The sequence below is a fragment of the Nocardia sp. JCM 38205 genome, from assembly GCF_058222935.1.
In genome coordinates this window covers 110812-168482 of the sequence record NZ_JBYHFL010000004.1, presented here as the reverse complement: position 1 = coordinate 168482, position 57671 = coordinate 110812, and the positions used below count along the sequence as shown (strand labels likewise).

The window sequence follows — 57671 nt, the reverse complement described above, 5'->3', positions numbered from 1 at the left end:
GCGAGCCGTGGCCGACCCGGCCGAGCAGTTGCGCGGCCACGCGTGGCCATTCCGGGTCGTAGTCGGCGCGCAGTAGATCGGCGCACCGCAGGCAGCCGGTCTCGCCGGGCAGCACCAGCGGCCCCACCACGCCGACACCGTCGCGCAGGTGCACCGGCAGGTGCGGAATCCGCTCGCGCAGCAACTGGTCGGTCAGGCGCGGGTCCGGCTTCAGCGTGTCGGTCAACAGGACCAGGTCCGGCCGCGGCCGCGGATCGAGCCTGGCGCCGCGGGAACGTTGCGGGCGCAGGCCCAACCGGCGCAGACCAGCGGTCAGCGCATCGGAGAGTGGCCCGAGGCCGTGCACCCGGACCCGGCGCACCTGCCCGGCCGGAGTGTCGGGATAGAGCAGCAGCCCGGCATCGTCCAGGGTGGCCAGCAGCTCACTCGCGCGTGCGGCGGTGAGACCGAGTTCGGTGGCTCGCCAGATGATCTGCGGGCGGGTGCGTAGACCGTCGAGCAGATCAAGGAATTGCCGCAGCGTGCCGTTGTCGACGCCGGGAATCGCCAGCTGCCGCGCGGACTCGGGATCCCAGCCGAGCTGGATCACACCGGACGGCCGAGTCAGGATCAGCAGGCGCGGGTGCAGCATCGGCCCGCGCAGGCACAGGGATGTCATGGCCTGCAGTATGCGGACTCGGCCGGTGCCGATCGGGCGCTGAACCGGGAGTTATCCACAGGCAGGCACGGGCTCGATCCGGGTGGGTCGCAGCCGTGACCGTGGATCGGGTCGTTGTGCCGCGGCGGTGCCAGGACACCGGTCGACGCCCGTGCCGCTGTGATCAGGAAGCGGTATCGCCGCCGGTCTCGCCCGGCTCGCCACCCGCTTCGCCCGACTTCTTGCGCTCGTCGCGCTCGCGGGCCTCGGTCTCGGCCAGTTGCGCCAGCGGATCGTCGAAGGCATTCGCGCCGCCGCCGATCACCGCATCGATGAATCCGGCGGGGGAGTCGAGGTCACTGGCGTCGGGCAACAGATCAGGATGTGCCCAGACACCGTCGCGCGCCTCCATGCCCGCGTCGGTGGTCAACCGCTGCCACAGCGCCGCCGCCTCGCGCAGCTTGCGCGGGCGCAGCTCCAGCCCGACCAGCGTGGCGAAGGTCTGCTCGGCCGGCCCGCCGGTGGCCCGGCGCCTGCGCAGCGTCTCGGCCAGCGCGCCCGCACCGGGCAGGCGTTCACCGACCGCCTCGGCCACCACCACCTGCACCCAGCCCTCGATCAGGGCGAGCAGCGTCTCCAGCCGTTCCAGCGCCTGCTTCTGTTCCGGCGTGGTCTGCGGTTCGAACGTGCCCTGCGACAGGATCTCTTCGAGCTTGCTCGGATCGGTCAGCGACATCGGGTCGATGTTCTGGGCCGCCTCCTCCAACGCGGAGAAATCCATCTTGATGCCGCGCGCATAGTCCTCGACCGCGCCGAGCACCTGCTGACGCAGCCACGGCACATGGCCGAACAGCCGCTGATGCGCCGCCTCACGGGCGGCGAGGAACACCATGATCTCGCTTTCGGGCTGCTCCAGCCCGGCGCTGAACTCGGAGATGGCGGCGGGCAGCAGCGCGGCGGTGCCCGCGGGCCCCAGCGGCAGACCGATATCGGTGGAGGTCAGCACCTCCTTGGCCAGCTGGCCGAGCGCCTGACCGAGCTGCGAACCGAAGGCAAGCCCGCCCATCTGGCCGAGCATGCCCATCATCGGGGCCGCGAACTGCTTGGCCTCCTCGGGCAGGTTCGCCGTCCACATGCCGGAGATCTGCTGGGCTACCGGATCGCACAACCGCTGCCAGGTGGGCAGCGTTTCCTCGATCCAATCGTTGGCCGTCCACGCGGCGGTCTTCGTCGCGCCCGCGGGCAGCGTCGTCGCGCCGTCGAGCCACACCTCGGCCAGATGCGCGGCATCGGCCACGGCACTGACGGTGCCCGCGGACACCGGCGCCACGCTCGCGCCGAGCTGCTGACGGGCCAGCCGCTTGGCGACCTCGTAGTTGACCGGACCGCTCTGCGCACCCGGGGTGGCGATGCCCTGACCCATACCGCTGAGCATCTGGCCGAGCGAGGTCAGCATCTGCCCCAGCTGCGCGGGATCGAATCCGCCGGCCCCGGAACCGGCCATGCCGAAGCCGAACGGGTCGCCCGCGCCGGAACCGCTCGGCTCGTCGCCGCGTTTGCGGTCATCGTCGTCGTCGCGGTTCGAGAATCCGAACGGATGGTCACTCATACCCATTACGTTACGCGGCGTGGACCGGCGACGATGTTCGCGCGCCGCGAAATCGCGCCGGTCGTGAACCCGCTCACGGCGGGCCCCATCCCGGTACTCGCGAACCGCCAAACCTCCGCCGGTGCAGCCCAGCGACGGCGGCGCTCGCTACTGTTGGCCGCGTGAATCGTCGGATCATCACTCTGCTCGTCGCGCTGATCCCGGTGCTCGTGCTGGGCGTCGCGGGGAGCTGGTTCAACGTGCCCTTCGTCGCTCTCGGCCCGGGGCCCACGTTCAACACGCTGGGGCAGGTGGACGGCAAACAGGTCGTCGACGTCACCGGTGTCGAGGTGGATCCGACCACCGGAAACCTCAATATGACCACCGTCTCGGTGCGGGACGGACTCAACATCTTCGAGGCGATCGGCTTCTGGGTCAGCGGTGAACACGGGCTGGTGCCGCGCTCGGAGGTCTATCCGCCCGGGGTGTCGCGGGAGGAGATCGACAAGTCCAATCAGCAGGACTTCAAGGATTCCGAGAGCAATGCCGAAGTGGCGGCGATGAACTTCCTCGGCCTGCCCACCGTGGTGCTCGCGCGCACCGTCGCCGACAACGGCCCGGCCAAGGCGGTGCTGGAGGAAGGCGATCAGATCGTCAGCATCAACGGCGCGCCGATGAACGAGCCGAAGGACGTCGTGGACGCGATCGGGAAACTGCCGCCGGGCAGCACGATCACCATGGTGATCCGGCGCGACGATGCCGAACAGACCGTCGAGGTGACCCTCGGCGCCCGCGAGGACGATCCGAACAAGGGCTACCTCGGCGTCACCCCCGGCGAAGGCGCTCGCCCGCCCATGGAGGTCACCTTCAACCTCGCCGACATCGGCGGACCCTCGGCGGGCCTGATGTTCAGCCTGGCCCTGATCGACAAGCTCACCCCCGGCGAACTCGACGGCGGCACCTTCGTCGCGGGCACCGGATCGATCGACCAGGAAGGCAAGGTCGGCCCGATCGGCGGCATCCAGTACAAGATGATCGCCGCGCGCGAGGCCGGCGCCGAGACATTTCTGGTTCCCGCCGCCAACTGCAACGAGGCCAGGCAGCGCACCCCGGACGGGCTGCGTCTGGTCAAGGTCGACACCCTCGCCGGTGCGGTGCAGTCGCTCGAGGATCTCAGCGCCGGTCGCGAAACGATCACCTGCGGGTAGGGACAGCACCGCGGCTGCCCCCAGTATCGGAGCGACCCACCGCGACCGGCGAGCGCGATGACGTCGCCGGGCCGCGCTGACGAGGATCAGTCCAGGGTGTGCTGCAACGCCTCGACCACGTTCGAGGCCAGATTCGGGTACGTGCGCAGCTCGAGATCGGCGAACTCGTCGGCATCGTCATCGGGCCGCACCTGGAGCAGGCACAGCGTGCTGCCTTCGCGCAGCGCCGCGGCGAACAACCGGGCCTCACGGCGTTCCGGGTGGGAGTGCGCCGCCGCGCGCCCGGCGGCATCGGCCGCGTCGTCGTCGGCGAGCAGCGGCGTCAACGCATCGTCGAGGGTGCTCTCCGCGGTAGGCGGCAACACCACGATCTCCTGCACCAGCACACAACCGGCGACCGCGGGCGGCCAACTCGTGGTGGCCAGGACCTCTTCCAGCGCGATCGAACCACCGGTCACATCCTCGGGAAACGGTTCCTGCGCAATCGGAGTCAACTCATCGCCGGCGTCGACCTGATCGGCCAGGCCCGGCTCGGCCGCCACCAGATCGGCCGTCGGCACCAGCGCGAACATCTGCGGCGGCCGCCCCCACCCTTCGGCATCGACGAACTCGGCCACCTCCCGGACCGATCGGGCCAAGACCATTTCAGCATGCAGATCAGCGCTCACTGTGCTTATTGTGCGCCGCCTCCGGCGTCGCGTGTTCGCGGGGCTGTGTTTGATTCGCGTCGCCTGCGGCGCCGCGGGTTCGCGGCCCTCTGGTGTCTCGGCCCGCGAACTCGGCGGCTCGGTCTCGCCTCGCTCGAAAAATGAGGGTGGACCGCCGTTGTGTCGGGTTGGCGTGTGTGGGTGACCGGTCCTTGTGTCCGACCGGGGGATGAGGCCGGCGGTTGGAGCGAGCCAGGAGCTCGGGTTGACCTGGCTTTCCCGGGAACTCGGGGTGTGCTGGGTCGAGTCCTCCGGTTGTGTCGGTGCGCCGGCTCGACGATCGCGTTTGTGCCCTGCCGACTGTCCGGTGTCCGATTTCCGTAGAGTGGGCGCCAACGGTCCGAAATGGACCAATCGAACATCGGACTGCGGCGTGCAGGCGTTGGCGCCGCCGGACCCTGGAGAGTGGCATCGTGGGCATGCGGCCCCCCTCGGGCTTACCTTCGTTGTCCCGCCGCAGCCGTGTGCTGCTGGTGGCGGCCGTCGTGCTGGCGGCGCTACTGCTGGTGGGACCGCGCCTGGTCGACACCTATACGAACTGGTTGTGGTTCGGCGAGGTCGGATTCCGTGGCGTCTACGTCACGGTGCTGTGGACCAGGATCGCGATCTTCGCCGTGGTGGGGCTGCTGGTCGGGCTGGTGGTGTGGGCGGCGCTGATGCTGGCCTACCGCTCCCGGCCGGTGTTCGTCCCCACGGCCGGGCCCAACGATCCGATCGCGCGCTACCGCACCACCGTGATGAGCAGGCTTCGGCTGTTCGGCATCGGTATCCCGGTGCTGCTCGGTGTGCTGTCGGGCCTGGTGGCGCAATCGAATTGGGTCACCGTGCAACTGTTCCTGCACGGCGGCTCCTTCGGTGAGACCGACCCGGAGTTCAACCTCGACGTCGGCTTCTACGCCTTCGATCTGCCGTTCTACCGGATGATCTTGAACTGGCTGTTCGTCGCGATCGTCATCGCGTTCTTCGCGAACCTGGTCACCCACTACGTCTTCGGCGGGCTGCGCCTGTCCGGGCGCGAAGGCACCCTCACCAATGCCGCGCGGATCCAGCTCGCGGTGATAGCCGGAACCTTCGTGCTGCTCAAGGCCATCGCCTACTGGTTCGACCGGTACGAACTGCTGATGAGCAGCCGTAAGGAACCCACCTTCAACGGTGCCTCGTTCACCGATATCAACTCGGTGTTGCCGGCCAAACTGATCCTGATGTCGATCGCGATCATCTGCGCCATCGCCTTCTTCGCCGGCATCGTGCTGCGCGATCTGCGGGTACCCGCGATGGCGGCGGCGCTGCTGGTGCTGTCCTCGGTGCTGGTCGGGGCGGTCTGGCCGCTCATGGTCGAGCAGTTCTCGGTGCGCCCGAACGCCGCGGAGAAGGAAAGCGAGTACATCGAGCGCAATATCGCCGCTACCCGCAAGGCGTACGGAATCACCGACGACAAGATCGATTACGTCGCCTACTCCGGCGAGAGCAGCAAGAACCCCGCCAGTGTCCCGGTCGATCACGCCACCATCGCCAACGCCCGGCTGCTCGACCCGAACATCCTGTCGCCGACGTTCACCCAGCTGCGTCAGCTGAAGAACTTCTACGGCTTCCCCGAGTCGCTGGACATCGACCGCTACCGCATCAACGGCGAGGTCCAGGACTTCATCGTCGGTGCCCGTGAGCTGTCGCCGTCGTCGTTGAGCGGAAACCAGACCGACTGGATCAACAAGCACACCGTCTACACCCACGGCAACGGGTTCGTCGCCGCCCCGGCCAACCGCGTCAACCGGCCGCAGTCGGAAGACCCGAACGCGGCGGGCGGCAGCAGCGACTCCGGCTACCCGATCTTCATGGTCAGCGACCTGTTCACCAAGCCCGAAGATCAGCGCATCAAGGTCGAGCAGCCGCGCATCTACTACGGCGAACTGATCTCGCAGTCCAACCCGGACTACGCGATCGTCGGTGCCGCCGAGGGTGAAGCGCCCCGCGAATACGACAAGGACGACGCCCGCTTCACCTACGACGGTTCCGGCGGCGTGCCGATCGGCAACTGGTTCAACCGGCTGGCCTTCGCCGCCAAGTACGCCGAGCGCAACATCCTGTTCTCCTCGGCCATCGGCGACGAGTCCAAGATCCTCTACAACCGCGATCCGCGCGAGCGGGTACAGAAGGTGGCGCCATGGCTGACCACCGACGGCAACACCTACCCCTCGGTCGTGGACGGGCGCATCGTCTGGATCGTGGACGCCTACACCACGCTGGACAACTACCCCTACGCGCAGATCTCCTCGCTGGAAGGCGCGGTGGAGGACAGCATCGACCGCAAGACCGGCCGCCTGCTGCCGCGTAAGGAGGTCAGCTACATCCGCAACTCGGTCAAGGCGACCGTCGACGCCTACGACGGCACGGTGACCCTGTACGAGGTGGACTCCTCCGATCCGGTGCTGAAGGCCTGGCGTGGCGTGTTCCCGGACGCGGTGAAGCCGGCCAGTGAAATCAGCCCCGAACTGCGTGAACACTTCCGTTACCCGGAGGATCTGTTCAAGGTGCAGCGCGAGATGCTGACCAAGTACCACGTCGACGATCCGCGCGAGTTCTTCACCAACAACGCGTTCTGGTCGGTTCCCGCCGACCCGACTGTCGAAGGGGTGACGGCCAGTCAGCCGCCGTACTACGTGCTGCTCGGCGACCCGGAGACCGGCAAACCGGTGTTCAACCTGACCAGCGCGATGGTCGGCTACAACCGGCAGTTCCTGTCGGCCTACATCTCGGTGCGCTCCGACCCGGAGGGTTACGGCAAGTTCCGCATCCTGCAATTGCCGACCGACACCCAGACCCAGGGTCCGCAGCAGACGCAGAACACGATGACGACGGCGCCGCAGGTCTCCCAGGAGAAGACGCTGCTGTCGAACTCCAACAAGATCAGATACGGCAATCTGCTGACCCTGCCGGTCGCCGATGGCGGCATCCTCTATGTCGAGCCGTTCTACAACGAGCGCAACACCGGCCCCAACACCGCGACCTTCCCGCAGCTACTGCGCGTGCTGGTCAGCTACCGCGATCAGGCGGGCAGTGTGAAGGTCGGCTACGCCTCGACGCTGGCCGAGGCGCTGAACCAGGTGCTACCAGGTGCGGGCGCGCTGGCCACGCCGCCGGGCGGCGATCCGGCGATCCGGCCGCAGCCGGGCACGGCACCCCCGGTGGAGGGCTCCACACCGCCGCCGGCGGAGAACGGCGCGCCGCCACCGGCCGAGGGCTCGACGCCGCCACCTCCTGCCGGTTCCTCGGGAGCCAAGGACGCAGCGGCCGCCGAGCTGGACCGCAAGATCGAGGCCGTGCGCACCGCGATGCGGACGGGCAACTTCGCGGACTTCGGTAAGGCGCTCGACGAACTGGAGGCCGCGGTCAAGGCCTACCAGGACGCGGGACGCTGATCCGAAACGCGGAAACGGCGCTGTCATCCACTGGATGACAGCGCCGTTTCGTTTGCGTTGCTGAGTCGGCGTTCAGCGGCCAGGCCGCTCGCCTAGGAGCCTCAGAGGTAGGCGCCGCACACCGGCCAGGCGCCGGGGCCCTGGGTGGCCAGCACGTTCTCGGCCACGCGGATCTGCTCTTCGCGGCTCGCGTTGTGCGCGTAGCCGGTGCCACCGTTGGCCTCCCAGGTGCTCTGCGAGAACTGCAGGCCGCCGTAGTAGCCGTTACCGGTGTTGATGGACCAGTCGCCGCCGCTCTCGCAGGCCGCGACAGCGTCCCAGTTGCCCGAGTAGGCCGAAGCGGTGGCGGTGGAAAGACCGAACGGGACGGCAACGAGAGCCCCAGCAATGGCAGTCAGGCCGAGGGCGCGGGTGCTGAACTTCCGGTTCTTAGTCATGTGGTTTCCCTCCCTGTGCCCACCAGCGCGGCGGATGTTCTCCGTCGGCCCCTGTCCCCAGGTGTGATGTCGGGGTACTCCGAACCGCGGGACAGGGTCTCCGGTGTTCTTCGGTTCGGGTTCGAGCCCATCTCGGTTTGATCCGGGCCGTGGCAACGACGGTAACGAACAAATCTCGTTCGATCACGTCTTGATAACTTCCAATTTATTGCCGGTGAATCCACGTGAATCGGTAGCATTAGAACGTATTCGCTGGTGAGAAACCGGATTCGCCCTTACCCAAAGGCGATTGTGATAACACCGTTATGTGTTCGGGATCACTCCGAAATCGTAGCGCCGGTCACACGCTGGAGCCGGTCGCGCGGCTCGCTACCGCCCGGCAACCGGCCGTGGGGATCCGCGTCCGCGGCGGCCGGCCGACGGGATCGCTGGCTGCCTCCGGCCGTCGACGGGTTTCTCGATCCCGTCGCCATTCGGTCGCCAGTCGTCGGCTCTCCCGTCTTCGGGGAGCGGGTCGTTGCCGTCCGTCACCCACGGAAACGGCGCTGACCTGCCGGTTTGCGATCGCCGGGAACCCGTGTGTAATGTTGTGTTCACCGACGCGGGGTGGAGCAGCTCGGTAGCTCGCTGGGCTCATAACCCAGAGGTCGCAGGTTCAAATCCTGTCCCCGCTACTACAGGCCCGGCCCGGAGGCACCAACCTCCGGGCCGGGCCTTTTACTATGTCGTGCCCCATCGGCCCGTGCGCCGGACCACTCTCCGCGCTCGCACCCGCTCGCCAGCGCCCCGCACGGTCACCGGCAAGCATCCAGCAGCTCGGACATTTGGCCAAATGCCGCTCACCGTGAGGTAATGCAGAACTATTCGCAGCGCCCCCGCCCATCACCGAAAATGATTCCGCGGCACACCGCCCGGCCCCCTGTCGCCCCCCGCGCAATTCACGCGAGCTTCTGTTGCGATCCGGCATCGACCGCGGCCCGGCGTGCCGCGGAACCCGGTCGGCCGCTGACGAGAGGTCGCAGCGATCGTCAGCCCGTCCGGCGGAGAAGGACACCCCCGACCCCGGGCGCTGAAGATGCCGCCCCACTCCTCCGTCGAGAAGAGAACTGCTCGGCGAGCCGGCCAGGTGCCGGCATCCCGGCTCTGTTCGACACCCGGAAGCATCCCTCCCAGCCTGCTGACCACGCGAAATGTCCCGGCACCACAGTCGATTACGTTCTCGAGCCGCAGGTGTGTAAGCTGGTAATTACCGACGCGGGGTGGAGCAGCTCGGTAGCTCGCTGGGCTCATAACCCAGAGGTCGCAGGTTCAAATCCTGTCCCCGCTACAACAGTGGCCCGGAATCAAGGTTCCGGGCCACACCCCTTTTCGACCCAGTCGGCAGGCTTCGCCAGCGCTCACCGCCGGGCCTCTGGCCGCGAACAGTGGGAACGAGCGGGCACTGCGGCGAAAAGTATCCTGTCAATTCCGACGGTGGCGCAGCCGCCGCGGGCATTCAATGCTGACGCGAAGCGCGACGCGAGTGCAAACCCCTGTATCCGGCACGGTCAGTAAAAACCCTGTGCCCGAAAAGGATTCGCCGATGCGAAATCGCCTCACCGGTAGAGGCGAAAAGCATAGTCTGTATCTCAACGGCCACTGCCGCTTATGAACCCCTGATCCCGATCAGTGGGACGCCGACCGAACAAAAGACGGCGGCGAGAGTGAAATCGCTTTTCTCTCAGCGGATATCGCAAACCTCCTCCGCGCATTCGACGAGACAACGACGCCCGCCGCCCGCACCGCCGACTCGCCGCGGTCCGTACTTCCTAGCCGCCGCACCAGGGCGGTTCGGGGAGAACCCACGTGTTCGTTACGGCATCGTGACGAGCAGCGACCTGAGCACGGACCCTCCGCCACAGATGTGAAACACCAATTTTCCAGAACTCCTGGACAACGGTCCAGTGGCGTGCTTCCCTGTCTCCCAGGCGGATATCCGCCCGAGGGCGAATCGCATTCGCCTGATGAGGATCATGTAATCCCGGAGATCTTCCGGGAATTCTGGAGGAACAATGCTCCCTGGTATTCGGACGGGTGCCGTGATCGCTACCGCGTCGCTGGCCTGCGCGGGATTCGGAGTTGCGGTCGGCACGGGAACCGCGGCGGCCGACACCTGTGCGGTGCGCAGCCACGCCACCAAACGAGACGCGAGCACGGTCGGGGTGACGCATGTCTACGACAAGATCGCCAGTAGCGAAACGGTCGGCATCGGCACCACGGTGACCTACACGGTGATCGTCGGCACCACGGGCGTCGGCAACCCTTACGTCAACACCATCACCGACTTCCCGCCGACGGGGTTCGGTGCGCCGGTCGAGGCCACCATCACCGCCTATCACGCGGTCGGCGGCCAGCGAACCGAAGCGGTGACGCCCGAGCCGAACGCCGGCGGATGGAAGGTCACCAGCACCGGCTGGTTCGTCAACTCGGGCAACCCGGTCGCCTTGAACATCACCTATCCGGTACCGGACGACCTGCGGGCCGGTCAGCAGGTCACCAGCGGCGGCGTCGGGGTAGCCGGCACGGTCGGGGTCGGCGCCGAGTTCCCGAACCTGACCGCTTGTTTCACCGCGCGTAAGCCGAATCTGGGCGAGGGTGCGCTCGGGAGCATGGACGACAACGGTCTCGGATCCTCCGACGGACAGCTGAGCTCCACCGGGTCGATCGCCGACATGCTCGGCGCGGTACTGCGCAGCATGCTCGGTAGCTAGCCGCGCAATGGTGTCCGGGCGGTCGTTGCGCGGCGGCCGCCCGGGCCTCGGGCGCATCGCCACGGGGGCGGTACCGGACTCGGTACACTGCCTGGCATGTCGGTGGTGTCGCCACAACCGCGGATGCCGGGGGCGGTCAGTGGCTATGAGGCTCGCTGGGAGCGGCACAACAGCGAGCGCCAGCTGACGATCCTGCGAGCCGCGGTCGAGCTGCTCGAGGAGAGTCCGCCCGGGGCGGATATCCCGGTGCACCGCATCGCCAAACGCGCCGGTGTCGCCAAATCGGTGGTGTACCGGCAGTTCAGCGGGCGCGAGGAACTGGACCGGCGCCTCCGCTCCTATTTGATCGACGATTTCGCCGCCCAGCTCGACGAACAACTCGACATGTCCACCGGTTCGGTGCGCGAGATCCTCACCCGCACCATCCGCGCGGTCGCGGACTGGATGTCGGACCATCCGCGGCTGACCGAGTTCGCGCGGACCGGCCCGCCCTTCGGTGGCGAGGACACCGTCGACGCGGTCGCCAGCCTGAAACTGCGGATCGCGGCGCGCGGCAGCGAGCTGATCTCCTCTGTCGCCCAGCTGATGGGCACCGACGCCGGCGCCTTCGAATCGGTGCCGTTCGCGGTGGTGACGATGGTCGAGGGCGTGCTGTCGGCCTGGGTGGCCGACCCGGCGCCGGATCGCACCAGGGCCCAGGTCGTCGACGAACTGGCCACCATCACCTGGTTCGTGCTCGACGGCGCGGCCAGGACCAGCGGCATCCACGTCGACCCCGACCGCGAACTGGCCTCGATTCTGCGTGATTTCACCGAGTCGGGTGCGACCGCGGGCTGAACCCGCCGCGGTGGTCGTGACCCGCGGCTAGCGGGCCACGACCTCGGCTCAGGCCGCGTGCCGGATTCGGCGATCGGGCTCGCTGCGATAGCGCGCGTAATCGCCGTCGATGCCGAGCGCTTTCCACAACCGCCGGGTGACCGGGTTCATCAGCCCGATCTCGTCGGCCAGCGCCCGCATATCGCCGAAGTAGCCGGACAGGATCTTGCGTGACTGCGGGCTGCGCCAGAACGCTTCCTTGATCACCTCACGGGGAATGTCGAATTTCTCCGCGAACGAGCGCGGCGGCGCGATGATCTCGCCGGCCAGCCAGCGCATGGCCAGCGGGAAGGCGATCGCGCAGACCTGGGTGGTCACCGGGTTCATCTTCGCGATATGCGCCTTGAGGAACTCACCGGCGAACGAGATGTGCCGCGCCTCCTCGGCGATGTGGATCTCCATGGTGCGCAAGACCATCGGCGGCAGATTCCCGCCATCGCGGATCAGCGCCTTCTGGAAGTGGTCGATCGGTTCCTCGCCGCCGAGGATGCCGATGAACAGGATGACGTGCGCGTACCCGCCTGCCACGCCGATGAACGGCGACAGCGCACGGAAGATCGGCCGCATCCCGGGCACATCCACGCCGATCCGGTTGACCAGCTCCTGGAACATCTGGATGTGGTTGCACTCTTCGGTCATCTCGTGCAGGCAGTAGCGGAACTCCGGCGACCCATTGGGCAGCTTCATGATGTACTGCATCATTCCGCGGATCAGGATCGTCTCGAATGCGGCGCCGACCTTGATGGAATTGGCGATGCGCCAGCGGCCGATCTCGATCTGCCGCTCGAGCGGCTGGCTCCGGTACCACTCAGTGGCGCCGAGCGGATCGATCTCGGGCGAGAGAACCCAGCGCGGGTCTTTCGGGTCCAGGGCCAGTTCCGGCGAATCCCAGTCGATGTCCAGGTACGGGTCGAAGCGCCGGTTGACCGACCCTTCCGACAGCGTGTGCAGGGCATCCCGGTAGTCCTTACCGACATCCTGGGTGAGCGGCACAGTCGACGACGTCATCGGAGTCTCCTCGTGCGTGTGGTGTGGGTCTCGCTATCAACCAATTTACTGAGACTTGGCGTCCCAGTAAACCCCACATGCAGCTCGGTATGAAATTGATGCGTCGATCAGCGGTGGGAAGCCTTCTGATCAGGGTGAATGTGCCAGCAGGGCGGTTCGTGGTTCGCCTTCGCTCACGACACGTCCGTCGCGCAGGTGCACACAGTGGTCGGCGCGCAAGGCGTCGTCCAGGTCGTGCGTCGCGTGCACGACGGTCACGCCCGCGGCGCTGACCTCGGCGATCGCGCGGGTGATCTGTTCGCGGGCCGCGAGGTCGAGTCCGGTCGTCGGCTCGTCGAGTAGTAGCAGTGGTGATTGCTGGGCCAAGGCCTGGGCCAGCAGCGCGCGTTGACGCTGCCCGCCGGAGAGTGTGTCGAGGCGCCGGCCGGCCAGGTCGGCGATGGCGAGGCGATCCAGGCACTCGCCGATGATCGCGTGGTCGCCCGCGGTCAGTCTGCGCCACGGCCCGCGATGGGCCCAGCGTCCCATCGCCACCGTCTCCCGGACGGTGATCGGCAGCGTCGGGGGGACCGCGCTCTGCTGCACGACCAAGGCTGGTCGCGCGCCGTCGCGTCCGGTGATGGTCCCGGCCAAAAGGGGCACCACGCCCGCGAGCGCGGCCAGCAGTGTCGATTTGCCCGAACCATTGGGGCCGAGCAGGGCGGTGATCTTGCCGCTCGGGAGGGTCGCGGTGACCTCGTGCAGCACCCGGTGGCCCTGGTAGCCCGCGCTGAGACCGGCCAGCCGGATATCCGGTGATTGCACGATGCGACTCCCGTCACTTAACTTGTAATGAAAATCGTTTCCATTCTAGGGTGTCGCATCATGGATTGGCTATTGGCCCCGTTCGAGGTGTCTTTCGTGCAACGGGCGCTGTGGGGCGGATTGCTGGTCTCCTGCCTGTGCGCGATCGCGGGCACCTGGGTTGTGGTGCGCGGCATGGCCTTTCTCAGCGATGCAATGGCGCACGGCATGCTGCCAGGTATCGCGATCGCCTCGCTGCTCGGTGGAAATCTGCTGCTGGGTGCGGCGGCCAGCGCGACCGCGATGGCGGCGGGAGTGACTGTGCTGAGCCGCAATCGGCGCAGGTCGGCCGACACCGGCATCGGCCTGCTCTTCGTCGGCATGCTGGCCATCGGTGTGATCATCGTGTCGCGGTCGCAGTCGTTCGCGGTGGACCTCACCGGTTTTCTCTTCGGCGACGTCTTGGCGACGCGGCAGCTCGATCTGCTGTTCCTGCTGGCGGCCTTGCTGATCGCGCTCGTGGTGGCCGTGCTCGGGCATCGCGCCTTCCTCGCGCTCACCTTCGACCCGCGCACCGCGCAGACCCTCGGGTTGGCGCCGCGGCGGGCTCAGTTCGCGCTCGTCGGTCTGCTCACGCTGGCCATCGTGGCGTCGTTTCATATCGTCGGAACGCTGCTGGTGTTCGGCTTGCTGATCGCGCCGCCGGCCGCGGCGATGCTGTTCGCCCATCGGATTCCGATGGTGATGGCGCTGGCGGCGGCCTTCGGTTCGGCCGCCACGGTCATCGGTCTGCTCATCTCTTGGCATGCGGGCACGGCGGCGGGCGCGACCATCGCCGGGTCCGCGGTCGCACTGTTCTTCCTGTCCGCCCTGGTATCACGGCTGCGGGAGCGACTGAGCCTGCGTGCTGCCACCGCGCCGGTAACGGTGGCCGCGGCGCTCACACTGGTTTTCCCGCTCGTCGGTTGCGGCGCCGATACCGAACCGGTGCCCGCCGAGCCGACGCCGCACGGCTATGTCGCGGGCGCGGCGGAGACCGCCGAGGCGCAGCCGAGACTGGTTGTCGCGGAACGTGGTTCCGGGGCGGTGCGGGTGGTCGATCTGATCACCGAGGAGGTGATCGAGCTCGGATCTGTTCCTGATGTCACCGCGATCGCTGGTGACGGTCGCTACGCGTATCTGTCGAATGCCGCATCGACACAGGTGGTCGACAGCGGTAGCTGGATGGTCGACCACGGCGATCACGTGCACTATTACCGCGCATCCGCGCGGGAGGTCGGGCGATTCGACGCCGGTCCGGTCACGGCCGCGTACAGCGACAAGACGATCGCGACCGCCCGCGCGGCGGCCGGGGCCGTCGTGTTGGATCGCGCTGCCCTGGATGGGGGATCGGTGCGGGAACAGGGCTCGATCCCCGACGCGACCGCTGTGCCCTACGCGGGCCGGCTGGTGGTCGCGTTGCGCTCGGGCCGTATCGAGGTGCGCTCCCGCGACGGCGCCGAGGTGACCGCGCTGGACGCACCGTGCCCTGAGCCCCGAGGGCAGGCCGTGACCCGGCGCGGCGTGGTGATCGGCTGCGCCGACGGGGCAGTGCTGGTGACCGAGCAGGATGCGCGCGTGGCCGCCACCAGGATCCCGTTCGCCGACGGCATGGGCGCGCCCGCGGAAACGTTCTTCCATCGCCCGTCGAGCACCACCCTGGTGACGCGCTCGGGTCCCGACGCCCTCGGCGTGCTCGATGTGAGCGCCCGTCGATGGACGCGCATCCCCACCGGGCCGGTGGTCGCGACCAACACCGCAGGCGCGGGTACGCCGATCATGGCGCTCACCGCCGATGGCATCCTGCGCGGATACGACCCGGTCAGCGGCGCCGAGATAGCCCAGACGAAGGTGCTCGCCGCGCCGCTCGCGCCCGGTGCGGCGAGCCCGGTCATCGCGGTCGACGCCAACCGCGCCTACGTCAACGATCCGGCGGCGCGGGTCGTGCACGAGATCGACTACAACGACAACCTGCGTATCGCACGGACTTTCCGTCTCGATATCGCACCGGAACTGATGGTGGAGACCGGCCGATGAGCGTGCTCGCCCGAATGATCGTCGCCTTGCTCGCCGCGATGATGGCGCTCACCGGATGCGCGGATTCCGGACCGGACCGCGGCGCCATCGTGGTGACCACCGACATCCTCGGCGACATCACCCAGGCGATCGTCGGTGCGGCCGCACCGGTGTCGGTGCTCATGCCGCGTGCGGCCGACCCACATTCGTTCGCCGTCTCGGCGCAGCAGGCCGCGGGACTGGAGCGGGCGGGACTGATCGTGGCCAATGGCCTCGGCCTGGAAGAGGGCGTGCTCCGCAATGTCGAGGCAGCCGCCGACGCCGGGGTGGCCACGGTATACGTCGGGTCCGAGGTCGATCGGATCGCCTTCGGTTCCGGAGCGACGGCCGGGCAGCCCGATCCGCATTTCTGGACCGATCCGCAGCGGGTGCGGCGTGCGGTCGAGGTCATCCGGGATCGCGTCATCGCGGATGTGCCCGGCGTCGATGCGGACGCCGTCCGTGCGAACGCCGACCGCTACCTGGCCGAACTGGACGCGCTCGCCACCTGGATGGCCCAGCGCTTCGCGAGCGTGCCCGCCGAGCGGCGCAAGCTCGTCACCAATCACCACGTCTTCGGCTACCTGGCACAGCGTTTCGGATTCGAGGTGGTGGGTGCGGTGATACCGAGCGGCACCACCCTGGCCTCACCGAGCCCGTCGGATCTCGCGGAACTGGCCGCCACCATCCGCGATGCCGGTGTGCCCGCGGTCTTCGCGGATTCGGCGCAACCGGATCGGCTCGCGCGAGTGCTCGCCGAGCAGGCGGGCGTGCACGTCCGGGTGGTCGGGCTGCATTCGGAATCGCTCACCCCGCCGGGCGAGGGCGCGGGCAGCTATCTGGAGATGATGCGCGCCAATACCGACGCCATCGTCACCGGGCTGGCCCCGTGAGCACCGGTGGTGCGCTCGCGCCGAGAACTTCAGCAGTACAACGGAAACGGAGCAACATGCGTACTCGGACCCGCACCACAACGGTGGCGCTCTCGGGCCTGCTCACCGCGGCGGTCGCGCTGAGCGGCTGCGGCAGCGACGAGGCAGACCAGGCGGCCGCGCCCGTCACCGCCCCGCTCGCGGTCACCTACGACGGCGGTATCTACCTGCTCGACCCGGATACCCTCGCGACCACCGGTGAGATCGCGCTGGAGGGATTCAACCGGCTCAACCCGGCCGGCGACGACCGGCACATGCTGGTCTCCACCTCGGATGCCTTCCGGGTGCTCGACGCCGTGGAGGGCCGGTTCACCGGGGTCGATTTCCCCGCCGCGAAACCGGGCCACGTCGTCGGTCACGCCGGGCGAACCGTACTGTTCGCCGACGGCAGCGGTGAAGTGACCTCGTTCGACCCCGAGCAGCTCGGCGCGGAGAAGCCCGAGACGCAGGTGTACCAGGCGCCCGCGCCGCATCACGGTGTCGCCCTCGAAATGGCGAACGGCGAACTGGTGCTGACGGTCGGCACCGAGGAAGCGCGCACCGGGATCGTCGTCCTCGACCCCGACCGCAAGGAAATCGCCCGCAACGAGGACTGCCCCGGCGTACACGGTGAGGCGACCGCGCAGGGCGAGGCCGTCGTCGTCGGCTGCCAGACCGGCGCGCTGATCTACCGCGACGGCGCCATCACCAAGGTCACCAGCCCGACCCCGTACGGGCGCATCGGCAACCAGGCGGGCAGCGAGGTCTCGCCGATCGTGCTCGGCGACTACAAGCAGGACAAGGACGCCGAACTAGAACGCCCGCAGCAGATTTCGTTGATCGACACCACCAACGCCACGCTGCGGCTGGTCGATCTCGGCACCAGCTACACCTTCCGGTCGCTGGCTCGCGGCCCGCAGGGTGAAGCGCTCGTGCTCGGCACCGACGGCAAGATCCACGTCATCGACCCGGTCGCGGGCACGGTCACCACGACCATCGCGGTGATCGACCCGTGGCAGGAGCCGCTGGAATGGCAGCAGCCGCGGCCGGCGCTGTTCGTGCGCGACGGCATCGCCTACGTCACCGATACCGCGAAGAAGGCGGTGCATCGGGTCGATCTCGCCAGCGGCGCGGTGACCGCCTCGGCGGAGTTGCCGGAGAGCCCGAACGAGCTCAGCGGCGTGAGCTCCTGACGCCCGTGCGTCGGCACCCTCGGCCGTCGGTGGCTCCGGCCACCGGCGGCCCGGCCGCTCGTCGAGGAACCCCGCTCGGCCCGATTCGTCGTTAGGCTTCCCATACCTGCGATATCCCTCCTGGTAACGGCCGTTGCGGCGGCAGGAAGAGGTGAATCCGATGAGCGGTGATGTCGGGCTCAGCGGTATCCCGCTGACGATGCTGTGGACATTGCACAACCGGGCCAGTGAATCGTTGCGCGCCGACGCGGTATTGCGCGACCCGGAGTGTGTACGCATCTACGAGTCGATCGACTTCGACTACGAGGCGGCCTTCGGCACACCCGACGGCACCCACGCCGTCCGGTCGATGCGCTTCGACGAGGCACTGCGACCCTGGCTCGCCGCACATCCGGGCGGCACCGTGGTGGAACTGGCGGCCGGGCTGGAAACCCAGTTCCAGCGCTGCGACGACGGCGCGGTGCGATGGCTGTGTGTCGACGTGCCCGAGGCCATCGCGATCCGCGAGCGTTACCTGCCCGCGCGCGATCGCTGCCGTCATCTGCCGGTCAGCGCGCTCGATCTGTCCTGGCTCGACCACATCGAGCAGCTGCAACGCGGCGTATTCGTCTCGGCGCAGGGCCTTTTCATGTATTTCGAGCCCGACGAGGTGCGCCACCTGTGCGTGGCGATCGTCGAGCGATTTCCCGGCGTCGAGCTGATGTTCGACACGATTCCACCCTGGTTCTCGGCGAAGACGATGAAGGGCTACCGCAAAACGCCCGCCTATACGGCGCCGCCGATGCCGTGGGGCGTTGAGCGCAGCCAGATCGACAAGCTACTGCGGCAGTGGAGCCCGAAGTTCGCCGACATCCGGGTGTCGTCCTACGGGCCGTCCCATGGTGTGCTCGCCGTGCTCGCGCCGATCTTCGACCGGCTGCCCGTGCTGCGCGATATTCCGCCGAGCATCGTCTGGACGCGGGCACAGGGGTAGGCGTCGCCGGCGCGAGCCGCGATCGGGCTCGCTCGCGGGCATACATCGGATGGCCCGCGCGGGCGGCGGTTCCTCAGGGCTGTTCCGGCACCCGCTCGCCGAACACGACGACCTGATGGATCCTCGGCGCGTCCGGGGCGAACTCCAGCGCGACCACAGCGGGTGCGCCGCCACGTTCCACACTCGTCGTCACCGACCGCCCGGCCGCGATCGTCTTCCCGGTCCGCAGGCCCGCACCGGCCCATGCGGTGAACTCGTCGGCGGAAACGACCGTGCCCGCCGGGCATTCGATCACCGTGCCCGCGCCGAGCAGCCTGCGCACATGCGCGGTGTCACCCGAGCTCGCCGCACCGAACAACTCGGTGGCCACGCGCTTGCCCGCCCGGCCGACGCCGGTGAACCCGCGAGCCATCCCCGCCGCACCGGCCAGGCCTTGATTGCGTACCAGTGCCGCGCCCAGCTTCATCCCCGCACCGAAACCCGGTGCGCCCGTGCGCAGTAGCTGCGCCACCATCGCGGGCAGTTCCCAGTGCGCGGCGAGATGGGCGATGCGCAGATCGCCGTCGACCTCGGCGAGGTCGTAGCGCAGGTGCATCGGCACCAGCACCTGCGCTCCGGTGGCCATGGTGGTCAGGATGCTGAGATCGCGGACCACAACGGCCGGGCCGGCGAAGTCGTGATCGACCCGGAACTCGATGGAGTTGGGCGCGATGAAGGTGTCGTAGAAGCGTTCGATGGCCGCGCGGCCGGTATGCGGGCGCGCGCCGACCGGGTCGCGGACCGTCGCGTCGGCGGTGAACAGGCCCACCCACGCCTGCCGGTCATGGGCGGCGACGGCGCGGGGGGAAGCCTGCACGGCGGCGAGCAGGCTCGCGCCGGATGCGTCCAATGCCACGGCAACTCCTTCGTCGAACGGACCGCGACGCCGCGGTCGACCCCATAGTAGAACGAGTTCTAGTTTTATGGTGTCGATGGCCGATGCCCCGGCATCGCTGCCCAGGTGAACAGGGGCTTTCCGTGCCACGGCGCGCTGTCACACTGGAGTGATACCGAACCGCTCCCATTCGGGAGCGCGTCGGCCGGACGAATGGAGGCCGGGCATGGGCAGCGCCGAAATCCAGCAGAACCTGAACAGTCTTTTCCAGACCATCCAGACAGCGCTCTTCCTGCTGATCGTCTCGTTGTAGCCCGGGTGGCTACGGCTCGAGGCCCGCGCGGATCACCTTCCCGGTGGCATTGCGCGGGAGCGGAGTGGTGGTGAGCCGCCACCGCGCCGGGACCTTGTAGTAGGCCAGGCGCTCGGCGGCGAACGCGCGCAACTCGGCTTCATCGGTGGCTGTGTGGTTCTCGACGACCACCACCGCGGCCACCGCCTGCCCCAGATCCGGATCCGGCACGCCGAGGACCGCGCTCTCCAGCACTGCCGGATGCTCGTCGAGACACTGCTCGATCTCGGTGGGATAGACGTTCTCACCACCGCGCAGGATCAGATCCGAGCGTCGTCCTGACAACCGCAACCGGCCGTCCTCGAGCACACCGATATCACCGGTGCGCAGCTTGCGGTCCGGGGTGATCGCGGCCGCCGTCGCGGCGGGATCGTTCCAATAGCCGAGCATGACGTACGGTCCATGCACCCAGATCTCGCCCTCCTCGCCGTCGGGGAGCTGGGCACCGGTCTCGTCGTGGATCTCCACCGAGGCTCCGAGCACCGGGCGTCCGACGGTGTCCGGGAACGCCGCGAGCTCGGCCGGTGCGGCAAGCGTCGCCGCCGTGCTGCATTCGGTGAGGCCATAGCTGGTGACCAGCGCGGTGCGGGCCACCGGGAGCTGCTCACGCAGCCGCTGCTGCACGGCCGCCGACGATGGTGCCGAGTTCAGCGAGAACGCGCGCAGCGACGACAGGTCGTAGGCGCCGAGATCGCAGTCGAGCATCCGCGTCGCCATGGTCGGCATGGCACCCCAATTGCTGACCCGCTCGCGCTCGATCAGCCGCAGCACCCGGTCGGCGTCGAACGAGCCCTGATGGATGACCGCGGTATCCCCGCTGACCAGGCGCGGAACGACCAGATTGTGCAGGCTGGCGATATGGAACAGCGGTGAGGTGAGCAGGAATCGCCTGCCGCCGTTGTCGGGGGTGCCGGACAATTCTGCCGCGAGCGCGTCGTTGAAGCGGTGATAGCCGATGACGGCGATGAGGTTGCGATGCGAATGCGTCACGCCCTTGGGGCGGCCGCTGGTGCCGCTGGTGTACAGAATGACGGCGGGATCGTCCTCGGCCACCGGTGTCGTCGGCAGCTCGCCGCCGGCGAACTCCGCGATCAGCGCCGCGACGTCGTCCTCCATGGTGAGGACGGGCACGTCGGCGCGCAGTTCGGCGACGCCGGCGGCCCGCTTGGCATCGGCGATCAGCACCGACGGTGTGGTGTGGGCGAGGCCGTAGGAGATCTCCGGCGGGGCCCACCAGGCGTTGTAGCCGACCGCGATCGCGCCGAGGCATTGCGCGGCCCAGAAAGCGACCACCCATTCCGGGGTGTTCGCGGCCAGTATGCCGATCCGATCGCCCTTGCCGACGCCGTAGCGATCGCGCAGCGCCCGCGCCAGCGCGCCCGCGGCCGCCGCGTGTTCGGTGAACGACAGCCGGGTGTGCTCGGTGACCAGGTAGTCGCGATCGCCCCAGCGGGTCGACGCCGCGAGCACGTCGGCGAGGCTGCGTTCGCGGTTGACGAGCACCGGTGTCGGCGCGCCGAGTACCTGCTGCACCGTCATCTCGAACGGCCCGCCGGGGCCGGTGAGCTTGCCGATGGCGGCCAAGGTGAGCGCCTGCTGATCGACGGTTTCGGTCATCGCGGTTCCTGTCGTTCGTTTCTCCCGGACGCCTCGCCGGCCGTCCGGGCTTGCCTGTTCCGAGTCCACGCGGCCGCGGGACTGTTCCTAGAACGTGTTCTATTCTTATCGCAACCGGCCCGCCGTGGCAGCGGGATCGGCCCGATCGATGCGGATCGACACGAAGGCGTCCCGGCGTGCTCGCGTGGATGGATTCGCCGGGTGCGGGGAGAACTTGTCGGTGGAGTGCGGCATCATCTGTGCACGCAGGCCCCTTCACGAAACGCGAGAATTGCCCGGAGAGCCCCATGTCGTCGCCGCGAACAAAGTCCAAGAACACACCGCAACCCTTGTCGGACACCGAGATTGCGCAGATCGCCACCGAGATCGCCGACGGCCGCCCGCCCATGGTGTGGTTCACCGCCGCGGCTGTGGGCATACCGGAAGGGCGCTCGGGCAAGGTCATCGCCCTCGGTGAGCCGTCCGACGGTGATTTCCTCCAGATCCGGCCCACCGGTTCCAAAGACGTGCTGTCCTTTTCCCCGGCCGAGGTGACGATGACCAAGCCCGCCCGGGACAAGGCCGTCGCTCAGCCGAAATCGTCCACCAGGAAGGAATCACCCACCGTGACCAAGCCGTCGGCCCCGACGAGCACCGCGTCCACTCCGCCCGCGCCGCCGCAGGCCCCGAAGCCCGCAACGAAACCGGTGCCCGCTGCTGAGCCTGTGGCCGCCAACGGTGCCGCCAAGCCCGCGCCCGCGCGTCAACAGCCGGCGCCGCAGGCCCAGCCGAAGCCGGCCGCCAAGGCTCCGGCGCGCAAGTCGAAGGCGGCCGAGGTCACCGTCACCATCAGCGGCACCGCCGACGGCGAGTGGAGCGTCGACGTGGTCAATGGCAAGAAGCGCACCGTGCGAGCGCTTCCGGTGAACAGCGCCGCCGTCGCGCAGGCCGCGAAACTGCTGCACCCCGAGGTCGCCGAGGTGGTCGGCGGGATCATGGAAGCGGTGCGGGTCGCGCAGCTGGCCAAGGTCGAGCAGTTGCAGGCCGAATTGGCGGAGGCCAAGAAGCTGCTCGCCGAGCTGCCCGGCTGACAGGGGCCCGGGCGGCGCTCAGACCGCTGTCTCGCGCTGCCAGGGGCGGCGGACGGTCTCGGGCGTCGCGCGGGTCTCGTCCCGGAACGTGTCGTAGAAGGTGTAGCCGAGGGAGTACTCCTTGGCGTGGTACATCGCCGAATCCGCTTCGCGCAGCAGGTCGTAGATGTCTGCTTCGGTGGCGCGCGGCCCACTGCACGCGAGGCCGATGCTCGCGGTGATCGGTACCTCGCCGGCGCTGAGTTCGAACGGGCGGATGAAGGTGGCGAGCAGCCGCTTGGCCAGGCCGTCGGCCTCCTGCCGGTCGAGTGGCGCGAGGATGACGAATTCGTCGCCGCCGTACCGGGCCACCACATCCTCGCGGCGCACCGCCCGGCGGATCCGCGAGGCCGCGTTGGCGATGAGTTCGTCGCCGACGGCGTGACCGTAGCTGTCGTTGATCATCTTGAATCCGTCCAGGTCGATGAACAGCAGGCACAGCGGTCGTTCCGCCCAGTGGCCGCGATTGCGCGCCAGCGCTCGCAGCAGCGCCGACCGATTGAGCAGCCCGGTGAGCATGTCGTGGTCGGCCTGGTACTGGGCACGTTTCTCGCTGCGGGCGCTGCGCACGATGGCGCGCTCGCTGCGCACCAGCACCCCGATCAACAGCAGTGCGCACAGCGTCGACACCACCACCCGGTCCACCGTGCCGAGCCGCGAACCCACCACCGGGATCAGCGATGCCACGATCAGCGCGACAGCGAGGAAGCTCGCGCGCTGGCGCGAATGATGCGGATGAATCGGATGCGGTGCGCCGAGCGAGGTCATCGTCGGGTGCAGGGCGGCGACGCCGACCAGGGTGTAGGCCAGCAGCAGCGGTGCGAGCAGCACGTCACGGCCTGCCACCGGTGTGCCCGCGACCTCGAGGTTGTAGCCGAGATCGCCGAGCAGGGCCAGCAGCAGCCCGCCGTGCAGCAGGCGAAGCGAGGTCTCCGAACGGGTCGTCGTTGCCACCGAGTAGGCCACCAGCGCCAGCAACAGCGCGTCGAGGATCGGGTAGATCGCCGTCGTCACGGCATGACCGAGATGGCCGTCGGCGCGTAGCACCGGTGAGATCAAGAAGGTCCACGAGGCCAGCAGGGCGCCGAGGCCGATCAGGGCCGAGTCGAGCAGTAGGTCGTAATCGGCGTGTAGCTGCCGCTGGCGTAACCAGAACACCGCGGCCACCGCGATGCCGACATAGCCGGCGAGGGTGAAGGCGTCGTCGAGGTGGCGGGTGCCGGTGCCGGTGAAATCGCGCAGTGCGATGCCTGCGGCGAACGCCACCGCCGACGCGGACAGCAAATACCACGGCAGTGGTCGACGCGGGCGGTGGCGGTAGAGGCCCGTGCCGATCATGGCGAGCGCGCCCGCCACCACCGAGGCCATCGTCGTCAGTGACAGCGCGGGGGAATCGAGCAGAGTTTGTAGCACGATCAAGGCGATCGCGACGCCGGGGACGAACCTGAGCCACCGATGTCCGAAGTGCGATCGCCCACCCGCCGACTGCTCTCCGGTGAGTTCCATCAGCCCCCCTTCATCGCTCCCGTTCCGATGAATCGGGCCGCGTAGTAGGTCTGGGAATCCTCAACTGCTACTTCGACGTCTGCCTGCTCCTCGAGCACCGCTCGGATGCCGTCGGCGAAACAGAACCGAGTGTTGTTGTACGAACAGATGTCCCAGCCGACCGCGGCACGTTCAGCCACCAGAACCCGGACAACTGATTCGATCATGACATGGAATGCCGCCCCCTGTCGCGCACTTGGCGCAACAAGGGTGAAACCCGCGTAGTAGATCGCATCGCGGGCCGCGTGTTCAGGGTATCGCGCAACGAAATATTCGGGGCTGATCCACGGCACCGTCTCTAAATGCCTGGTCAAGGTGGTCAGGCCCACGGGTTCGCCGGTGCCGGTACGCGCGATATGTTTCTGGACCCGCGGATCGCGCATCTCGGCGAGGAACTCCTCCCGATGCAGCACCTGCCTGGCCGCGGCCTTGGTCCGCAGCGGACCGAAGGCCTGCTCGTAGAGGCGGTGGAACAGGTCGGCCGGCTCGGGGTCGATCGTGGTTTCGACCGTGACGTGCAGCAGGCTCATAGTCGGCCCAACCGGACGCCCCGAACGCCGCGAGCACCACCGCGCACGCGGGGCGGTCGTCGCAGCGAGTTTCGCTGGTGCGCAACCGAACCGGGCCGAAGCGACCGGTGCGATGCCGTGCCATATCGGCCAGGCTGGTTCGGACAAGGTGTTCGACCTCCTCGGCCGTCTCGGCCTCGTGTTCGACGAACAGGCCGGCACCGTCCTCGCGGGTGGTCCAGCCGATACCGGCGGCGGCGCGCACACCCGCGGTGTCGGCGTGCCCGGCGGCGTAGACGCAATAGAGGCGGTCGCCCCAGGTGATCGGCGTGTCGATCCGTGCGGCGGATTCCAGGCGGGTGTGCGGCGGGATCACGGAGGACAGCCGGATCAGATTGGCCTCGCCGACCCCGAGTTCGCGCAGGGCGGCATCGAATGCGGCCAGGGCGGTGGGCCCGGCGCCGGTGGCCGCCGCGATCTGGATGCTGTGCGGTGCGGCCCGATTGCCGCGACGGGCGGGCAGACGATGCCGCAGCGGCCAGGACGGACCGAAACGACGGCGGGCGGAATCGATCACACGTGCTCCCCATGCGGCCGGGCCCGCGAACAGGCGGGCGGGTCATCCCTTCGAACCGAGCGTGACCGAGGATCGCCCGTCCCGCATCGTGTCGCGGCGAAACCACTGCTCGCACGGCGTGTCTCGTACAGTGGAGCGGTGCCCGACGATCGCAACGACGGCTTCGCGACCTGGGTGGCGCCCGGCCGGGTGAACATCATCGGCGAGCACACCGACTACAACGACGGATACGTGCTGCCGATCGCGCTACCGATGACCGTCGAGTGCGCGGCCCGGCGGCGCGGCGGCGACCGGGTGCTGCTGCGATCGCGGCAGCGGCCGAGGGAGCGGATCGCCGTCGGGCTCGGTGAGCTCGAGACCGAGCGCGCGGCGCTTCCCGAGTGGGCGCGTTATCCGGTGGGCGTGGTGGCCGAATTCGCGCGCCGCGGGCATCCCGTGGGTGGTGTCGAGCTGCGCATCGACGGCGGAGTGCCGATGGGAGCGGGGTTGTCGTCGTCGGCCGCGTTGTGCTGCTCGGTGGCCCTCGCGCTGCGAGATCTGTTCGAACTACCTGTTTCCGAGCGCGGTCTCATCGAGCTGACGCAAGCGGCGGAGAACCGCTACGTGGGTGTGCCGACCGGGATACTCGACCAGTCCGCGGCGATCCTGTGTACCCGCGGGCACGCGCTGTTCCTGGATGTCCAGCGTTTCACCCGAGGCGGCCCCGAGGCCCATGCGCAGATTCCGTTCGACCTGCGCGCTTCCGGGCTCGAACTACTCGTGGTCGACACCGGGCATCCGCATCGGCTGGCCGAGAGCGGCTATTCCGAGCGCCGGGCCGAATGTGCGGCCGCCGCAGCGGAACTGGGTGCGCCATCGCTGCGCGAGATCGATTCGCTCGACGTCCTCACGCGGCTGGACGACCCGGTACTGCTCCGCCGAGCGAGACACGTCGTCGCCGAGAACGCCCGGGTTCTCGACGTCGTCGCGTTGTTACGCGCGGGCGCCGATCCCCGCCAGATCGGGCCGATCCTGACCGCCTCGCACATTTCTCTGCGGAACGATTTCGCGGTGTCGGCGCCTGGCCTGGATGCCGCGGTGACGGCTGCGCTGGCCGCGGGTGCGTATGGGGCGCGCATGGTCGGGGGTGGGTTCGGCGGGAGCGTCATCGCGCTGGTCGACCAGCAGGCCGTGGATAGGGTGACCATCGCTGTGCGAGATGGACTGGTCGGCAACGGTTTGCCCGAGCCCCGCGTGTTCACTGCGGCACCGGCCGCGGGTGCGCGCCGACTGCGGTGATCGCGCGATCTGCGTCGAGCCGGATTCGGATATCGCGCGTGGATCTGGTCACAGGGTGTTCGTCGTCGTCAGGGTTCTCGGGTGGTTCCCGAGGCACCGAAAACTTCTCGATGCAGGGCTTTCGGCAACCACGTCCAGAACTGGTCGTGCGGCCATGAATGCAAGTTACCGAAAAGTATTGTGTCGCATGTCTCTTTGTGCCGCAAACCTCATTTGACCTGCGTATCCCATGCTCTAATCTGATGAACGTCGATGGCGACAAGGGCTCACCGAAGATGTGACACACCCCCTCGCATATCGCGCAGGGGTGAAATAAGCAATTCCGAAGGTTGAATTCGAATTTCATGGAAAACGCACCCCACGGGCAAGTTGGCGTAGTTATGCGACCCGATTCCGAATTTCGATCCGGTTGGCAGTGCTGGTCGATCACAGCGCTGAGCTTGTTCACCCTGCTACTCCTGTGCCAGCCGTGGTTGAAGGCCACCGGCCCCCACGGTGACGTGCGCACCGACGCCTTCGGCCGGCTGGAGGGGTCCGTTCCCGCGCTGCGCATCTTCGACGAGCCCGTGGCGTCCATCAGTGGGTGGTGGGGCGCGTTGATCGCGGCGGCCGCGGCGGCCACCCTGATCGGGGCCCAGCTGCATCGACTGATCGGCGTCGGGCGGTCGGTGGCGATCGTCGCCGCTATGGCCAATGTGGTCCTGGTGCCGGTGACACTGCTGTACCTCAACAGCAAGTCACCGGAATTGAAGAAGATGACCGAAGACCACGACGATCTGAAAGAGACGCTCGGCAGCATCGTGAAGTCGCTCTTCGGTGACGGCAGCGGCCAGGAGCCGGCCGCCGGCGCGGCGCAACAGGCCACGACGGCCGCACTGACCGATCAGGCCCTCATGTGCTGCATCATCGCGGCGCTCACGGCCGTGATCGCGGTCTGCATACGGCGGCGGGCCTACTCGGTCGACGGTGCGGCCGCCGCGGACGACGAGCTTCTGTTCGCCCTGCCCGCATCCGACGGACAAGCAGGCCACGCCGAGGACGCCGACGACATCATGGACCAGGTGTTCGACCGCATGGTGCAGCAGAACTACGAACTGCTGGAACGGCGTACCGCCGCGAACGACGAGGAACTCAGCCGGCAGCGCCTCCTGCAACGAGGCGAGCGTCTCCGGCGCAGCGACAGCATCCGGCAGACCCGCCGCCGCCCGCGGCCTCGTCCCGCGACGTCGGCGGCGGAAAAGCCGACCACACCCTGGGTCGCCGCTTCTCGAAGCGGTCGCCTCGCCGGACTTACGCAGGCCTCGGCCGAACCGCGGTTCCGAGCCGGGTGCTCGGACGGCTGAACCCGCGCTGCGGATCCGGTCCGGATGCGCGGCGCGTCATCCGGTACGGATCGCGGCGTTCCCCAGCAGGAGTGCGCGACTGAGCCTTCGGCTGCCCTACCGCTCGGGCTCCTGCGCCCCGGGATGGTGTGCGCCGGGACGCAGGAGCCGCCAGATCAGATCATTTGGCCGGGAACGGGGCGTTGATCGTGGTGAAGTACTGGATCGCCGCGCCGATCGCGACGGGCGCGGTGATCAGGATCTGACCGACGACAGCACCTAGGCTGCCGACGGCCAGGACACCGCCGATGCAGCCGACCGCGGCCGCGGGAATGAACGGCCCGAACAGGCCGACGATGGTCGCCGAGGCGACGGTGGCGCCGGCGATGCCGCCGAGCACGCAACCCACCGCGGCGCCACCGATTCCGCCGACCAGGGCGGCGATACTGGCTCCGAGACCGATGGTGCTGGTCATGCGGCTCCAGGCGTCCTTCTCCCGCTCGTACTCGGACTTGTAGGTGGCCTTGTCCTCGAAGGGCAGGGCGACCGGGCGGTACGCGGCGTGCGCGAGATCGAACTGCGGGGTGAGCGTGGCGGTGCGGCCGGAGATCTCGGCGGCGATCGGGAATTCGAACTCGTCGACCCGGAAGGTCAGCGGCGTACCCGCCAGCACGGTGCCATTGGGAGCCTTGATTTTCAGCACCCGGTCCTCGACCACGAGCGAACCCGCGTCGGTGCTGATGACGCTCGACGTCTCGGTCGCCGTCGCGGTGAAACCGACCGCCTCCGGCTCGGGAGCAGCCTGTGCGGTGGCAGCGGTCACGCCGAGAGCGGTGGTCGCGGCGACGGTGATCAGGGCGAGCTTGGTGAACTTCATGGGAGTTGTTTCCTTCTCATGTGTGGAGAGATGACCTCGGGCCGGGTCGGTAGAGTCGATGCCGACGGGACGACCCGAATTGCTTGTGCGGCTGTGGTTCTCACCCGTGCCCTGGCATGGGCACGGCTGTGCGGGCATGAGCCCGGCGCAGGCGGACAGCCGTGGTTCGCGGATGTCGGTCGGACCGTCCCGAAACCGACGTGCCGGTGTGCGCGCTCCACCGTGGCGGACTCGACCGAGCGCGTGTGCGCGCGGCCGACGGGCCCGCAGGTGCGGGCTGCAGTGGTCGCACGGCCCCCGGAACCACTCCTCGGCTCGGCGCCGAGGCGAAAATTCGCACGATGAACCAGGCCCACCGCCGGGGCGGGCCTGTATCGCGGAGCCGGAGCTACCCGGTGGCGCGTCTCCTGAACTGTCCGACGAGGACGTCGACCACCAGGAAGGCCAGCAGGCTGATTCCGATCAACGGCGCGAACCAGCCGATCAGAACCGTCACCGCGGCCAGCGGCACGATCAGCACCAGTGGACTGCGCCGCAACCCGCCGCGCTGTGGCGGTTTACCGATGGCGAACCGCCCGGCCGCGCGGGTGGGGCGCCGCTTCCACCACAGCAGGTAGCCACGCACGATCACGGTGATCAGGCCGATCATCACCGCGAGCAGCAGCAGCTGGTTGAGCAGGCCGAACATCAGGCCCATATGGAACTGGATGCCCCAGTTGGACAGCTTCGCCATCAGCGGCCAGTCGGCATAGGGCAGGCGCGCGGTGATCGCCCCGGTGGCTCCGTCGACCGCGACGGCGTCGACGGTGTAGGTGCCGGGCATGCGCCGTTCCTTGATCGCGAAGGCCGTCGAATCGTCGGCGGGAATCGCGATCTCGGCCGGCCGATCGATGCCTGCGGCGCGCCCGGCGTCCACCACCCGATCCAGCTGCGCCACCCGATCACCCGGATCGCCGGTCGGCATCGGTGTCGAACCACCGTGATGGTGGTCGCCGCCCGCATGGCTCGCCGGCGCATCGGAGCCGGGCAGCGACGTGCTGACGGCAGGCGTGGTCCAGCTGAGGTTCTCGCGCAGCTCGGTGATGTTCTCGCCGGCGTAGGTCGACCAGGTCATCCCGGTCGCCGCCAGCAGCAAGAGCACGGGCAGGATCCAGAAACCCACGGCGCCATGCCAATTCAGGGTGCGTCCGCGGCCACTACCCGAGCGGTCCGGGATCAGCAGCCAGCCCGCGGAGTTGCGGTCGCGCCGCGCCCGCACCCGCCGGACCCACAGCAGCAGACCGGCCAGCGCGATGACCCACAACCAGGACGCGGCCAGCTCGCTGTAGAGCCGCCCGGGGTCGCCCAGGTGCAGGTCGCGGTGCAGCCGGTCGATCCAGGTGCGTATGGGCAGCGCACCCGAACTGCCGTAAACCACCGATTCACCGACCGGTGTCGCGGTCGCCGGATCGACGAACACCGCGCGGCGTTCGGATTCACCGAGCGTGGGATCGCTGAAGATGACCCGGGTGGTGTCGCCGGATTCCGGTGCCGGTGCGACCGCGACCAGCGGCAGATCGGGGCGGGTGGCGACGGCGGCCTCGACCTGCGCGGAGATCGGTTGCGCGGGCCCGGAGGAGTCGACGTGCAGTAGATCGCGGTTGACGATCGACTCCAGCGCCGGGGAGATCGCGTACAGCGCGCCGGTGATCGCCGCGATCAAGATGAACGGGCCGACGAAGACGCCGGCGTAGAAATGCAGCCGCAGCGCGAGCGCGCGCGCCGCGGCCCATGGCCCGGTCCGGGAACCGGATGGGGGTGCGGACTCCGTCGGTGGAGTCTCGATATCGGTGATACTCATCGTTGTTCGACTACGTCCTGTCGAGAGATACCCGGGTTGCGGCCATCGGTCGCGGGACTCACGCCCGTCTGCGATCCGGCAGACCCTTCGGGTGGGGCGAAACGGAACCTGGACGACATCGGTGCGCACGCGTCGTGGCAATTCACGGCGAGCCGATATTCCGGCGGCCTACGTCGTTTCGGCGCACGGGGGCATGGCCTTCGGGGAGGAGGGCCTGCCGCAGGTGCGCCTGACCGGACGGGTGCAGGCCTCGCCGGATATCGCCGCGCAGCACGGTTCGACGACAGCTGCGTGCGACGTGCGGTGGCGTCACCGTGTTGCACACGCGGTGGCCCGACCGCCGATTGCGTCCAGGTGAAGTTGATTCAGAGACGAACAGTCGACGGTGGTCCGCGAGTGCGGGACGCATCGGCGGCGAGCACCCACAGGATGACGCGATCACGATGCGTGGTTCGCAGCGGCGCAGGCCCGGCGATGGCGGGCGGGTGATACCGCAACGGCACAACCCTGGCCAAGGCCGACCTACCCATGCGATAGGCGAATTCGGCGCCCCGGATCAGCAGCGCCGCGATCACGACGGCTACCAGGTGCGCGGCGATCATGGTCGGCGTCAGTTGGACGTCGCCGTGATGCAGATGCCCGGACCCCCACCCCATGGCGAGGTGGCCGAGCAGCTGGCCCGCGGCCAGGACGGTGAGGAGCCCGGCGGATCCGGTGCGCAGCCGGCCCGGCCCGGCGACCAGCGCGCCGACCAGAGCCGAAGCCGCGAGAAGGAGAGCCAACGTGCTGCTGCTCGGCGCCATTCCACCGGATGCCCAGCCGTGCGCGGCCACCGAGATGGTGCCGGACAACGATCCGGCCGCCCCACCGCGCAACTGCGCGATGCCGCTGCGGTCATCCGCAGGGGGTCGGCCGAACCTGATAATCACTCGCCGATGATAGCTGAGGAGTTTTCGTCCCATTGCTGCCTCGGCGATTGCGGGCTCCGGGCTGGTAGCTGGGGGCGGACAAGCGGCCGTCGGCAGTAGCCGCGTACCGGGCTCGCGGCCGAACGCGAGCCCCGAGCGACGCCTACGACCCGTCGACATCCATCTCGACCAGCGGCTTGCGCAGCAGCTTGCCGGTGGCATTGCGGGGCAGTTCGTCGAGGAAGATCACCTCGCGCGGCACCTTGTACCGGGCCAGGTTCTGCTTGACGTAGTCCTTGATCTCCTGGACGTCGCGGTTGGAGTCCGGCCCTGGCACCACGAAGGCGCGCAACCGTTTGCCGAACTCGCGGTCGTCGACGCCGACGACCGCCGCCTCCAGCACGTCCGGCCGGTTGGACAGCAGGTGCTCGACTTCCTGCGGGAAGACGTTCTCGCCGCCGGAGACGATCATGTCGTCGTCGCGGCCGTCGATGAACAGCAGGCCGTCGTCGTCGAAATGGCCGACGTCGCCGCTGGACATCATGCCGTCCACGCGCTCTTTGGTGCGGCCGTCGGTGTAGGCGCGGAAGCCGTGCGCGTTCTCGATGAAGATGGTGCCGGTGACGTTCGGCTCGGTGATGAGCTTGCGGTTCTCGTCGTAGAGCGCGATCCGGATGCCGGCGGGCGGGCGGCCCGCGGTGCTCGGTGCCTTACGCAGATCCTCCGGGGTGGCCACCGTGATCACCGCGCACTCGGTGGAGCCGTACAGGTTGTAGAGCACGTCGCCGAAGTATTCGGCGGTGCGCACCACGACGTCCGGCGGAATCGCCGAGCCGGCCGCGAAGATCACCTTCAGCGGTGTCATGTCGTATTTGGCGAGCACGTCGGCGGGCAGGTCGAGCATGCGCTGCAGCATGGTGGGCACCACGACCAGTGAATCGGCGCGATGTTTCACGATATTGGCCAGCGTCAGCTCGGGGTCGAAGCGGCGCTGCTGGAAGATCACCCGGTTGCCGAGCGCCAGGCCGAGGGTGAACTGGGACAGGCCGGTGCCGTGGAAGATCGGCGCCGCCATCACCATGGTGCCGTTCTTGGGCAGCGGCACCCGGTCCAGGAACTGGGCCGACATGAAGGGGCTGACCCGATCGCGCGGTGCGCCCTTCGGCGTGCCGGTGGTGCCGCTGGTGAGGATCACCATGCCGCCGGGCTTGGCCGGCGCGGGCATGGACTCGGTGGAGCGGCCCGCCGACAGCGATTCGATGGTCGGGATCGACGGATCGGCGCCGTCCTTCTCGTCCACCCAGGTGAGCACGCGGGGGATGTCTGCCGGAATGGCGCTCATCAGGTCGAAGAACTCGCTGTCGTGCAGCACCGCCTTGATCTTTTCGCGCTCGGCGACATCGGCGAACTGCGGTTTGGCGAATCCGGTGTTCATCAGCACCGCGCGCACACCGAGCTTGCCGGTGGCCAGCAGGCTCAGCACCATGCCGCGATGATCGCGGGCGAGTACCGCGACCACGTCGCCCTGGCCGATGCCCTGAGCCGACAGCCCGCGAGCGAACGCATTGGACAGCTCGTCGAGCTGACCGAAGGTGAGTTCGCCGTGTTCGTCGACGATCGCGGCGGCGTTCGGCCGGGTCTGCGCGGCGTGCATGACGACGCCGGCGAATGGGCCGTACTTGCGCATGTTGTAGAACGAGCGGGCCCCGTGATCGAGGCGCAGCGGGTTGAACAATCCGCGCTTGACCATGACATTCACGCCCAGAGCGAGGTCACGCGCCTTGCGGACGGGGGCTGGGGTCGACAGAGACATGCGGCAAACAACCTTCCGCGATCCCGCCACCGTGACCGGGGTGGTGTGGATCGCAACCTCGAGATCCAGTGCTGGCGCTAACAATAGCAAGCATTACCGGCGAGTAGTGGTGCTCGTCTCAGAGATGCCGACGCCGGGGTCGATGTCCACCTCGACCCCGGCGTCTCTTACTTCGCGATCTACTGCTCGACCTGGTAATCCACCAGTACCCGGCGCAGCAGCTTGCCGGTCGGGTTACGCGGCAGATCGTCGAGGAAGACCACCTCGCGCGGCACCTTGTACCGAGCCAGGTTCTCCTTGACGAAGGTCTTGATCTGCTCCGCGTCCGGGGTGTGGCCGGGCTCGGGAACGACGAAGGCGCGCAGCCGCTTACCGAACTCCACATCGTCCACGCCGACCACTGCCGCGTCGAAGACGTCTTCGCGCTCGAGCAGCAGCTGCTCGACTTCCTGCGGGAAGACGTTCTCGCCGCCGGAGACGATCATGTCGTCGTCGCGGCCGTCGACCATCAGCAGGCCGTCGTCATTGAAATGGCCGACGTCGCCGCTGGACATGTAGCCGTCGATGATCTGCTTGTGCCTGCCGTCGGTGTAGCCCTCGAACGGTGCGCCGCTGCGCACGAAGATGCGGGCGGTGACGTTCTTGTCGAGCACGCGCTGATCGTTGTCGTCGAACAACCGCACATCGCAGGTGATCGGCGGGCGGCCGACGGTGCCGGGCGCCTTCGCGAGTTCGTCGGGGGTGGCGATGGTCGCGATGGCCACCTCGGTGGAGCCGTACAGGTTGTAGAGGACCGGCCCGAACACCTCGGTGGCGCGGATGCACAGCTCAGGTGCCAGCGCCGAACCGGCGAGCAGGATCACCTTCAGCGAGGACAGGTCGTACTTGGCGCGCACCTCGGCAGGGAGCTCGGTCATCCGGTGCAGCATGGTCGGCACCGCGACCAGCATCTCGGCCTTGTGATCGGAGATCATCTTCAGCGTGGCCTCGGCGTCGAAGCGGCGCCGCATCACGATCTTGTTGGTGAGCACGGTGCCGACCAGCCAGGTGCCGAGGCCGGTGCTGTGGAACAGCGGCGAGACGATCACCATGGTGCCGCGACGCGGGAACGGCACCCGGTCCACGAACTGCGCGGTCGCCATCGGCGTCACCTTCGTGCGCGGGGCGCCCTTGGGTAGGCCGGTGGTGCCGCTGGTCAGGATGATGAAGCCGCCCGGCTTGCTGGGGGCGGGCAGCGGCTCGGTGGAGTTCGCGGCGATCAGGTCGTCGAAGGTGGTGGCGCCTTCGGGCAGTGCGGCGCCCTCGTCGACCCAGGTCAGGAAGCGCGGCAGATCCGCGGGCAGAGCGTCGAGCAGGCCGAGGAATTCGCTGTCGTGCAGCACCGCCTTGACCTTCTCGCGCGCACAGACCTCGGCGAACTGCGGCTTGGCGAAGCCGGTGTTCATCAGCGCGATCCGCACGCCGAGCTTGGCGGCGGCCACCTCGGCCAGGATCAGGCCGCGATGATCGCGGGCCAGCACGCCGACGACCATGCCCTCGGTCAGGCCTGCGGACTGCAGCCCGCGTGCGACGGCGGTGGACTGCTCGTCGAGTTCGCGGTAGGTGAGTTCACCGCGCTCGTCGGCCAGGGCGACCTGATCGGGGGCGATCCGGGCCGAATGGCGGACCAGCGCGGCGTGCGGGCCGTAGACCCGCGTCTCCTTCATGGTCTTCAGGGTTTCCAGCGGCGCTTTGGGATCGCTGACCCCACGCGATCGCAACACCCCCAGCGCTTTGACGGCCTCCAGCGTATGCGCCAGGTTCACCACGAACACCTCCACAGAACTCTCGCGTCGGTACTCGACCTAGCGAATCGAACGGGCATATCGGATGCCTACCGTATCAGCGCACGTGTGACAGGTCACAGCCAAAGGCGACAAATCGGGCCCTGTGTCCGCCCCCGCACGCAAACCCCCAGATGAGCGCGGGCGCGCCTGTGACCTCACAGAACGCGCCCGACCTCAGTGAGCGAACGTTGTCAATTGACGACTGCTCCCATGGATGGGAACGAGATGGTGCCCTTCTGGTACTGGAACCCGTCCGGGTGCTGATCGCTGACCGGAACCGACCAGCGGTGCCACAGCGTGCCGTAGACCGCGGCCACGACCATGCCAGCGCCGGGATCGATCACGCGCGAGCGGATCGTGGTATCGACCGGGATGTCGTTGTGCTCGGTCAGCACCTCGGTGCCGCTGCGTCCGTTGGACAGGTTCAGCCAGATCACCTCGAGCTTGGCACCGGTCTGGTTCGGGGCGATGGTGCCGGGTCCGCCGAAGAAGCCGAAGCGGAAGCCGTCGATGCCGAGCGCGACGCCGGAACCGTAGACGCCCGCACCGCCGCCGCGACCGATATCGGACTGGGCCGGGATCTGGAACGGCTGCGCGGGCAGCGCCACCTCCTCGGCGGCGTCGTCGAGGCGCTGCGGATCGGCCAGCAGACGGTCGATGGCCTGTTCGGCGGCCGGGTTGCCGGTCGCGACGACGCGCAGCTGCTCGGCGGCGGCGGTCCAATCGACGGTGTGCGGTTCCGCGGCGGCGTGTCCGGTGAACAGCATGGCGGCCGCGGCGGTCGCCGCCAGGCCGGTGGTGAAGCGGGACATCAAGCTCGAGCGTGGCATTGCCTGTCTCCTTCGGAAGATTCATTCCCGGGTACAGCTCGACAACCATCCGTTTCTCGACGCGAAACGGTCCGGCGGCCAGGTTGCCAGCGATATGCCGCACTGTCCAGGGTTGCCGCCGAGACGCGCCGTCGAGGAAATATGCCGGACGCGTTCCCATTGTTGGGAATCAGCGATACTCGAGGCGTCGCAGGTGTCTTTCATCAGGTGGCCTGATGGTCGTGGGCGAGTGAGGATCCGGATGCTCCTGTATGTCGGCCCACGGGGGATGACGGTCCGGTCGGCCGAAAGGCGGTGCCGTCGATGAGTTTGACGACCGATCTCGCGGAAATCGACGCCATCCCTGTTCGCGGTGACTTCCCGCCGGGCCTCGTCTCGGTTGTCAAGATGGTCAAGCTCGCTCTGCGAGCGAGCGTTTTACAGTTCGCCTCGGGTGAACCCGGCGCGCAACCGGATCTGCTCGAACAGCTGCGAAAAGCGAAGCTGCTGCGCAACTCCGATATCGACGGCGTCGAGGCGAAATCGGTGATCCTGGAGAAGTACGGCTCGCGCAAGGGCGATTTCCAGGCCATCGAGAACGAACTGCGCGACAAGGGCAAAAGTGTCGACAGTTCGGTCTCGGAAACCTTCAGAACCGCTGACACCACCTACCGTCAGGTGATGGGCAAGGTACGCGGCCTGAGCGATGCCCTCACGAACGCGCCGGGCCCGGGCAAAGATCAGAAATACATCGCGCCGCACGTCGCCGACCGGCTGTCCGCCATCGCCTTGCGCACCACCGGCGATGTACACGATCTGGTCGACGACGCGAAAACCCGGATCCAGGAGTGGGCCAATGGGATTCGCGCGGCCACGCAGGGCGCGAAGCCGGTGATGGCCAATGCCCCGAGCACGATGGGCGGACGGAGTCCGATCAGCATGGCGTCCAGCGGCCCTGCCCCGGCGGCCTACTCGGGTTCGGCGGGCTCGCCCGCCCCCGCCAGTGCGCCGGCACCGACTCCGTGGACCTCAGCGCCCTCGACCGGAGTGCCCGCTATCGATGCCGCGATCCGGGCCGCCGAGGGCGAATTCGCCAATGGTGTGAGAGAGACCAGTCCGAACCACGTCAACCGGCCCTACAACATCCCTGGCGATCTGGCGTGGTGCGCCTCGTTCACCGACTGGGCGTGGACGCAAGGCGGCATGGATGTGAACTGGACCAATAAGAACCTGGTCAGCGCCGTCTGGTCGGATGCCCGGCGATGGGGATGGGGCCGGGACGGCAATATTTCGGAGGCTCGTCCGGGCGACATGATCGTCTGGGGTCACCAGAACCACATCGGTCTGGTGGTCGCCCGCAGTGGCAATACGGTGACCGTCGTCGAGGGCAATGCCGGCAATGCTGTGCAGCGCAACACCTACAGCCTGGATCGGGGCTTCGCCGGTGTCATCCATCCGCCGGCGTCGAACCAGGTGGCGGTATAGCGCGGGGCGGTGTGCGACCGGGATCGGCCGGCGGGCCTCGATCAGTCCTCCGGTTCCGGTTCGGAACGTGCCTCAGCGGTGCCCGTCACCCGGATGACTCCCGCGCTCAGATCGATATCGAGCTGCGGCCGGTGCGGTTCACCATTGCTGTCCGCGCTGCCTTCGTCGGTCAGCTTCTTGCCGGGGAACAGTTCGCCGATCACGCCCATGCACCCACGATAACCACAGCAGCTCGTCCTGGCGTCTCCGTCAGTCCGTGACCAGCGCGTACGCGAAACCGTCCCATCCCTTGCTGCCGACGGTCTGCAGCGCGGTGGCATCCAAGCGCGGCTCGCTGTCCAGCAGTTCCAGCACTTCGCGGCTGGCGCGGACCGCGGAGTCCTCGGAATGTCCGTTGGTGATCTTCCCGCCGCGCACCACATTGTCGACGATGATCACCGACCCCGGCCGGGTCAGTCGCAGCGCCCAGCGCACATAGTTGGCGTTGTTGACCTTGTCGGCGTCGATGAATACCAGGTCGAACGGGTCCTGGCCCTCTTGTTCGAGCACCGGGAGGCTGTCCAGCGCGGCGCCGACGCGGATGTCGACCCTGTCGCCGACGCCCTTGCGGTCCAGATTCGCTCGCGCGACCTCGGCGTGCTTCGGCTCGTACTCCATGGTGACCACCCGGCCCTGCGGGCCGACGGCCCGCGCCAGCCAGAGGGTGCTGTACCCGCCGAGCGTCCCGATTTCCAGCACCCGCCGCGCGCCCATCGTCCGCGCGATCAGATGCAAGAACTTCGCCTGCGCCGGCGAGACATCGATGGCGGGCAAGCCGGCGGCCGCATTCGCTTCCAGCACGTCGGTATCGGCCTCGCCGACCACCGTCTGCACCAGGTACCGGTCTACCGCGCCCCACTCGGCATTCGTCATACGGAAAGTCTTCCACGACGCGCCGGCCGGCCCGCGGTTCGACTCGCGGCGGGCCGGACCGCCGGGAAGTCCGTGCTCGGGGCGATGAGGACCGCATCGAGTGATACGACTCTGCTCAGTCCTTCTCCGGCGACGGATCCGGGATCTCGCCCGGCCGGTAATCCGGCAGACGGTTCGCGGGCACGATCGCGGTCGCGCTGATTCCGGCGAGGATCAGCAACCCGAACTTGAGTGTGCGCAGCCGGACGTCTTCGTTCACCGCGACCGCCGCATCGATCTGTTCCGGTGTGGCGTCGGTGCGTTCGAGGACCTCACGCAACCGGTCATTGCTGACGAAGTTGACGTTGTCCAGGTCGACCTGCGCGATCAGCGAATCCGGCAGTTCGACGTCATCGATGATCTCCCGGCCGACCACGAAGCTCAGGATGGTGACCAGCATCGCGCCGACCAACGCCGTGCCGACCGCCGAGGCGAGGTTCTGGGTGGTGCCGCGCAGCGAGCCGACATCGCCTGCCAGCTTCTTCGGCGCGGAGGTGACCAGCACGTTGAACACCAGCGTGACCAGCGCGCCCTGGCCGATTCCGAAGACGATGAGCCCGAAGATCGTCGGCACGGTCTCCCAGTTGTTGGTGACCACATAGGCCAGCCAGATGAGTGCCGCGGTGGTGAGGCTGAACGAGAACATTCCGATGGCGCGCGGGGTGAACCGTTTGTAGAACCGCACCACCAGCATCGCGGTGATGAATACCGTGAGGTTGAACGGCATCATCGCCAGCGAAGTGTCGAACGGCGAACGGCCCTGCACGATCTGGATGTAGAGCGGGACCGTGAAGATCAATGCCGCTTCGAGCGCCACGACGATGAACATGGCGTACACCGCGGCCCGCTCGCGGGAACTGCCGAGCACCGACAGATCGATCAGCGGCGCCTTCCCGTCGCGCATCCGCCGGCGAGTCCACCCGATGAATGCTTGCCCGAGCATGATGCCGAGCACGATCAGCACCGGCGCCGGCGAGACGCCGAGCAGATCGAACGGCGCTTCCGGATCGGCGAAGAACACACCCCATGCGTTCAGATTGTTGAAACCGATCGTGAGCAGCACGATTCCGGCGCCGATGAGCGCCGCCGCGACCAGGTCGATCTCGATGCTCGCATCGCCGTCGTCGGAACGCAGCGTGAAGCTGAACGCGAACACCACAACCGCCAGCACGAGCACGATGCCGAACACCGGCCGCCAGCCGACGAGGCTGCCGAGCGCGCCACCGATAAGGAAGGCGCTCACCCCGGAAATGGCTCGTGCGGAGCCGAGCGAACCGATGGCCGTGGCCTGCTGATCACCGTGGTAGTTCTCCGCGATCAGCGCCACAAGGGCGGGCACGATGATCGCCGCCGAGGCTCCGGCCACACCCTGTGCGGCGATCGCCCAGCCCACCGACGGCGAGATGATCATCATGATCGCCGAGACTCCGAATGTCGTGACGACCACCCGGAAGATCGTCACCCAGCCGATCCGCTGGCCGAGTTTGCCGCCGACCATGACCAGCGCCGCGACCGCGAGACCGTAGACGACGATCGTCGAACTCACCACTGTCGGTGCCACATCGAAGTCGTCGACCATGCCGCCCAGCGAAATCGGCAGGGCGGCAACATTGAACGACATCAGGATCTGCGCGAAGAACAGTCCGACCATCGGCAGCCAGGACGCGCGCTCGGGTGTGATAGCCGTATCGGCCGATTCGGTGGTCATGCTCGGGAGCCCTTCTGATCGTGGACCTCGGACGCGAAGACGTTCAAGCCGAGCGTGCGCGACAGATAGGCGGTCGCGCGGATGCCGCGTTCGCTGTTGCCCGCGGAATCCAGGCGCGGGGAATAGGTGCCGATGGCGCCCTTGCCCGGTGCGATGGCGACGATCCCGCCCGCGACACCGGATTTGGCGGGCAACCCGATCTCGAACAGCCATTCGCCGGACCGCTCGTACATCCCGGTGGCGGCCAGCACTGCCAGCGTGTCGCGGCAGACCTGGGTGGAAACGACTCGTTCGCGGGTCACCGGGTTCACCCCGCCGTCGGCCAGCGTCGCGCCCATGATCGCCAGGTCGCGGGCGTCGACCAGCAGCGAGCACTGCCTGGTGTAGACGTCGACGACCTCGAGCGGGTCGATATCGATGCGGCCGTAGCTTTCCAGCAGCCGCGCGATGGCCTTGTTGCGCTGGTTGCTCAGCATTTCCGAGTGGTATACCGCGCCGTCCAGATCGAGCGGCCGTCCGGCGAATCGCGATAGACCGGATCGGATGCGTTCCCATTGTTCCGCGGGGGTGGCTCCGGGAATCATCGCCGTCGTCGCCAACGCGCCCGCGTTGACCATCGGGTTCATCGGATGGCCGTCGTTGAGTTCGATGGCGATCACCGAATTGAACGCCAGGCCGGTGTTGTTCACTCCGACCCGGTCGAGCACGGCCTCGTGCCCGAGTGCGTCGCAGACCAGGGCGTAGACGAACGCCTTGGCGATCGACTGGATGCTGAACTGCGCGTGGGCCGCGCCCGCGCTGTGCAGATCGCCGTTGACCTCGGCGACCGCGATACCGAACAGGTCGGGGTCGGCTTCGGCGAGAACAGGGATGTAGTCGGCGACGGCCCCGGACTGCAACGGCAGATATCGTTCGTAGGCCGCCCCGACCAGCTTCTCCACCCGGTCCCAGCCCGGCAGTGCGCCGGTCGATACGGTTTGCTCGATTCCCTCGACGTCCAGATCCATCGGGCCTCCTTCTCGGCACCGGGACCGGTCGCACCACACCGCTGCGGTCGCGGCGCACGGTCGGGTGCCCGACAGGCGCCGCAGTACACCGGTTCGGCGCTCCGCTTCCGGCGGTGCCGGCCGGGAGTGCCGAAAGGATGGATCTGGTCCCACGATCAGGTCGAACCTGGGCAGTATGTCGGGCGCGGGTGGTCGTTGTCCGAAGCGACACGAAATCGAGGCGACACTGTTATCGGCTCGGTCGCCACAGATGAGATCGAGCAGTGTCGGTGGGGTTTGGAAGAATCCGGCGCATGAGTGCCACCGGGGATGACGTCCGCGCCTTTGCCTTGTCCTTACCGGAGACCGCGGAGCAGTTCACCTGGGGCATGCCCACGTTCCGGGTCGCGGGCAAGCTGTTCCTCACCCTCCCCGACGCCGAAACCTCCATGGCGGTCCGCTGTCCCATCATCGAGCGCGATGAACTCGTCGTCGCCGAACCGGCCAAGTTCTGGATCGCCTCCCACGAAGCGGCCAACGCCTGGGTGCGGGTGCGGTTGGCCGCACTGGACGACCGCGAGGAAATGGAGGCGATCGTCGCCGACTCCTGGCGTCAGGCCGCACCGCGTGAGCTGCTCGACGACGCTGAGTGACGGCGCGAAAACAGCCCGCTCAGAGAACGTCGGCGAGCTCGTCGAGCAGCCGTCGCTTGGAGCGCGCTCCGACCAGCCGCTTCGACGGTTCGCCGGACCGGAACACCATCAGTGTCGGCATCGCCATCACCGCATAGGCCGCGCTGATCTCCGGATTGGCATCCACATCGAGCGTCACCACCTTCAACTGCGGTGTCTGCGCGGCGATCTCGGCGAGGACCGGAGAGATCATCCGGCAGGGCCCGCAGTGGTCGGAGGTGAAGTCGACCAGGACCGGAAGTTCCGAGCGCAGAACCTCGTTCGCGAAGGTCGCATCCGTCACCGTAGTCACCGCGTTGCTCATCGTCGTCTCCTGTGCTGTTGTCGGGTCGGAGCCGACGCTAAAGGTTGACGTCGAGGTCAAGGCAAGCCGCGATGGCCGGATCCGTCAGTCGAGGGGACGGACGGTGAGGATCTGCTCCGCGCGTCCGACCGGCCCGCGGACGTCGTGCAGGACGGTCGTGGTGAGGCCCTGCCCCTGCTCGCCGAAGACGACGGAGGTGTCGAGCCCGGTCCACGATCCCTGCGGTTGACGGTAGAGGTGGATGGTGAGGTCGACGTTGGGGAACATCCACTTGCGCGGGTCCTGGCGGACCGCGATGCCATTGGCCGTGTCGACCAGCGCGACGAAGCCGGCGAGCGGACTGCTCGGTTCGCCGTCGAGCAGCGCGACCGGCGTCGAGACCCAGGCCGTGGTGCGGCCCGGCTGCGGTGCGGCGGTGGTGCGGACGTCGAGGGAGGTGATATAGCCGCCGGGCCAGAGCTCGCCGATCCGCCACCGATCGAGCGATTCGGGGGCGGGCAGCCGATCGGGTTCGCCACCGGTGACCGCGCTGGTGTCCTGTTCGGCAAGCAGCCAGGCGCGGGCGCTGACGACGGGCCGCCCCGCGATGACGACGGTGGCTTCGGTCAACTCGATGGTGCGTCCCGGCCGGGTGGTGCGGACCTCGATGTCGAATTCTTCGCGGCCGATCTGGCCGAGAATGTCGAAGGTGATCCGGCTCATCGCCAGCGCGGGCCGGCCATCGCGGGTGCGGGCGGTTTCGATGGCGTGCACGATCAGTCCGCCGAGTGGGCTGAAATGTTGCTCGTCGGCCCGCCACGCACCGCCGGTGTATTCGGTCGGCAGGTATCGCTCGGCGCCGATCCGGCGGAAATAGCTGGGTCGATCAGCCGCGTCGGCCATAGGTGGGCACGCTCCTCACTGGTTGGCGAAGGTCTATTCGAATCAGAGCAGATTGAGCAACACGACATACACCCCGGTCCCGATCCCGACGCTGAGCAGGGTGCGCCGGCCGAACAGCAGGTGGACCGCGGCGGTCACGCCCACCGCGAGCAGGGCGTAGAGCGCCGCGCCGTCCTCGGCGACGGTGGTGTGCAGGCTGGTAGCTGCCAGGATCGCGAGGATGCCGACCGGCATCCACACCGCCAGCGTGCGCACCAGATGCGAGCGGCGCAGCGGTTTCAGCACGGCGAACGGGACCGCGCGCAGGGCGAAGGTGATCGAGAAGACGATCACCAGGACAGCGAGCAGATATCCGGTATCAGGCATCGACGGCCACCGCCGTGCGCCCGGTGAGCCGGTACCGGATCAACAGCAGCACCACGAACGCCAGCAGTGCCACGAACAGCGCGACCTGCGGCGTCAGGATCAGCGCGGCGCCGACGGCGAGCACCGCGAGCAGTACCGACGGCAGGTCGCGCCGGGAGCGGCAGGCATCGAGGGCGAGCACCGTGAACAGCGCGCACAGCGCGAACTCCAGCCCTTTGATCGGCCCCGGGATCACCGCACCGATCGCGACACCGACCAGACCGCCGCCGACCCAGTACGCCTGCGCAGCGAGCTGCATCGTCAGCAGGCGCGGCCCCGAGCGCTGGGCGGGCGGCAGCGCCGCGGACACCGCGTACGCCTCGTCGATCATCGCGTACACGCTGTACACCCGCGCGAACCTGTTGCGCACCAGGTGAATCGGGAAGGAGAACGCGTAGAACACGTGCCGGAAGTTCACCACGAACACCGTGACCGCCACCGCCACCAGCGGTGCGGTCGCCGCCACCATGCCGACCAGCAGCAGTTCCAGCGAACCGGCGAAGGCGGCCAGCGACAGCGCGGGCGTCAGCCACCACGGCAACCCCGCCTGCACCACCAGCAGGCCGAGCGCGATGCCCAGCGGAAAGATCCCGAGGCCCGCCGATACCGAGTCGGCGATACCCGCGGCGACCTGTTCCTGCCTGGATCTGGAAGGGACCGCGAGAGCGGGCACCGGGTCGAGTTGCTGCACGAGGTAATTTTCTCGCAAAACGCTTGCTCTTTGGTTGCATACATTGCGCTGCCATGGTTGCTCTGCGCAATATGAATGCATGGATTCGCTTGATCGCGCAATCATCGCTGAGCTGGAGGCCGAGGGGCGGCTGACCAATGTCGAGCTCGCCGGGCGCGTCGGCCTCACCCCGGGGCCCTGTCTGCGGCGCGTGCAGCGGCTCGAATCCGAGGGTGTCATCCGCGGATACCGTGCCGTCATCGACCCGGCCTCGGTCGGCCGGGCCTTCGAGGTACTGCTCGATCTCACTCTGGAAGGCCAGGACGCGGAAACCGTCGCCCGCTTCGAGGCGACGATGACCGGGCTCGACGAGGTCAAGGAGCTGCGCCGGTTGTTCGGCACCCCCGACTATTTCGCCCGCGTCGCCGTCGCGGATCTGGATTCCTACGAGGTGTTCCTGCGCACCCGGGTGATGACGATCCCGAAGATCGGGCGGGTCAATTCACGCTTCACGATGAAGAACCTCAAGCAGCTCGGCTGAACCGCGGGGCGAGTGTTCGTCCGCACCGGAAGGCCGGATGTCACCACCGGCACGGCGGCGGGCAGGTCAGCGATGGTCGGTCAGCAATTCGATGAGGGTGGTGATGCTCTGGCTGCTCCTTCCGTCGGCGATCGCTCGCCGCAGCAGCTCATGCATCGGCTCGTGCCAGGACATATCGACGCCCGATTCGGCGCTGATCTGGCGATCCTGATCGATCGCATGGTGGAACACCTCGACCGAGGCGCCGAGGCGGGTGTAATCGCGACTGTGGATCTCCTCGGCGACGACCGGAAGAATCGACTCGATCATCTGCAACCACTTGACCGAATAGCCGACCATCGTCCGCGCCTCGCGTCCGCGCGCGGCCAGTATCGCTGCTCCCTCGAGGAACCCGAGGAGGGCGGGAAGCAGCGTCGCGCCCACGGCCGCCTCGTAGAGGGCGGCGAGATCCGGTTCCGCACCGAGGAATTCGACCTCGCCGCCGAACACGCGCAAGAGCCCGGCATGCTCGTCGAAAACGGCCCGGTCACCGCTGAAGTACAGCAGCGTGTCCGGGTCGCCCACCGCGGACGGGACGTTCTTGATCGCGCCACCGAGGTATCGCGCCCCGCGTTCGGTCGCCCACTGCGCGAATCCGCGCGTTTGCGCGGGCGTTCCGCTGTTCAGCGTGATGAGATCCCGGTCGTGCAGGTCGGCCTCGGCGAGGGCTTCGCTGGTGGCCGCGAAAGTGCTGAGGCACGAGACGATCACGTGGTTGTCGGCCACCGCCTCCGCGATCGGCAGACGCTGAATCGCGCCGGACGCCACCAGCGCCGCTGCCCGCTCCGGACTTCGGTTCCACACGGTGGTCGGATGCCCTGCCGCGAGCAGGGCCGCGGCGAGCGCGCTGCCCATCGAGCCCAGCCCCAGGACCGTGACGGGAGTGGATTCAGGCATGTGATCTCCGATCATCCGGCGGTGAGGTCTCGTCCTCATCGGCGCCCTGCGAGTCTCGAATCCACTGAACGGCCCGGCAAGTACGTACTTTTCGGTGGAGATGCTTACGCCGAGGTAACCCATGAGGTCACGACGCCGGCCTCGCGACCTGGTAGGTCGATGGTCACGTGCCTGGGCGGCGCTCGGGAACGGTGCCCGCCCGAATACACGACCGTGGGGCCGCCGAATCGGCGACCCCACGGTCGTATTCGATTGTCGGTTCCGCTTAGGCGAGCTCGGCGACCGCCTGCTTGCGGGCCAGCACGGCCGAGGCGGAGGCGATCAGGCCGATCACGGCGACCGCGGTGACCAGGTACAGCCCGGGCCGGTAGCCTGCGATGCCGTCGGTGGCGGCGTCGCTGATCAGACCGGTCGCGATGGCAAGCACGACCGCGCCGCCGATCTGGAACGAGGTCTGCACCAGACCGGAGGCCAGACCCTGCTCATGGTCGGCGATGCCCTCGGTGGCCTGCACCATCACCGCCGAGAACCCGAGTGCGAAGCCGAGGCCGAGCAGCAGGAACGCGGGCAGGTAATCCACGGCGTAGTTCGGGTCGGCGCTGCCGCCGCGGGTCAGGAACCACACGTAGCCGGCCACGAACGAGGTGAGGGCGGCCAGGATCATCGGGGTGGTGCCGAAGCGGTCGATGAAGTTGCCCGCGATCGGCGACAGGATCGCGACGATGATGCCGGTCGGGGCCATCGCCAGCGCCATCTGCAGCGGCTCCCACTCCAGGGTGTTCTGCAGGTACAGCGACACGATCGTCTGGAAGCTCAGGTAGGAGCCGAAGATCGCCAGCGCGGCCAGGTTCGCCCGCACGATCGACTTCACCTTGAAGATGCTCAGCCGCACCAGCGGGTGACTCACCCGGTTCTCCACCACGAAGAACGTGGACAGCAGGCCGACGGCGAGGATGGTGGTCGCGATGACGGTGGGGGTGAAGCCGGTCTCCGGCGCCGTGACGATCGTGTAGACCGCCGCGAGCATGCCGCCGGTCAGCAGCACCGCTCCGGTGAAATCGATACGGCCCTCTTCCTTTTCGACGTTGCGCGGAATGACGAAGTAAGCCGTGACCGTGACGATCGCGACGACGACGACCGGCATGTAGAAGGTCAGCCGCCAGTCGATGCCGGTGAGCAGGCCGGACACGATCAGGCCGGAGGCGTAGCCGGTGGCGCCGAAGATGGTGAAGATCGACAGGGCCCGGTTGCGGTCGGGGCCTTCCTTGAATGTGGTCGTGATGATGGACAGCGCGGCCGGCGCGGTGAAGGCGGCGGCGACGCCCTTGATGATGCGGGTGGCGATCAGCAACGCGCCGTCATCGACGAGGCCGCCGATCAACGAGGCGATTCCGAAGACCACCAGAGCCGTCAGGAAGACCTGTCGCCGGCCCAGCAGATCGGCGGCTCGTCCGCCGAGCAGCAGCAATCCGCCGTAGCCGAGGATGTAGCCGTTGACGATCCACTGCAGCGCAGAGGTGTCCAGGCCCAGGTCTTCGCCGATCGAGGGGAGTGCGACGCCGACCATGGAGACGTCGAGCGCGTCGAGGAACATCGCCAGACCGGCGACGAACAGAATGGCCCACAGCTTGGGCCCCCAACCACTCGCGGTTGGTTCGGAAGTAGTAGGAGCAGTGAGGTTCTGGGGTGCCGTTGTCGTGGTCACGGAAGGTAACTTAAATGCACACGCATTGAATGTCAACACATGTAATGCGCGTGCATAAAATGCCTTGACATGGTAACCTCGGCTCATGTACCACGACACCGACAAAGATGTCTGCGCGAAGTGGTCCGAAACGCTCCGCCTCTACCACGGCACGTCCTGTGAGCTGGAGAGCGCGCTTCAGGCACAGCATCAGCTCGGCCTCAGCGAGTTCGAGCTGCTCCAGGTCCTCGGCGGACGCTGCGGCGAAGCGCAGGCGGAGAAGGTCAAGATGAAAGACATCGAGACCGAGATGTACCTGAGCCAGAGCGCGCTCTCGCGCACCGTGACCAGGCTGGAGAAGGCCGGGCTCGTCGTCCGCGCCACCTGCGACTTCGACCGCCGCGCCAATTTCCTGAAACTCACCGCCGCCGGCCGCGAACGCCTCGACGCCGCCCGCCCGACCCACCAGGAAGTTCTGCGCAAGCACCTGACCTGAACGGTTCCCGGATGAAGATCCGGGCGTGGCCGGTTGTCACCGGTGACCGCGCACCCGCGCGGATCGGAAAGGACCGGGATGCGGATCGGGGAATTGGCCGAACGCGCGTCGACCACCACACGCGCCCTGCGCTACTACGAATCGCGCGGCCTGCTGCGCTCGAGCCGCGACGCCAGCGGCTACCGCGTCTACAGCGAGGACGACTACCGCGTCGTACGCCAGATCCGCACCTTGCAGGAATGTGGTTTCGAGCTGGAGGAGATCCGCCCCTTCGTCGAATGCCTGCAAGCGGGCAACCCATCCGGCGATTCGTGCCCCGCCTCGGCGGAGGTGTATCGCAGGAAACTGGCCGAAGTGGATGAGCTCATCGGGCAGTTGCGGGGGGTGCGGCAGTGGATTCTCACACGGCTGGATGAGCCGGACCCGGGCGAGCCGGTGCCCGCCCCCGCGTGCGAATTCGCCGCGCACGGGTTGGCGCCGGACCGCGTCGTGCGGTCGCGCTCACGCGATCTCACGGAGAGGTGAGCACGCTCAAAGGCCAGAGCCGCAGCCGAGGGAGCGGTCGAAGTCGTGGGCGACCACGTCCGAAAACGCACCGTCGATACAGCGGCCTGGTATCGCGGGCCTCTGGAATGTCGAGGCGGATCAGGCGTCCGCAGCGAGGTCAACCACGCTGCTCCGCTACCGCTGCCGCGAAGTCGGGGTGAGCGCGGATGGTGATCGAGTCGGGGTTCTCGATCGGGCCGATCCGGATGAATTGCGCTGCGGCCTGATACACGAGCATGGCGATGAACAAGCCGAGCGGGCACCAGCCGGGGAAGAATGCCGCGACCCACGCGGGGTGGATACGGTCGACCCCGAGTTGGTTGGCGATGAACAGGGCGGGCAGGAGGGGGAGGCCGATGATGATCACGATGCGAGCAAGCCATCGCAACAGCGTCGTGCGCCGGACGCATGCCGCGCAGACGGGCCACGTGCCGTGCACATCTCCGGCGACCGGAGGAATGTTGATGCCGAGCTTGAACAAGTCGGCACCGAGTCCGCGCAGTGTGACGCCGAGACCCTGCTGCTCGACCCCGCGCGACGTTCGGCGGAAAGTGATGACCTTTTTCCAGTGGTCGACGGCGGATCGTCCGTGTTCGCTGCAGACATCCGGCAGCGGCTGCCGGAGCTCCAGTGAGAACAGATCCCGCCATTCGCGGGAGTTCGACATCCGCAGCATGTCGGAGACGGTTTCCATCCCGTAGCGGGGTTGCGCAGGTACGGCGACGTCCATTCGTTCGGCAGGGTAGTTCGCCATTTACACCAGCCAACCGCGCTGCTGACGCTCCTGCAAGTACACATCGTCCTCATCGGGTTCGTCCGGCGTGCCAACCTGCTCCCGGTTGGGCTTGCGGGTACCGGGGTGTAGCTGCACTTTGATCGGATCAACCCCTGTAGGTTCTCGGACACCAACGCTCACAATCGATTTCCCTGCGACATGCCTCGCGCATACTGCGTCGACGGTAGACGATTCGTCGACTCCTAATACTTGGACGCCCGATACCGCCGATCGGTTCCATCGATTCGTTCTCCGGGTCGCCGGGAAGGCCGGCATTGCGGACGCCGCCGCGCGGGACCAGGTTCGCCGCCATGTCGCAGACTGCCCGGTCTAGTACTACTCCGTAGCCGGTCGGCGTGGATAGCGTCCCTCTATGAGCACTGCTCCGTCGAACCCACACGACGCGTTCTTCCGGCATATGCTGCGCCGTCCGTCCGATGCCGCCTGCCAGATGCGGGCGATGGTGCCAGATGATGTCGCCGCGCGCGTCGATTGGGATGCGCTGGAACCGCTCTCGTGCAGTTTCGTCTCCGACCAGCTGCGGTCGACCTACAGTGACCTGCTGTTCCGCACCCGTCTCGATGGGCACCAGGCATACATCTACGTTCTGATGGAGCACCAGAGCCGCAGCGACCCCTTCATGGCGCTACGGATGCTGGACTACGTGGTCGCCATCTGGAACCGCTACCTCGACGAACATCCGAAAGCGAAATCCTTGCCTGCGGTGATCCCCCTGGTGGTGCACGCCAGCCCCCGCGGGCACACGTGGCGGGCACCGACGGAAGTGGCCGATCTGATCGACCTCGACCCCGCTGGCCTGCGCGATCTGATCCCATACCTGCCCAGGCTGCGATTCCTCCTCGACGACCTCACCGCCGTCGATCTGGCCGAGCTACGCGCCCGTGCCTCAACGCCGACCGTGCGAGTCGTGCTCACCCTCCTGAAACTCGCGCCCGGCAACTCACACCTCGACATCGACCTGCAACCCCTGGTCAATGACCTGCGCCGGATCATCGCGGCACCCGGGGGCATAGATGACTTGCAGTCGATCCTGACCTACATTATTGGTGTCGGCGACACCACCGACACCGACCTGGAACCCCTGATCGACCAGCTCGGTCCCCAGGCCAAGGAGACTTTCATGACCACTGCTGAGCGACTCCAAGAACGTGGCCGTGCTGAAGGTCGCGCCGAGACCTTGATCGAGCTACTCGGCCTCAAGTTCGGTGCTGTCCCGGTGGAGGTTGTCGCTGCGGTGCGTCGGGCTACGTCGGAGCAGTTGCATGCTTGGACGGCTCGGATTCTGACCGCGACCAGCCTCAATGAGATGGGAATCGCCTGAGCGGACCGGAGCGAGCACGTAGCGGCCTACGATCCGGACCGCGACAACTCGAGGGCCACTCCGTTCACGACTCCTACCGAACGCAAAGAACCGGTGCAGGTCGACAGCCGACCTGCACCGGTTCCCGGGTTCACCGCTTACTTCAGCTCAGCGCTGGTCTTCCCCAGCACCCGCCGCGCGACGATCAGCTGCTGAATCTGCTGGGTGCCTTCGAAGATATCCAAAATCTTCGAGTCACGGCCCCACTTCTCCAGCAGGGTGCGCTGCGAGTAGCCGAGCGGGCCGGCGAGTTCGACGGCCTTGAGGGTGACGTCGGTGCCGGTGCGGCCGGCCTTGGCCTTGGACATCGAAGCCTCGAGGGAGTTGGGCTTCTTGTTGTCGGCCATCCAGGCCGCGCGCAGCGCCAGCAGGTAGGCCGATTCGTAATCGGCTTCCATGCGCAGGAATTCGGCGGCCGCGGCGGGCTGGTTGTTGGCGGGGATGTCGTAGGACGGTTCGATGCCCGCGTCCTTCAAGACCACACGCAGCTCTTCGAGGGCGGCACGGGCCACGCCGACGGCCATGGCGGCGACGAGGGGACGGGTGTTGTCGAAGGTCTGCATGACCCCGGCAAAACCCTTCTCCACGTTGACTTCCGGGCTGCCGAGGATGTTGTCCTTCGGGATGCGGCAGTCCTGCAGCAGCAGCACGGCGGTGTCGGAGGCCTTGATGCCGAGCTTGTGCTCGAGCCGCGCCACCGACAGGCCGGGAGCGTCCCGCGGCACGACGAACGACTTGATGGCCGCGCGGCCGAGGCTGCGGTCGACCGAGGCCCACACCACGATGTGGGTGGAGCGCTCACCGGCGGTGACGAAGATCTTCTCGCCGTTGAGGACCCACTCGTCGCCGTCGAGCACGGCGGTGGTGGTGACGGCCGCGGAGTCGGAGCCGAAGGACGGCTCGGTGATGGCCATGGAGGCCCACACCTTGCCGAACCGCTTGAGCTGCTCATCGGTGGCGACGGCCGCGATGGCGGCATTGCCGAGGCCCTGGTAGGGGATCGACAGCATCAGGCCGACGTCGCCCCACGAGGTCTCGAGGGCGTTGAGCAGGGCGGACATATTGCCGCCGTTGGTGTTTCCGAGCAGCTCGGTGGCGTGCGCGTCGCTGTCGTCCTCGCGGCCGCCCGCGGCGCCGCCGATCTTCTGGGTGCCGGAGTCGGCGAGGCCCTCGACCATGGCTGCCATGGTGTCGAGCTCGACCGGGTACTCGTGCTCGGCGAGATCGTATTTACGCGAGATGGGGCGGAAGATCTGCGCGGCGACCTGATGCGCCTGGTTGGCGCTGGCCCGCAGCTTCTTGGGGAGTTCGAGATTGATCATGGTTGGAATCTCCTGAAGTAACGAACGGGCCGGTCAGACGAGCACGACACCTTCGGCGACGCCGATGCCGCGCAGATCGCGGTACCAGCGCTCGACCGGGTGCTCCTTGGTGTAGCCGTGGCCGCCGAGCAACTGCACGCCGTCCAGGCCGAACTGCATGCCCTTGTCGGTGGCCAGCTTCTTGGCCAGCGCCGCCTCGCGGGCGAAGGACAGCCCCTGTTCGGCGCGGGAAGCGCCGCGCAGCGTCACCAGCCGCAGACCGTCGAGTTCGATGGCGATATTGGCGACCATGAACGCGACCGCCTGCCGGTGCGAGATCGGCTCGCCGAACGCTTCACGCTCGTTGACGTAGGGGATCACGTAGTCGAGCACGGCCTGGCCGGTGCCGACGGCGAGCGAGGCCCAGCCGAGGCGGGCCAGGCGCACGGCGTCGGCGTAGTCCTCGGCGTGCTGCTTGCTGTCACCGTCGCCGAGCAGCGCGTCGGTGCCGACGGCGACGTTGTCGAGAATGAGCCGGCCGAGGCCCGCGGCCCGCAGACCCATGCTCGGGTCGGCTTCCACCACCAGGCCCTGCGCGTCGGACTCGACGATGAACAGCGCGGGGCGCCCGTCGAGTTCGGCGCCGACGATGAACAGCTCGGCGTCGGCGGCGGCCGGGACCAGGCTCTTCACCCCGGAGAGGCGGTAGCCGCTCGGGGAGCGCACGGCCTTGGTCTGCAGGGCGAACGGGTCGAACAGGGCGCGCGGCTCGCTGATCACCACCGAGGCCTGCGGCACGTTCTCGCCGGTGAAGGCCGGCAGGTAGGTCTGCTGCTGTGCGTCGGTGCCCCACTGCGACAGCGCCACCGCGACGCCGCTCGGCGCGAGGATCGGCAGCGCCAGGCCCATATCGCCGTGCGCGAGGGCCTCGGCGACCATCGAGTTGGTGACGGCGCCGCGCTCGCTGGCCGCGCCCTCGAGCTCCTCGGGGACGTTGATCAGGGTGATGCCGAGTTCGGCGGCGCGGCCGAGCAGATCCTTCGGCGCGGCGGCGGCCTCATCGGCGTCGTGTGCAGCCGGACGCAGGATCTCGGCGGCGAACTCGCGCACCGTCTCGACGATCATCTGCTGTTCGTCGGTGGGGGTGAGGTCGAAGTAGTCCTTGTTCTTGGCCTCGTTGGTGGCCAGGCGCTTGGGCTGCCCGCCGCCCGCGACCTTGTTGAATGCGCGGGTGGCCGCGCCGAGGGTGCGGAAACCGGTCTTGGTGCCTTCGTAGGTGACCCGCTCGATCGGCTTGCGCAAGTTGTACTTCTCGGCGAGTTCGGACCCGGTGAGGGTCGTCATCACCCGCATCGCCGCGCCCATCCAATCCCGCTTGGGTTGGTTCAGGCCGACCGCGGAATCCTGGCTCCGGCCGGAATCCGGACGTCGCTTCGTCGCGCTGTCTCGAGTGCTCATCATCACCTGTTTTCTCGGATGGGTGGGTGAGTGGGTGGTGGTCCCATTATCTTACTCTTGAGTAAGGCTATCTTACTCCAGAGTAAGAAGAGCGTCGAGGGTTCGCGAATCTGTTGCCGAGTCGTTGTGCGGTATCACAAAACGGGGATGCGCACAACGCGAACAGGCCGGTCCACCGCTGGGTGGACCGGCCTGTGCTCGCTGCGCCCGGGGGCGCGGTGTCACGCTTATTCGCGCACGTAGTAGCGCAAAGTGGCGTAGGCCGTCACGGCCGCGAACGCGACGCCGATCGGCGCGATGATCAACGCCGTCATCGCGATGTCGTCGCCGGTGATGCGGGGAAAGACCTTGCTCGCGAACAAGTCGCCGAGCGCCCGGTCCACCACCAGCGGCCGCGCGATGAACAGACCGGCCACCGCGAGCAGCGAACCGGCCAGCGCCGCCACCACCGCCTCCAGCAGGAACGGCAACTGGGTATACCAGCGGGTGGCACCGACCAGCCGCATGATGCCGACCTCGGTGCGCCGGGTGAACGCCGCGATCTGCACCATGTTCGCGATCAACAGCAGTGCCGCCACGGCTTGCAGGATGGCCAGACCGAATGCCGCGTTGCGCAACCCGTCGAACAGGCTGACCAGCCGGTCGACGATGTCCTTGTCGTTGCGCACCATGCCCACACCGGGCCGGTCGTAGAACGACTCGTAGATCGTCGGATACAGCTGAGCGTCGACCATCTTCACCCGCAGCGATGCGGGCAGCGGCGTATCGGCCACGTACTCGGCCAGCTCCGGCTGATCCTTGAAGGTCTTCTCCTTGGCCTCACGGATGGCGTCGTCCCGGTTGAGGAACTGCACCGACTCCACGCCCTCGGTGGCCTTGAGATCGGCCATCAGCGAAGAGCACGGCTCGAGCGAGCAGTCCGGATCGGTCGCCGACACGTCCTCGGTCAGGTACAACCGCACCTCGAGCCGATCCAGGAAGTACTGCTCGGTCTTGTCCGCGATCCGCACGGCGAGCAGACCGCCACCGAGCATGGTGAGCGAGACCGCCGTGGTCAGGATCATCGCGATGGTCATGGTGACGTTGCGGCGCAGGCCTTCGACAACCTCGCCGAACAGGAAACTCGCCCGCATTATCGATCAACTCCGTACACGCCGGTGGCCTCGTCGCGAACCATGCGTCCGCGGTCGAGTTCGATGACCCGCCGGCGCATCGAGTCGACGATGTGGTTGTCGTGGGTGGCCATCAGTACCGTGGTGCCGGTGCGGTTGATCCGTTCCAGCAGGGCCATGATGTCGGCGCTGGTCTCCGGATCGAGGTTGCCCGTCGGCTCGTCGGCCAGCAGTACCAGCGGCCGGTTGACGAACGCGCGCGCGATCGCCACGCGCTGCTGCTCGCCGCCGGACAGTTCACCCGGCAGCCGGTCGGCCTTACCGCCGAGCCCCACCATGTCCAGCACTTCGGGCACGGTGCGCTCGATGAACTGCCTGCGCTTCCCGATCACCTCGAGCGCGAAGGCCACGTTCTGCTCGACCGTCTTCTGCTGCAGCAGCCGGAAATCCTGGAACACGCACCCGATCCGCTGCCGCAGTTTGGGCACCTTACGGCCCGGCAGGCGGTCCACCCGGAAATCGGCCACCTGGATCTCACCGGCGGTGGGGATTTCCTCCTTGAGCAGCAACCGCATGAAGGTCGATTTGCCCGAGCCGGACGGTCCGATGATGAAGACGAACTCGCCCTTGCCCACATCCACCGTGATGTTGTCCAGCGCGGGTCGCGTCGAGGTCTTGTACGACTTCGTGACGTTCCGCATCGTGATCACGGGGAGCCAGTGTAACCATGGCCCTCCCCATGGCCGGGGCCCGTGAGCTGCCTCACGAGCGCGATCAGGCCCTGGTCAGAGCCGCCATCCTGGTGATCTCAGGCCCGCGAACTCGGGCGGGTCACGGGGTCGGTGGCGTCGTATGCACCGCTGCCGGAACGGTATTCACCAATGGCGCGGGCGGTGTGGGCGTGTCGGGTTTGACGAACAGATACAGCACGAACGTGGCGACCCAGCTCCCCATCAGGATCGCCGTGGATTTACGCGGTCTCACTGATACCTTCCCTGCGCAGCGCGGCGGCTACCCGGACCCGCAGCTCACGTCCTACTTCGAATTGCTTACCCGGCAGGGTGCGGGCGACCATCCGGATGTTCATCTGATCGACCGTGAGGTCTTCCACACCCATGACCGTCGGCTCGTCCAGCAGCAGCGGCTCGAGCCTGCGGTCGCGGTAGGCCTCTTCGCCCACCTTGTGCAGGATCTCGTTCACCCGGTTGATATCGGCACTGGCCGCCACCGGGACGTCGATCGCCGCACGAGCCCAATCTTTCGACAGATTCGTGACTTTCACAATCTGGCCGTTGGGCACGATGATCACCTGACCGTCGGCATCACGCAAGGTGGTGATCCGCAGTGTGACGTCTTCGACGGTCCCTTCGGCGGAGTCGGCGGCGCCGGTGACGTTGATCCGCACCACATCACCGAACCCGTACTGCCGCTCGGTGATCAGGAAGAACCCGGCGAGGATGTCCTGCACGATGCGCTGGGCGCCGAAACCGAGTGCGGCACCGAGCACCGCGGCAGGCGCGACCAAGCCGGTGACGGCGAACCCCAGGCGCTGCAACACCTCCATGCCGACCAGCACATAGACGATGGTCAGCACCACCCAGGTGACCACCTGCGCCAGCGCGTGCCGATGCTTGGCTGCCTCGGTGCGCACCAGTGCGTCGCTGCTCTGGAAACCGGCGTCGATCTTGCGGGTGACGCGGTCGCGCACGAACGTCGCGAACCGGCTGAACAGCACCGCACCCAAGATCAGCAGCACGATCTCCAGGCCGGAGGAGCGCAGCCATGGGGTGACGTCGGAGGAAACCGACAGCGCGTGGATCCCCGAACTCTGGATCCCCGAGGCGAACATCAGTTGGCCTGCTCCCGCATCCTCCAGCGGATCCCGCTCTCGATGAATCCGTCGATATCACCGTCGAGCACCGCGGACGGATTGTTGACCTCGTAGTTGGTGCGCAGGTCCTTGACCATCTGGTACGGGTGCAGCACGTAGGAGCGCATCTGGTTACCCCAGGACGCGCCCTCGTTGGTCTTGAGGGCGTCCATCTCGGCGCGCTCTTCCTGCCGCTTGCGCTCGAGCAGCTTGGCCTGCAGCACGCGCATCGCCGAAATCTTGTTCTGCAGCTGCGATTTCTCGTTCTGGCAGGTGACGACGATGCCGGTCGGGATATGGGTCAGGCGCACGGCGGAGTCGGTGGTGTTGACGCTCTGGCCACCGGGGCCCGATGAGCGGTACACGTCGACGCGGATCTCGCCCTCGGGGATCTCGATGTGGTCGGTGGTCTCCACCACCGGCAGCACCTCGACCTCGGCGAACGAGGTCTGGCGCCGGCCCTGGTTGTCGAACGGGCTGATCCGCACCAGGCGGTGCGTACCCATCTCCACCGAGAGCGTGCCGTAGGCATAGGGCGACTTCACCGCGAAGGTGGCGCTCTTGATGCCCGCCTCTTCGGCGTAGGAGGTGTCGTAGACCTCCACCGGGTACTTGTGCCGGTCGGCCCAGCGGATGTACATGCGCATCAGCATCTCGGCCCAGTCGGCGGCGTCCACGCCGCCGGCGCCGGAACGAATGTTGACCAGCGCCTCACGCTTGTCGTATTCACCCGACAGCAGCGTGCGCACCTCCATCGCCTCGACGTCCGCGTGCAGCGCGGCGCGTTCGGCGTCGGCCTCGGCGAGCGCGGCGGTCATCGCCTCGCCTTCCTCGCCTTCGGCCAGTTCGTAGAGGACCGGGAGATCTTCCAGCCGCTGCCGCAGTTCCTCGACCCGGCGCAACTCGCCCTGGGCGTGCGAGAGCTCGCTGGTGACCTGCTGGGCGTGGTCCTGGTCGTTCCACAGATCGGGGTCGGACGCCTGGTGCTCGAGTTCATCGATGCGGCGGCGTAGCTCCTCGATGTCGAGGACCGACTCGACGGTCTTGAGCGTGGTGTCGAGTTCGGCGAGATCGGCGGATACGTCGGGATGCACGATGTCCAAGGCTACCGGGCCGGTACGGCGGGGTGAAACCGCAGGGCAGGCTATCCGGAGACGGCGCGCAACGCGCCGGGGCGGCGACCGTTGAGGGCGTCGAGCGCGGCGGCGGTGGCCTCGTCGGCGGGCAGGTAGACGATGAGCTGCTGATCGTCGTCGGCGGGCAGATCGAGGGTTTCGTAGGCCATCCGCAGCCCGCCCACCTCGGGATGCTGCATACGCGTGATGCCGGTGACCGGTGGCAGGTTCGGCACGGTGTCGACGCGGTCGGTGAAGGCGGCCCCCGCGGTGATGGTGAGGCGGTCGGCGAGGGCGTCGATGTGCGGATCCGCGCGGAACGGGCCCTGCTTGAGGGCGGCGACGAGGTAGTCGGCGACCCGATCCCAGTCCGGGAAGAACTGCTTGGCGCGCGGATCGGTGAAGGCGTAACCGGCCAGATCGGGCAGTTCCTCGTCGAGCTGGCCGGAGGCACGCATCAGGGTGCGATAGCCCTCGGTGCAGGCCAGGATCTCGGTGAGCCGGTTGACCACGATCGCCGCGGTGGGTTCCAGCTG

General features: G+C 67.7%; 51 protein-coding genes, 2 tRNA genes and 2 pseudogenes (2 of these 55 only partly in view). 19 read left to right on the top strand and 36 right to left on the bottom strand.

What is annotated here, in order from left to right:
• Positions 1–658: the 5' portion of a hypothetical protein gene (locus AC4HOU_RS16375; protein WP_228815132.1), read on the bottom strand. 203 nt of this gene lie to the left of the window's left edge; the window shows 658 of its 861 coding nt (coding positions 1–658); its start codon is at positions 656–658; its stop codon lies beyond the left edge, outside the window.
• Positions 659–821: 163 nt separating this feature from the next.
• Entirely contained in the window at positions 822–2246 is a 1425-nt protein-coding gene (locus AC4HOU_RS16370; protein WP_163809563.1) for a zinc-dependent metalloprotease, read from the bottom strand.
• A gap of 161 nt (positions 2247–2407) precedes the next feature.
• Between AC4HOU_RS16370 and AC4HOU_RS16365 the strand changes: the two genes are divergently transcribed.
• Positions 2408–3433 carry a YlbL family protein gene (locus AC4HOU_RS16365; RefSeq protein ID WP_195006748.1) on the top strand — a complete coding sequence of 342 codons (1026 nt, stop codon included), beginning with the start codon at positions 2408–2410 and terminating at the stop codon, positions 3431–3433.
• Positions 3434–3519: 86 nt separating this feature from the next.
• Here the strand turns inward: AC4HOU_RS16365 and AC4HOU_RS16360 are convergent, their stop codons facing one another.
• A complete protein-coding gene (locus tag AC4HOU_RS16360; protein ID WP_163809954.1) occupies positions 3520–4077 on the bottom strand; it encodes a PPA1309 family protein in 558 nt (185 codons plus the stop codon).
• A 476-nt stretch (positions 4078–4553) separates the two neighbouring features.
• Here AC4HOU_RS16360 and AC4HOU_RS16355 point away from each other — a divergent pair, with 476 nt between their 5' ends.
• Complete coding sequence (locus tag AC4HOU_RS16355) at positions 4554–7556, top strand: UPF0182 family protein (protein WP_163809565.1); 3003 nt, start codon at positions 4554–4556, stop codon at positions 7554–7556.
• A gap of 104 nt (positions 7557–7660) precedes the next feature.
• Here AC4HOU_RS16355 and AC4HOU_RS16350 read toward each other — a convergent pair.
• A pseudogene (locus AC4HOU_RS16350) lies at positions 7661–7993 on the bottom strand (transglycosylase family protein); the annotation flags it as partial.
• Positions 7994–8593: 600 nt separating this feature from the next.
• On the opposite strand from AC4HOU_RS16350, the gene AC4HOU_RS16345 reads away from it, so the two are divergent.
• The 4 genes from AC4HOU_RS16345 to AC4HOU_RS16330 all read left to right on the top strand — a co-directional run bounded on the left by AC4HOU_RS16345 (position 8594) and on the right by AC4HOU_RS16330 (position 11580).
• Positions 8594–8667: transfer RNA gene (locus AC4HOU_RS16345), tRNA-Met, on the top strand.
• A gap of 579 nt (positions 8668–9246) precedes the next feature.
• Positions 9247–9320 (top strand) — tRNA-Met (locus tag AC4HOU_RS16340).
• A gap of 751 nt (positions 9321–10071) precedes the next feature.
• Entirely contained in the window at positions 10072–10743 is a 672-nt protein-coding gene (locus AC4HOU_RS16335; RefSeq protein ID WP_280498761.1) for a hypothetical protein, read from the top strand.
• 96 nt (positions 10744–10839) lie between these two features.
• Positions 10840–11580 (top strand): TetR/AcrR family transcriptional regulator, encoded by a 741-nt coding sequence (locus tag AC4HOU_RS16330; RefSeq protein WP_228806512.1) that lies wholly within the window; start codon positions 10840–10842, stop codon positions 11578–11580.
• 48 nt (positions 11581–11628) lie between these two features.
• On the opposite strand, the gene AC4HOU_RS16325 is transcribed toward AC4HOU_RS16330, so the two are convergent.
• Together AC4HOU_RS16325 and aztA are read right to left on the bottom strand one after the other, a co-directional pair.
• Positions 11629–12627 carry an AurF N-oxygenase family protein gene (locus tag AC4HOU_RS16325; RefSeq protein WP_163809569.1) on the bottom strand — a complete coding sequence of 333 codons (999 nt, stop codon included), beginning with the start codon at positions 12625–12627 and terminating at the stop codon, positions 11629–11631.
• 129 nt (positions 12628–12756) lie between these two features.
• Positions 12757–13431 carry a zinc ABC transporter ATP-binding protein AztA gene (gene aztA, locus AC4HOU_RS16320; protein ID WP_195019870.1) on the bottom strand — a complete coding sequence of 225 codons (675 nt, stop codon included), beginning with the start codon at positions 13429–13431 and terminating at the stop codon, positions 12757–12759.
• Positions 13432–13491: 60 nt separating this feature from the next.
• On the opposite strand from aztA, the gene aztB reads away from it, so the two are divergent.
• The 4 genes from aztB (at position 13492) to AC4HOU_RS16300 (ending at position 18581) form a co-directional block, all read left to right on the top strand.
• Positions 13492–15486 (top strand): zinc ABC transporter permease AztB, encoded by a 1995-nt coding sequence (aztB, locus tag AC4HOU_RS16315; protein ID WP_195019869.1) that lies wholly within the window; start codon positions 13492–13494, stop codon positions 15484–15486.
• Positions 15483–16397, top strand: coding sequence for a zinc ABC transporter substrate-binding protein AztC (gene aztC, locus AC4HOU_RS16310; RefSeq protein WP_195019868.1), 915 nt, complete (start codon positions 15483–15485; stop codon positions 16395–16397). Before aztB ends, aztC begins: the two co-directional genes overlap by 4 nt.
• Positions 16398–16453: 56 nt before the next feature.
• A complete protein-coding gene (aztD, locus tag AC4HOU_RS16305; protein WP_195019867.1) occupies positions 16454–17608 on the top strand; it encodes a zinc metallochaperone AztD in 1155 nt (384 codons plus the stop codon).
• A 160-nt stretch (positions 17609–17768) separates the two neighbouring features.
• A complete protein-coding gene (locus tag AC4HOU_RS16300) occupies positions 17769–18581 on the top strand; it encodes a class I SAM-dependent methyltransferase (RefSeq protein ID WP_490724728.1) in 813 nt (270 codons plus the stop codon).
• 73 nt (positions 18582–18654) lie between these two features.
• Here AC4HOU_RS16300 and AC4HOU_RS16295 read toward each other — a convergent pair whose 3' ends face one another.
• Both AC4HOU_RS16295 and casG read right to left on the bottom strand, forming a co-directional pair.
• Positions 18655–19476, bottom strand: a complete 822-nt coding sequence (locus AC4HOU_RS16295) for a nuclear transport factor 2 family protein (RefSeq protein ID WP_163809581.1) — start codon at positions 19474–19476, stop codon at positions 18655–18657.
• A gap of 301 nt (positions 19477–19777) precedes the next feature.
• Positions 19778–21424 (bottom strand): steroid-24-oyl-CoA synthetase, encoded by a 1647-nt coding sequence (casG, locus tag AC4HOU_RS16290; protein ID WP_195019865.1) that lies wholly within the window; start codon positions 21422–21424, stop codon positions 19778–19780.
• A gap of 329 nt (positions 21425–21753) precedes the next feature.
• Between casG and AC4HOU_RS16285 the strand changes: the two genes are divergently transcribed.
• Positions 21754–22494 carry a DUF6319 family protein gene (locus AC4HOU_RS16285; RefSeq protein ID WP_228815131.1) on the top strand — a complete coding sequence of 247 codons (741 nt, stop codon included), beginning with the start codon at positions 21754–21756 and terminating at the stop codon, positions 22492–22494.
• Positions 22495–22512: 18 nt separating this feature from the next.
• Here AC4HOU_RS16285 and AC4HOU_RS16280 read toward each other — a convergent pair whose 3' ends face one another.
• The 3 genes and pseudogenes from AC4HOU_RS16280 to AC4HOU_RS16270 all read right to left on the bottom strand — a co-directional run.
• Positions 22513–24039 carry a GGDEF domain-containing protein gene (locus AC4HOU_RS16280; RefSeq protein ID WP_195019863.1) on the bottom strand — a complete coding sequence of 509 codons (1527 nt, stop codon included), beginning with the start codon at positions 24037–24039 and terminating at the stop codon, positions 22513–22515.
• Positions 24039–24608: a hypothetical protein gene (locus tag AC4HOU_RS16275; RefSeq protein ID WP_163809587.1), complete on the bottom strand. Its 570-nt coding sequence runs from the start codon at positions 24606–24608 to the stop codon at positions 24039–24041. Before AC4HOU_RS16275 ends, AC4HOU_RS16280 begins: the two co-directional genes overlap by 1 nt.
• Before the next feature lie 79 nt (positions 24609–24687).
• A pseudogene (locus AC4HOU_RS16270) lies at positions 24688–25164 on the bottom strand (pyruvoyl-dependent arginine decarboxylase); the annotation flags it as partial.
• Between the two features lie 138 nt (positions 25165–25302).
• Between AC4HOU_RS16270 and galK the strand changes: the two are divergent.
• Both galK and AC4HOU_RS16260 read left to right on the top strand, forming a co-directional pair.
• Positions 25303–26442 (top strand): galactokinase, encoded by a 1140-nt coding sequence (gene galK, locus AC4HOU_RS16265; protein WP_195019862.1) that lies wholly within the window; start codon positions 25303–25305, stop codon positions 26440–26442.
• 380 nt (positions 26443–26822) lie between these two features.
• The gene (locus tag AC4HOU_RS16260; protein ID WP_194991683.1) at positions 26823–27785 is read left to right on the top strand and encodes a hypothetical protein; all 963 of its coding nucleotides are present in this window, start codon (positions 26823–26825) and stop codon (positions 27783–27785) included.
• 160 nt (positions 27786–27945) lie between these two features.
• Here AC4HOU_RS16260 and AC4HOU_RS16255 read toward each other — a convergent pair whose 3' ends face one another.
• From AC4HOU_RS16255 to AC4HOU_RS16230, 6 genes are all read right to left on the bottom strand, one after another.
• Positions 27946–28641: a DUF8020 domain-containing protein gene (locus tag AC4HOU_RS16255; RefSeq protein ID WP_163809593.1), complete on the bottom strand. Its 696-nt coding sequence runs from the start codon at positions 28639–28641 to the stop codon at positions 27946–27948.
• Between the two features lie 388 nt (positions 28642–29029).
• Positions 29030–30481: a PepSY-associated TM helix domain-containing protein gene (locus AC4HOU_RS16250; RefSeq protein ID WP_195019860.1), complete on the bottom strand. Its 1452-nt coding sequence runs from the start codon at positions 30479–30481 to the stop codon at positions 29030–29032.
• A gap of 365 nt (positions 30482–30846) precedes the next feature.
• Entirely contained in the window at positions 30847–31410 is a 564-nt protein-coding gene (locus tag AC4HOU_RS16245) for a hypothetical protein (RefSeq protein WP_163809597.1), read from the bottom strand.
• A 142-nt stretch (positions 31411–31552) separates the two neighbouring features.
• Positions 31553–33202, bottom strand: coding sequence for an acyl-CoA synthetase (locus AC4HOU_RS16240; protein ID WP_163809599.1), 1650 nt, complete (start codon positions 33200–33202; stop codon positions 31553–31555).
• Positions 33203–33381: 179 nt separating this feature from the next.
• Positions 33382–35007 carry an acyl-CoA synthetase gene (locus tag AC4HOU_RS16235; RefSeq protein WP_175585765.1) on the bottom strand — a complete coding sequence of 542 codons (1626 nt, stop codon included), beginning with the start codon at positions 35005–35007 and terminating at the stop codon, positions 33382–33384.
• A 212-nt stretch (positions 35008–35219) separates the two neighbouring features.
• Positions 35220–35858, bottom strand: coding sequence for a hypothetical protein (locus AC4HOU_RS16230; protein WP_163809603.1), 639 nt, complete (start codon positions 35856–35858; stop codon positions 35220–35222).
• Positions 35859–36161: 303 nt separating this feature from the next.
• Between AC4HOU_RS16230 and AC4HOU_RS16225 the strand changes: the two genes are divergently transcribed.
• Positions 36162–37322, top strand: coding sequence for a C40 family peptidase (locus AC4HOU_RS16225; protein ID WP_163809605.1), 1161 nt, complete (start codon positions 36162–36164; stop codon positions 37320–37322).
• A gap of 41 nt (positions 37323–37363) precedes the next feature.
• On the opposite strand, the gene AC4HOU_RS16220 is transcribed toward AC4HOU_RS16225, so the two are convergent.
• The 4 genes from AC4HOU_RS16220 to glsA form a co-directional block, all read right to left on the bottom strand.
• On the bottom strand, positions 37364–37531 hold the full coding sequence (locus tag AC4HOU_RS16220) for a hypothetical protein (RefSeq protein WP_194991051.1): 168 nt from the start codon (positions 37529–37531) through the stop codon (positions 37364–37366).
• Between the two features lie 40 nt (positions 37532–37571).
• A complete protein-coding gene (locus AC4HOU_RS16215; protein ID WP_195019859.1) occupies positions 37572–38234 on the bottom strand; it encodes an O-methyltransferase in 663 nt (220 codons plus the stop codon).
• Between the two features lie 115 nt (positions 38235–38349).
• Positions 38350–39981 (bottom strand): MFS transporter, encoded by a 1632-nt coding sequence (locus tag AC4HOU_RS16210; protein WP_490724727.1) that lies wholly within the window; start codon positions 39979–39981, stop codon positions 38350–38352.
• A complete protein-coding gene (gene glsA, locus AC4HOU_RS16205) occupies positions 39978–40988 on the bottom strand; it encodes a glutaminase A (RefSeq protein WP_195019857.1) in 1011 nt (336 codons plus the stop codon). Before glsA ends, AC4HOU_RS16210 begins: the two co-directional genes overlap by 4 nt.
• 293 nt (positions 40989–41281) lie before the next feature.
• Between glsA and AC4HOU_RS16200 the strand changes: the two genes are divergently transcribed.
• Positions 41282–41620: an MmcQ/YjbR family DNA-binding protein gene (locus tag AC4HOU_RS16200; RefSeq protein ID WP_194991047.1), complete on the top strand. Its 339-nt coding sequence runs from the start codon at positions 41282–41284 to the stop codon at positions 41618–41620.
• Positions 41621–41639: 19 nt separating this feature from the next.
• Here the strand turns inward: AC4HOU_RS16200 and AC4HOU_RS16195 are convergent, their stop codons facing one another.
• The 4 genes from AC4HOU_RS16195 to AC4HOU_RS16180 all read right to left on the bottom strand — a co-directional run bounded on the left by AC4HOU_RS16195 (position 41640) and on the right by AC4HOU_RS16180 (position 43941).
• Entirely contained in the window at positions 41640–41963 is a 324-nt protein-coding gene (locus AC4HOU_RS16195; RefSeq protein WP_163809617.1) for a thioredoxin family protein, read from the bottom strand.
• A gap of 84 nt (positions 41964–42047) precedes the next feature.
• Positions 42048–42845 (bottom strand): thioesterase family protein, encoded by a 798-nt coding sequence (locus tag AC4HOU_RS16190; RefSeq protein ID WP_163809619.1) that lies wholly within the window; start codon positions 42843–42845, stop codon positions 42048–42050.
• Positions 42846–42887: 42 nt separating this feature from the next.
• Positions 42888–43211, bottom strand: coding sequence for a branched-chain amino acid transporter permease (locus tag AC4HOU_RS16185; protein WP_163809620.1), 324 nt, complete (start codon positions 43209–43211; stop codon positions 42888–42890).
• Complete coding sequence (locus AC4HOU_RS16180; protein ID WP_280498680.1) at positions 43204–43941, bottom strand: AzlC family ABC transporter permease; 738 nt, start codon at positions 43939–43941, stop codon at positions 43204–43206. Before AC4HOU_RS16180 ends, AC4HOU_RS16185 begins: the two co-directional genes overlap by 8 nt.
• A 79-nt stretch (positions 43942–44020) precedes the next feature.
• Between AC4HOU_RS16180 and AC4HOU_RS16175 the strand changes: the two genes are divergently transcribed.
• Positions 44021–44461, top strand: coding sequence for an Lrp/AsnC family transcriptional regulator (locus AC4HOU_RS16175; protein WP_163809624.1), 441 nt, complete (start codon positions 44021–44023; stop codon positions 44459–44461).
• Between the two features lie 66 nt (positions 44462–44527).
• Here the strand turns inward: AC4HOU_RS16175 and AC4HOU_RS16170 are convergent, their stop codons facing one another.
• Positions 44528–45397: an NAD(P)-dependent oxidoreductase gene (locus AC4HOU_RS16170; RefSeq protein ID WP_195019856.1), complete on the bottom strand. Its 870-nt coding sequence runs from the start codon at positions 45395–45397 to the stop codon at positions 44528–44530.
• Between the two features lie 265 nt (positions 45398–45662).
• Positions 45663–46991 carry an MFS transporter gene (locus AC4HOU_RS16165; protein ID WP_138456816.1) on the bottom strand — a complete coding sequence of 443 codons (1329 nt, stop codon included), beginning with the start codon at positions 46989–46991 and terminating at the stop codon, positions 45663–45665.
• Positions 46992–47187: 196 nt separating this feature from the next.
• On the opposite strand from AC4HOU_RS16165, the gene AC4HOU_RS16160 reads away from it, so the two are divergent.
• Both AC4HOU_RS16160 and AC4HOU_RS16155 read left to right on the top strand, forming a co-directional pair.
• The gene (locus AC4HOU_RS16160) at positions 47188–47577 is read left to right on the top strand and encodes a MarR family winged helix-turn-helix transcriptional regulator (RefSeq protein ID WP_163809627.1); all 390 of its coding nucleotides are present in this window, start codon (positions 47188–47190) and stop codon (positions 47575–47577) included.
• Between the two features lie 78 nt (positions 47578–47655).
• Complete coding sequence (locus AC4HOU_RS16155) at positions 47656–48102, top strand: MerR family transcriptional regulator (protein WP_194992771.1); 447 nt, start codon at positions 47656–47658, stop codon at positions 48100–48102.
• Between the two features lie 139 nt (positions 48103–48241).
• On the opposite strand, the gene AC4HOU_RS16150 is transcribed toward AC4HOU_RS16155, so the two are convergent.
• Positions 48242–48877, bottom strand: a complete 636-nt coding sequence (locus AC4HOU_RS16150) for a hypothetical protein (RefSeq protein WP_195019855.1) — start codon at positions 48875–48877, stop codon at positions 48242–48244.
• Between the two features lie 394 nt (positions 48878–49271).
• Between AC4HOU_RS16150 and AC4HOU_RS16145 the strand changes: the two genes are divergently transcribed.
• Positions 49272–50240, top strand: a complete 969-nt coding sequence (locus tag AC4HOU_RS16145) for an Rpn family recombination-promoting nuclease/putative transposase (protein ID WP_195019854.1) — start codon at positions 49272–49274, stop codon at positions 50238–50240.
• 137 nt (positions 50241–50377) lie between these two features.
• On the opposite strand, the gene AC4HOU_RS16140 is transcribed toward AC4HOU_RS16145, so the two are convergent.
• The 8 genes from AC4HOU_RS16140 to AC4HOU_RS16105 all read right to left on the bottom strand — a co-directional run.
• Positions 50378–51601, bottom strand: coding sequence for an acyl-CoA dehydrogenase family protein (locus tag AC4HOU_RS16140; protein WP_163809639.1), 1224 nt, complete (start codon positions 51599–51601; stop codon positions 50378–50380).
• 33 nt (positions 51602–51634) lie between these two features.
• On the bottom strand, positions 51635–53044 hold the full coding sequence (locus AC4HOU_RS16135; protein ID WP_375139357.1) for an acyl-CoA dehydrogenase family protein: 1410 nt from the start codon (positions 53042–53044) through the stop codon (positions 51635–51637).
• A gap of 221 nt (positions 53045–53265) precedes the next feature.
• Entirely contained in the window at positions 53266–54171 is a 906-nt protein-coding gene (gene ftsX / locus AC4HOU_RS16130; protein WP_163809643.1) for a permease-like cell division protein FtsX, read from the bottom strand.
• Positions 54171–54860, bottom strand: a complete 690-nt coding sequence (gene ftsE / locus AC4HOU_RS16125; RefSeq protein WP_194990352.1) for a cell division ATP-binding protein FtsE — start codon at positions 54858–54860, stop codon at positions 54171–54173. Before ftsE ends, ftsX begins: the two co-directional genes overlap by 1 nt.
• 121 nt (positions 54861–54981) lie before the next feature.
• Positions 54982–55134: an Rv3103c transmembrane domain-containing protein gene (locus AC4HOU_RS16120; protein WP_163809115.1), complete on the bottom strand. Its 153-nt coding sequence runs from the start codon at positions 55132–55134 to the stop codon at positions 54982–54984.
• Positions 55121–55999 (bottom strand): mechanosensitive ion channel family protein, encoded by an 879-nt coding sequence (locus AC4HOU_RS16115; protein WP_163809647.1) that lies wholly within the window; start codon positions 55997–55999, stop codon positions 55121–55123. Before AC4HOU_RS16115 ends, AC4HOU_RS16120 begins: the two co-directional genes overlap by 14 nt.
• Positions 55999–57114 (bottom strand): peptide chain release factor 2, encoded by a 1116-nt coding sequence (gene prfB, locus AC4HOU_RS16110; RefSeq protein ID WP_163809649.1) that lies wholly within the window; start codon positions 57112–57114, stop codon positions 55999–56001. The genes AC4HOU_RS16115 and prfB overlap by 1 nt, the downstream gene beginning before the upstream one ends.
• 50 nt (positions 57115–57164) lie before the next feature.
• Positions 57165–57671 carry the 3' portion of a helix-turn-helix domain-containing protein gene (locus AC4HOU_RS16105; RefSeq protein WP_490724726.1) on the bottom strand. The gene runs 345 nt beyond the window's last position, so only the last 507 of its 852 coding nucleotides appear in the window; the start codon falls outside the window, past its right edge; the stop codon is at positions 57165–57167.

Bases quoted from the DNA above. Each gene is read 5' to 3' on its own strand.
- AC4HOU_RS16370 (WP_163809563.1), bottom strand. From the start codon at position 2,246: ATGAGTGACCATCCGTTCGGATTCTCGAACCGCGACGACGACGATGAC.
- AC4HOU_RS16360 (WP_163809954.1), bottom strand. From the start codon at position 4,077: ATGGTCTTGGCCCGATCGGTCCGGGAGGTGGCCGAGTTCGTCGATGCC.
- AC4HOU_RS16330 (WP_228806512.1), top strand. From the start codon at position 10,840: ATGTCGGTGGTGTCGCCACAACCGCGGATGCCGGGGGCGGTCAGTGGC.
- AC4HOU_RS16325 (WP_163809569.1), bottom strand. From the start codon at position 12,627: ATGACGTCGTCGACTGTGCCGCTCACCCAGGATGTCGGTAAGGACTAC.
- aztB (WP_195019869.1), top strand. From the start codon at position 13,492: ATGGATTGGCTATTGGCCCCGTTCGAGGTGTCTTTCGTGCAACGGGCG.
- aztC (WP_195019868.1), top strand. From the start codon at position 15,483: ATGAGCGTGCTCGCCCGAATGATCGTCGCCTTGCTCGCCGCGATGATG.
- aztD (WP_195019867.1), top strand. From the start codon at position 16,454: ATGCGTACTCGGACCCGCACCACAACGGTGGCGCTCTCGGGCCTGCTC.
- AC4HOU_RS16300 (WP_490724728.1), top strand. From the start codon at position 17,769: ATGAGCGGTGATGTCGGGCTCAGCGGTATCCCGCTGACGATGCTGTGG.
- casG (WP_195019865.1), bottom strand. From the start codon at position 21,424: ATGACCGAAACCGTCGATCAGCAGGCGCTCACCTTGGCCGCCATCGGC.
- AC4HOU_RS16280 (WP_195019863.1), bottom strand. From the start codon at position 24,039: ATGGAACTCACCGGAGAGCAGTCGGCGGGTGGGCGATCGCACTTCGGA.
- AC4HOU_RS16275 (WP_163809587.1), bottom strand. From the start codon at position 24,608: ATGAGCCTGCTGCACGTCACGGTCGAAACCACGATCGACCCCGAGCCG.
- AC4HOU_RS16260 (WP_194991683.1), top strand. From the start codon at position 26,823: ATGCGACCCGATTCCGAATTTCGATCCGGTTGGCAGTGCTGGTCGATC.
- AC4HOU_RS16255 (WP_163809593.1), bottom strand. From the start codon at position 28,641: ATGAAGTTCACCAAGCTCGCCCTGATCACCGTCGCCGCGACCACCGCT.
- AC4HOU_RS16250 (WP_195019860.1), bottom strand. From the start codon at position 30,481: ATGAGTATCACCGATATCGAGACTCCACCGACGGAGTCCGCACCCCCA.
- AC4HOU_RS16240 (WP_163809599.1), bottom strand. From the start codon at position 33,202: ATGTCTCTGTCGACCCCAGCCCCCGTCCGCAAGGCGCGTGACCTCGCT.
- AC4HOU_RS16230 (WP_163809603.1), bottom strand. From the start codon at position 35,858: ATGCCACGCTCGAGCTTGATGTCCCGCTTCACCACCGGCCTGGCGGCG.
- AC4HOU_RS16225 (WP_163809605.1), top strand. From the start codon at position 36,162: ATGAGTTTGACGACCGATCTCGCGGAAATCGACGCCATCCCTGTTCGC.
- AC4HOU_RS16220 (WP_194991051.1), bottom strand. From the start codon at position 37,531: ATGGGCGTGATCGGCGAACTGTTCCCCGGCAAGAAGCTGACCGACGAA.
- AC4HOU_RS16215 (WP_195019859.1), bottom strand. From the start codon at position 38,234: ATGACGAATGCCGAGTGGGGCGCGGTAGACCGGTACCTGGTGCAGACG.
- AC4HOU_RS16210 (WP_490724727.1), bottom strand. From the start codon at position 39,981: ATGACCACCGAATCGGCCGATACGGCTATCACACCCGAGCGCGCGTCC.
- glsA (WP_195019857.1), bottom strand. From the start codon at position 40,988: ATGGATCTGGACGTCGAGGGAATCGAGCAAACCGTATCGACCGGCGCA.
- AC4HOU_RS16200 (WP_194991047.1), top strand. From the start codon at position 41,282: ATGAGTGCCACCGGGGATGACGTCCGCGCCTTTGCCTTGTCCTTACCG.
- AC4HOU_RS16195 (WP_163809617.1), bottom strand. From the start codon at position 41,963: ATGAGCAACGCGGTGACTACGGTGACGGATGCGACCTTCGCGAACGAG.
- AC4HOU_RS16190 (WP_163809619.1), bottom strand. From the start codon at position 42,845: ATGGCCGACGCGGCTGATCGACCCAGCTATTTCCGCCGGATCGGCGCC.
- AC4HOU_RS16185 (WP_163809620.1), bottom strand. From the start codon at position 43,211: ATGCCTGATACCGGATATCTGCTCGCTGTCCTGGTGATCGTCTTCTCG.
- AC4HOU_RS16175 (WP_163809624.1), top strand. From the start codon at position 44,021: ATGGATTCGCTTGATCGCGCAATCATCGCTGAGCTGGAGGCCGAGGGG.
- AC4HOU_RS16170 (WP_195019856.1), bottom strand. From the start codon at position 45,397: ATGCCTGAATCCACTCCCGTCACGGTCCTGGGGCTGGGCTCGATGGGC.
- AC4HOU_RS16165 (WP_138456816.1), bottom strand. From the start codon at position 46,991: ATGTTCCTCGACGCGCTCGACGTCTCCATGGTCGGCGTCGCACTCCCC.
- AC4HOU_RS16160 (WP_163809627.1), top strand. From the start codon at position 47,188: ATGTACCACGACACCGACAAAGATGTCTGCGCGAAGTGGTCCGAAACG.
- AC4HOU_RS16155 (WP_194992771.1), top strand. From the start codon at position 47,656: ATGCGGATCGGGGAATTGGCCGAACGCGCGTCGACCACCACACGCGCC.
- AC4HOU_RS16150 (WP_195019855.1), bottom strand. From the start codon at position 48,877: ATGGCGAACTACCCTGCCGAACGAATGGACGTCGCCGTACCTGCGCAA.
- AC4HOU_RS16145 (WP_195019854.1), top strand. From the start codon at position 49,272: ATGAGCACTGCTCCGTCGAACCCACACGACGCGTTCTTCCGGCATATG.
- AC4HOU_RS16140 (WP_163809639.1), bottom strand. From the start codon at position 51,601: ATGATCAATCTCGAACTCCCCAAGAAGCTGCGGGCCAGCGCCAACCAG.
- ftsX (WP_163809643.1), bottom strand. From the start codon at position 54,171: ATGCGGGCGAGTTTCCTGTTCGGCGAGGTTGTCGAAGGCCTGCGCCGC.
- AC4HOU_RS16115 (WP_163809647.1), bottom strand. From the start codon at position 55,999: ATGTTCGCCTCGGGGATCCAGAGTTCGGGGATCCACGCGCTGTCGGTT.